This window comes from Bradyrhizobium sp. 62 (assembly GCF_023073035.1).
Lineage (GTDB): Bacteria > Pseudomonadota > Alphaproteobacteria > Rhizobiales > Xanthobacteraceae > Bradyrhizobium.
The window spans coordinates 1-52,503 of sequence record NZ_JADPIT010000028.1 but is presented as its reverse complement, the minus strand read 5'-3'; the positions used below and the strand labels follow the sequence as shown (position 1 = coordinate 52,503).

The following is a 52,503-nucleotide window of genomic DNA, read 5'->3' as shown; positions in this document are numbered from 1 at the left end:
GCTGCTCCAGCGCTATCTCGGCGTCTAGTTGATTTCACCGAGCGCGACGCGACGACGCGGAGTCTTGACGACCTTGCGCTGAAATCGAAAAGGAGGAACACGTCAAATGAAATGCATTGCGGTAAGAACGGTTCAACTGTTGCTGGCGGCGTCAATGTCGGTGACGACTGCACACGCGGCCGAAAACAAGGTCGTGATCGGCGATATCGACGATATGTCCGGCCTGTATGCCGACGTGATCGGCCCCGGCGGCGTCGAGGCGGCCAAGATGGCGATCGAGGATTTTGGCGGCAGCGTGCTCGGGAACAAGATCGAGTTCATGGTGTCCGATCACCAGAACAAGCCCGACGTTGGAGCCCAAAAATTGCGCGAATGGGCCGATCGGGATGGCGTTACGATGATTCTCGGCGGATCGAACACGGGAGTCAGCCTGGCGATGAACAATGTCGCCAAGGAGAAGAAAATTCCGTTCATCGCTATCGGCGCAGCCGGCGCATCACTGACCGGCAAGGACTGCACACCCTATACGGTCCACTACGTCTACGACACGACGGCGCTCGGCAACGGTACCGCCAAGACCATGGTCAAGCAGGGCGGTAAAACCTGGTTCTTCCTCACCGCCGACTACGCCTTCGGCACCCAGTTGCAGGAGTCCGCCTCGAAGGTGGTTGAGGCCAATGGCGGCAAGGTGATCGGCGCCGTGCGCGTTCCGCTCTCCACGTCGGACTTCTCAAGCTATCTGCTCCAGGCCCAAAACGCAGGTGCGCAGGTGCTTGGACTCGCCAATGCCGGCAACGACTTCACCAATTCGATCAAGGCTGCCGACGAGTTCGGCATCGCCAAGACAATGAAGCCGGCCGCATTGCTCGCCTTCATCAGCGACATTCACAGCCTCGGCCTCAAGACCGCACAGGGCCTGTACCTCACCACCGGCTGGTATTGGGATCTTAACGAGAAGACCCGGGCCTTCGCCAAACGCTACTATGAGAAGACGAAGCGCGAGCCCACCATGAATCAGGCGGGCTACTATTCGGCGACCATGAGCTACCTCAACGCGGTCAAGGCTGCCGGCTCCACCAATTCAGAGAAGGTCATGGCGGAGCTCAAGAAGATGAAGATCGACGACATGTTCACTAGCAACGGCAAGATCCGTGCCGACGGCCTGATGGAGCATGAGATGTATATCATGCAGGTCAAGAAACCCGATGAGTCCAAACAACCTTGGGACTATTACAAACTGGTTCACACGATGTCGGGCGAAGAAGCATTCGGAAAGTTGACCGACTCGGCGTGTCCGCTGGTTACACACTGATAGTCGTGTTCCAACCGCGTCGTCGCACAAGAGGAGCGCACCCGCAAGTGCGCTCCTCTTGGAGTACGTAACAGCGGGCGTGCGCGGCGGCACATCCGCGGCGCTTGCTCTCTCGCTGCCGGACAGCCGGACCAAAACTCCGATCCTGGCGGCAACCTATGGTGTCGTGTTGCTCAGCGCTGCGCAAAGCCCCTGTAGAACTCCCCGCAACACCAGCCGGAGCGGGGATTTCAGTACGCCGGGGACGACCCGTCAAGCGCAAGGGCGGAGCCTGCCAGGCGTTTTAGCGCGCCGGTACCGCTCCAGAGCCTGAAAGGATTCCGAGCGCCTGCGAGCACACACACCCGGAATGAGTGCCGCCCGAGAGGGCGGATGATGCAGCTGCTGCCGCCTGATCCTCTCCACGGCCGACTTTCCGGACGCCGTGTTCCGTCGTGGAAGGTTGAAATGACGCCCATGCGATGTATAACCGGGGTTCGGGTGTTCGCTGTATCGACAGCGACAGGAAAGCGATGGTCGGGCCGCCACGCGGAGATCCTGCGCCCGTGAACCACAATCCTCCGTTTGACGATCTGCCGAAAGCCCGGCGGCTGGCCGAACAGGCCCTCAACACCCTTCAGCGGTTCCTGCATGTCGAGGCTGTCAGCGGTGCGGTCCTGCTCGCTGCCGCCGCCGCTGCACTGATCTGGGCGAATTCCCCAGTGGCTCACAGCTATCACGATTTCTGGCACCTTCCGGTGACGATCGCCCTGGGAGAATTCGTCTTTTCACGCTCGCTGCATTTCTGGGTCAACGACGTGCTGATGACCGTGTTCTTCCTCGTCGTGGGCATGGAGATTCGGCGGGAAGTCCACGAAGGCGCGCTGAGCAGGCTGGACCAGGCCATGCTGCCGCTGGTCGCGGCGATTGGTGGCGTCGTCGTCCCGGCACTGATCTATCTGAGTCTTAACGCCGGTCCGGATCGAGGGCAGGGCTGGGCCGTGCCTACGGCGACGGACATCGCCTTCGCAGTCGGAGTGCTCGCCCTGCTCGGACGAAGAATCCCGGTCAATTTGCGGGTCTTCCTCCTTGCTCTGGCTATCATCGACGACATCATTGCAGTGCTGATCATCGCGCTCTTCTACACCGCAGGCCTTCAGCCTGGCGGTTTCGTCGTGTCGATGATCGGCGTTGTCGCCGTCCTGGGCTTTCGCCGGATCGGGGTCGGCTCTGCGCTTTTCTACGTCCTACCTGGTTCTCTGGTTTGGATCGGGTTCATGGCGGCTGGGATCCATCCCACCCTAGCGGGTGTGCTGCTCGGGGTGATGACTCCCGCGCGCGCCATCCCGATGCGGGAACCACCACTGGAGATGGTCTCTCGCGCTCTCAAGCAGTTGCGAAGCAGCGATGCGGTCAGGGCGAAGGATCCGCACAGGTTGGCCCAACCCCTGCGGGACCTGCGCGTGGCCCAACGGGAGCTACTGCCGCCGGTCTCTCGGGTGCAGACGGCGCTGCATCCGTGGGTGGCATACGTCATCATGCCGATCTTCGCGCTGGCGAACGCCGGCGTCGGCCTGACGAGCGTCGATCTACCCGCCGGTGGACGTTTGGTGATGCTGGGCACAGCGCTCGCCTTGGTCGCCGGCAAGCCGCTTGGCGTCGTCGGCGCGACTTGGGCGGCCGTACGACTGGGCTGGTGTCGGTTGGCTCCGGGAGTTTCCTGGGCTGGGGTCTGCTTGGTCGGGCTGCTGGCCGGGATCGGTTTCACCATGTCGATCTTCATTTCGATGCTCGCCTTCGCGGATGAAGGACTCCTGACGGCGGCGAAACTGGGCGTCCTTCTCGGCTCGCTTGTTGCAGCGATGCTCGGCCTCGGCTGGGGCTTCAGCCAAGTCCGGCTCTTGTGAGGTGTGACCCATGCCCTTTAGAGCCCCGCATGTCTCGTTCGTGTCGTTTGCCGTCGAGGTCCAATCCTCCGGAGTGACCCAGGTGATGATCGTCGAGACGGACCTGCATCTGAATCCACGGCATCCCGCCTACGACCGCTTGGCCGTGACGCACTGATCGCAGCGGCAGAGGCGTACACGAGCGCCAATGTGGAACGTCCTTCTTCCATTCGGCTCATTTCGACCCGCAGCGGGGAAATCTACGGTTTCATCAGCCGCGGCCCTGCTACGACTCGTGAGCTGGAGGCCGGTGACCGAGGCGAGGTATTTGAGTGCGGAAGGGTAGCATTGCTCCGGAGGCGAGAAGAATTGGTAGGCGAATATGAAACATGTGCCGTCTTTGCTGGGCGTGGTCGTCCTGTTTTGCATCGTCTTCTTCCTGACGAGAGCGTCTCTTTCGACGCCTCAACTGGCAGGTGGCATTTGCATCGCTCTCCTCGTTTATGCCGCCACTATGGTTTGGCATATCCGCAACATCCTTCGGTGATCGAGAGAGGCGGCCAAGGCGCCGAGCAGCCGATGACCCAGGTCTCGGACCCTCGGAGATGCCGGCGCTCAGGCCGCTAGTCGCACCGGCAATCGCGCCAGCGCGCGGATGCCAAGCCGCTTGTGCCACCTGATGTCTTCGGGCCCACGGGCAAGCCGCAAGTCGGGAAAGCGATCCAGGATGCGCTGAATTCCTATCGACGCATCTGCGCGCGCGAGCTGGAAGCCGAGGCAAAAGTGTACGCCGGTGCCGAACGAAAGGTGCGGATTTGGGTGGCGCGTAATGTCGAACGTGTGGGGCTGCTCGAACCTTGCCGGGTCGCAGTTCGCTGCGGCAAGGAATGCCGCAAACATCTCGCCGCGCCGGACCTGGCGTCCTTGCCAGATCAAATCCCGGGTTGCGAAACGAGGCTTGGTCATCTGCACGGGGGAGACGTAACGAAGACATTCCTCGATGCATGTGGGCATCAGACCCGGGTCTTGGCGCAACCGGCTCAACTGGTCCCTATTCATGAGCAGCGCGTAGAGACCGCCCGATATCAGATGTGTAGTGGTTTCCTGTCCCGCACCGAAGAGCAGGAAGATCATGGAGACGATTTCGTCCTCGCTGAGCGTGTGGCCTTCGATCTCCGCCTCGCGTAGCGCAGCGATCAGACCCTCAGGCCGCGCCCCGCCACCGGGTCTCGAAACGCGTCGAAGGTAGCGCACGACGCTGATCACACCGGGGATGGCGCGGATCACCGCAAAGACATTCGCAGTGTCCTTCAACCCACCCAACCAGTTCTTGAACCGCTCGTGATCCTTCTCCGGCAACCCTAGCATCGCGCAGATTACCGAAAGGGGCAGATATCGGCAGAACTCTGCCATGAGATCGGTCTCGGGCTTGCCGTCCAGCTTGTCGAGCAGCCGATCGGCCGTCTCAACGATCGTCGGCTTGAGAGCTGCGATCGTGCGCCTCTGGAAGGCGTGGTCGACGAGGGCACGCAGGCGACGGTGCTCCGGATCGTCGTGGCCGAGCATGTTCGACGCAAGAAGCCCGAGCGTCCCCGGGAGAACTTTCAATATCCGCTCTTGCGTTCTGCTTCCGGCGTTGGCGGGATCGCGCGCGAAGTCCTGGCTGTTTTTCAACAGTTCTGCGCAGCTCTCATGGCTCGCCGCGAGCCAGGTGCGGCCGACGATCGGCAATCTCAAGCGCACCACCGGGCCTTCGGTTCGCATGCGGTCGAGCGTCGTAAAAGGGTTCGCGTGAAAATCCGGGGACAAGATGTCGAACCGTCGCTCGTCGGACATGTCTGCTTCCGCGCTTCTGTTTGTTGTGGTTGGAAATTGATCGGTGCTGCGTCTCGAAGACAGCCTACTTCAGGCCTTCAATCCTTCACGTCACGCCGGCGCGGGTGGTGCGTTTCGCGGCCCGGCCGAGGGTTGGACACACTGAAAAGTACAGCAGCGTAAATCCCCGCGCATCCCAGGCGTCGTCTGGATGTTCGGCAAGGATAGCACGCGCGACCGGACTGCGGCCGCGCAGGCCTGCAGACTGCAAGGCTGAAGGGGAGCGTTGGATCGGAAGAGCAAGCTGATCCATTCAAGCTGCCTCGGCGCGTGCGCGTCTTGCGTTCAGTGAAAGTACCGGAACTGCACAATGTATACCGCCGCTCCGGCGAAGTATCCGAGAAGCGCGAGTACGCTGATTTTTCGCATGTACCAAATGAACTGGATCTTCTCGATTCCCATCGCGGCAACGCCCGCAGCGGAGCCGATGATCAGTATCGATCCGCCCGTGCCGGCGCAGTAGGCGATGAATTCCCAAAGGAAACTGTCTGGTGGATACTGGCCCATTCCATACATGCCCATCGATGCTGCGACCAATGGAACATTGTCGACGATGGCGCTGAGCAGCCCCAACGCGAGCACGATTGCGTCGGTGCGGCCGATGCTTTGATCCAGCCAAGCTGCAAGGGCGGCCAGGATATGGGTGTGCTCCAGCGTGGCAACGGCCAGCAGAATGCCCAGGAAGAAGACGATTGAGCTGAGGTCGATCTGGGTGAGAGCGTGCGCCACGGTCAACGGCCTTCTCTCCAGCGGTTGCTTCCGGCGATGAATGATCTCGCCGACGAGCCACAATGTTCCCAAGCCGAAGAGGATGCCCATGAAAGGCGGCAGGTGCGTAACGGTTTTGAACGCTGGCACCAGGACCAGGATGGCAATCCCGAGGGTGAACATGACGTTTCGTTCGAAGGCGGGCGTGAACGCATCGTCGCTGCCATCGATCTTGGGAGAAGCGAAAGTTCGCCCCCGCAGCTGGTAATTCACGATGAGCAGCGGGATCAGCATGTTCGTGAGGGACGCGAGGAATAGCGTCTTGACTATGGCGAGAGCGGTGATCTGGCCACCGATCCACAGCATGGTTGTGGTGACGTCTCCAATGGGGGACCACGCGCCGCCTGCGTTGGCAGCGATCACAATCATCGCGACGAACAACAGCCGATCACTTTGCTTGTCGAGCAGTTTTCTGATCAGAGAGACCATGACGATCGTGGTGGTGAGATTGTCCAACACCGCGCTCAGAAAGAACGTCACGGCGCAGATGAGCCACAGCAGGGTCGTCAACTTCTTTGTGTTGATCTGCGAGGTGATGATCTCGAATCCGTCGTGCGCGTCGATGACCTCGACAATGGTCATGGCGCCCATCAGGAAAAATATGATCCCTGCAGTCGAGCCGATGGTCTCGCGGAGCTGTTCGACGATAGCGTCGTGGTCAGTTGCTCCCACGGCATAGATCGTCCAGAGCAGGCCGGCGCCAAAAAGGGCGGAAGCTGATTTCTCTATTTGGATCGGGTGCTCAAGCGCTATAGCGGCATAAACCACGACGAAAACAACGACGAGTGCGACCAGCAAAACGAAGCCTCCGAATCCGGTTTTCGTGGGGATCATGCCCGAACCGAACTGCGCTAAGAAGCCTCATGTGCTGAAAGGCCGCGGTCTAGTATTGTTGGCTTGGGAGAATAAAATGTCTCAACCAAACGGTAGCAGATCAAACTTGTGGGGCTCCCGCGCGAACGGCCCCGTCGGCTGGATTGTCACCGTCGTATCCGTTCTGATGTTTGTCGTGGCCCTGTACGTGTATGCAACGAGTGGCCCACGGACTTCGCCTCCGAATGGGACGGGCAGATCAAGTGATCACTCGCCGGCTCGTCTCTCTGCACCGAGCAAGTAAGGCCCTAGCAACTACTTGGAGTTCCGAAGTCGTTCGCCGCAGGGGCATTGCTTCCGAGCCGGACAAGCAAGAAGCTTAGCAATGTGCCGCATCGGCCGATGCCGTTTCGGCGAGCTCTACTCGCAAGGTCACGCAGCAACAGCCTGATCTTGTGAGCCGCGATATTGGCGTCGTTACCTGGTTAGTAGGCCCGAAATGAGCGCCGCCGCGCCGAGTTCGATGAAACTCAAGATGGTGGGCGGGTAGAGCACCATTGCGGCTTCGAAGCGCAAGAACTTTGGATGCTCGCCGGCCTGTTGGGGCGACCGATGAAGATGAGCACTGCTGCGATTGCCAACATCGCAACTCCGGTCCAGATGTTCATGTCCGCTTCCTCCCGTGACGCGGGAAGCAGACCGACCCCATCGCCGGAGGGCAAGTTGGTCAATGGTCGCATCCACGGCCTGACATGCGCGGCTCATATAGCGTCAGAACGGTCCCGTCGCGTGCAGAGTTGTCGAGCAGCGGGTCAGGATTCCTGACGCAGACGCATCGCACAAGTCCGACTTGCTGGACCAGTTTAACTAGAAAAGGTTTTAGAATGGTGGCGGGAGCCCCGCAAGGATGCGCATGGCCATGGAAGCTCACCATCAAGGTGCGTACGGTACGGACCTTACTCAACGCTACTGCCGGGGAGGGCGTATTGCCAACCGGGTGCGCATCTGCCGATAAACGACAGACCGCCGCACTCGCCGCCGTTGCACGGCTGCTGTTGACTGGGCAATCTCCAGCAGATGGGGCGAGAAAAGTGGATTATCTCACAGGCCGCTTCGGCCTGGTCGTTTGAGGTTTGCCGCCGGGCGATCGACGCGCCGCGACCTCCAAGGCCACGAGGCCGAAGGCGGAGAGAGCGACAAGGATGACGAGTAGCAGCAGGCTGCCGTACATTCAGATGGCTCCTACAGAGCTGCTCCTATGGGGAGCGCGCGATTCAACAACCTGCGGTGTCGACGTCGCAGGTAGAGTGAAGTTGTCGATCAAGCAATTGCACATGCGGACATAAGCAGGCACTTGTGTGTACGCAGGCGAGGCCCATGCCTGCAGCCCGAGCCTTGCCGGCATCTACACGCGAGTTCTCTGGCCTCTACGGCGGGGTAGTTTCTGATACTGCGCAAAAAGTTGCCGGTCGGGGCGCCCTCAAAAAATACGTTTCTCACGGGAGTCTCCACGAACGACACTTCGGGCCAAACGGAATGTAGTGATTGGCAGCTCGCCAGGCAGTCGGGAGATCGCTTGTCGCCGTCAGGAAAATCCTGACTATGAAGACCTCCGTTCGGGCGAGAAGGTTCGGTCAAGTGGCTGCAAGTCAAAACCTCAACTAAGCATCTGCATTGCTCTACTTGTTTATGCCGCGACCGCGGCTTTCCACATTGGTAGGCTCATTCGCTGATCAGGCTAGGGAAGCGCAGCGTCTCGGCGACCTAGCACAACACTGCCGCTGGATGTGCGGCAGCACGAAGGGTTTGGTGCGCTGCACGATGGTAATCGCCCGAGGAGTGGGAGTATGCTTCGACGTCTGCCAAAGACGGCGCTCGAACGCCGCACACAATTCCGTCCAAGGATGGAAAGGCCGCTCTTCGGGGCGGCTTTTCTGTGAGCACGGGGGTTGAAGCAAATGCATCCGAAAGTCCCTATCGACCTTGACACGGAAAGGTCGCGCAAGAGAGCCGTGTGGTTGCGTCAACTAGCTGAAGGGGTGGCTCACCCCGAATTCGCTGAAAAGCTCAAGGATCTGACTGAAGAATATGACGGACTTGCCGAACAATTAGAGCATGAACGCCAGTAGGGCCGGTCTCTCGCGACCGCCTTCTGGGAATGCTGGCTTACCGAACGGAGAGCGGTGCCGCGAAGACCTCTACTTCGCGCCTTCCATCCGTGGCGTCTAGATCTCGACTGGCGTTGGCACCAAGCAGCGCTCGAGTTCGGCTGCATGATGAGCATCAATCCGGACGCCCACTCGGTCCCCGAGCTTGACCACATGCATTGGGGCGTCGAGATGGCGCGCAAGGGCGGCGTGGCACCGGACCGGGTCCTGAACGCGATGGCTCTTCCGGAGATCACCCGCTAACTCCGCCAGAAGCGGCGCGAACTCGAGCACCGGCTGTCCTTTGGACATGATCTGCCACCCGCCGCTGATGCGTTCGACCAGCCCCTGGGAAAAATGTCGAGATCGGGCACTCGCGCGGCGAGGCGCTTGGTCCGGTCCGCCCATTCGCGGCCACTGGTCGCCAGGAGGCCATGTCGCGTTTGACGTCCTCCATGACGGCGAAGCCATCCGGATAGCTCACCAGGATCTTAAGGACCGTCACCTGGAATTTCACGCCCCCCGCATCAATCAGCGCCACATCGGGCGCACGGGACAGGGCTGGCGCCGCCGACTTGCCTGAGGAGGTCAGGGGAAATCTCACCCTTGGTAGCAGCCTCCAGGATTTCGGTGCAGCGGGCGTGCTCGGCGTGCTCGGCCGCGAAAGCTTCCCAGGTCCGGCTCGGGCTTGGGCAGGCGGCGATTTCGGGCAAGACTTCATAGGAAGCGGCGTAGGCAGATTTTTGTCGACGCCCCCCGTTACTACCCCAGAACTGTAACGCGCAATGAGGGAAAAGTAACGCTCAATCCGATGGCCATTGCGGGGCGATTGGCACTTCAACTTGTGCCGTTACTTAAAACGGAATTCCGCGTTACTTTTCTCAAATTTGGGCGGTACTGCGCCAGGTCCGCTCGAGGAAAGACCCATTGACCCACAGTACGTCTCGCAACCCAGCCCAGAGTCGAGCTGCGAGAGGCAGATCAGCACCTCGATTGTACAACCGCACCGCGCCATACGGAATACAGCCGTTCGACACGCTTTTCGGGCCCTTTTGACGACTAGCCTGAACCGAACCCACGGTCTACTCTCTAGTCTCGATACCGGCAGAACTCATCCCCGTTCTCATATTCGAAGCAAGTCTTGACGCGAGGACGCGGCCCGATTTCGTAGTAGGAACGGCCTTCGTTCCGTTCTCCAAAGCCAAATCCCCGGCCGCGATCAATGTCGTCCTCGTCCCGACGTGAGTTGCGTCCCATGGTTCGGTGATCGTCATCTTGATCCATCATGCGGCCCATACGGCGTTGGCTCGGTCGATCGTTGTCCATGCGGTCCTCACTACGCTGCCGCGTGGTCCAATCTCGATTGATCCGCGTCTCCTCTGCGCTGCGTCGCTCTCGGTCCCGGGTTTCGTCGGACTGCTGAGGCGTGCGCTCCGGCTGAACTGGAGTGCTTTGAGTTTGGGACTGCTGCGATCGCTCGGGCGTTGCGGGATTGTCCTGACTGCGAGCGCGGTCTGATTGCTGTGTATCGGGGTCTCGCCGGATGTCGTTTTGTACTTGGGTTGTGTCTGGTCCTGCTTGCTGAGCCCACGCAGCGACGGGGAAGAGGCTAGGAACGTTGAACGCGACGATAGCGACGATAGCTAAGGCTGAATTGCGCATGTCACACCTCGCAAGGTTTGCAGTGTAACCTCGCAGATGGGTGTTCGTTCTTAGTCGCGGGAAATTTTCCGCTCTCCGCGGCAGATGCCCGTGATGGGCCGCAGCTCGAATGTTCCGCCAGCGAGATCCGGTTGCTCGGTTTGCGCTAGGTCAAAAGCGGCCATGGTCCGCCGGGGCCAACCCCCGTAGGTTGGCCTGATCGCGTGCAGGGAGTCCGACGGCGCTCTTACCCTTCTGATCCTGATACAACACCGTTGTGAGAAACTTGGGCGGTGCCCCGTGTTCCAACACCGTCGTATGTGCAGCTGACATCGTGTTGGAACTTTCGCAGCAAAGTTGGCTTTTCACCTCAGCAGGAGGGAAGGTGTTCACAACGAGAGTTCTTGTTCATGCGCAGCATCCGCCTGCTGGCCATTCTTCCGTTCCTTGCTCTCATCGTCGGGCCGTTTTTCGTCAACCGCGCAACCCCGCGCATTCTTGATCTACCGTTCCTGCTGGTCTGGATCGTGGCCTGGATCCTGCTCACCTCTCTCATCATGGCCGTGATCTATGCGACCGACCCAGCCAACCGGCAGGGATGAGCCATGAACGGCGCGCTGCCCTTCATCACCGCCGCCGCGCTGCTCGCGCTGGCTCTCGGGTTCCTGGCGAGTCGCGGCAAGGACATGAATCTCGAACAATGGGCCGTAGGCGGGCGCAGTTTCGGCGCGATGTTCGTATTCCTGCTGCTTGCCGGCGAAATCTATACCACCTTCACCTTCCTCGGAGGCAGCGGCTACGCGTACGGGAAAGGCGCTCCCGCCTATTACATTCTCTGCTACGGGACGCTCGCCTATGTGCTCTCCTATTTCATGCTGCCGCCGATCTGGCGATATGCCAAGGACAACCAGCTCTATTCCCAATCTGACTTCTTCGCGCGCAAATACGACAGTCCGATGCTCGGCCTGATCGTAGCGCTCGTGGACGTTGTGGCATTGATTCCCTATCTCGTGCTTCAATTCAGGGGCCTGGGCATCATCGTCGAAGTCGCCGGCTATGGCGCGATCTCCTCGAGCGTGGCGGTCTGGATCGGCGCCATCATCGTCGCAGCCTATGTGATGGTCTCTGGCGTGCACGGCTCCGCCTGGACCTCGGTGGCAAAGGACATCATGATCGTAGCCGTCGTTGTCTTCCTCGGGATCTATCTACCTTATCATTATTACGGCGGGCTGGGATCGATGTTTGCTGCTATCGAACAGGCCAAGCCGGGCTTCACGGTGCTGCCGCCGCACGGCGAAAGCCTGTGGTGGTTTTCGTCGACCGTGCTGCTCACCGCGCTCGGCTTCTACATGTGGCCGCACTCGTTCGCGTCGATCTACACCGCCAAGAACGCCACGGTGATCCGCAAGAACGCCGTCGTGCTGCCGCTCTATCAGCTAATCCTGCTGTTCGTCTTTCTCGTCGGATTCACGGCGGCCCTGCAGGTTCCCGGACTAGCCGGTTCGAACATCGACCTCGCCCTGTTCAAATTGTCAGTCAAGACGTTCGATCCCTGGTTCGTCGGCGTGATTGGTGCGACGGGCGTACTCACGGCACTGGTACCCGGCTCGATGATCTTGATCACCGCCGCAACCCTGATTGCCAACAATCTCTACCGCGCGGTCAACCCGTTGGCCGACGACCGCCAGATATCGCGGCTCGCAAAGCTGTTAGTGCCGCTCGTTGGGCTGGTCGCGGTATTCTTCACCCTCAACGGCGGGGAGACCATCGTGGCACTCCTCCTGATGGGCTACAGTCTGGTGACCCAGCTGTTTCCTTCCCTGGTGCTCAGTCTCGCAAAACGTAATCTCGCGACTAGAGAGGGCGCCGCCGCGGGGATCCTTGCCGGCGTCTCCACGGTCGCCGTCGTAAGCCTGACCGGCGCAAACTTTCACGCGGTGTCCTGGCTGCCATCGCAGGTTCAAGACCTGAACATCGGCGTCGTCGCGCTCGCGGTGAACGTGGCGGTCCTGTGCGTCGTCAGCTTTGCGACGCGCCTCGCTGCCAAGCCGTCACAGGTTGCCGCAGAATAGCTGCCAGGCCGTGCGTAGGCCCATCAGGCTGGATAGCGCCGACGCGCGTGCACTTGGCGGCAATCCGCGTGAACGGCGCGCACGAAGGGACTAAGCTCAAACTGAATTGCGAATTCAGTGATAGTAGGGATTCTGCGCCGAGGGGACAGCTTGCCGCCTTACCCCATGAGGTCGATCAGGAGCACAGAAGCGCTGGTGCGGAGTCCCGCGAGAGGTACCATGCCGGCACGACGAATACGTTAGGCGGCGCCTTCGGCTCCGTAAGCTTGATGCGAAGCAAGGTTAAATTGACCAGGGCAAAGATTGCGAGTGTCAATCGCGATGTCCATTCGGCCAGCCCCGTGAGCGGAACGCCGAGCGCGAGGATCAGGATCGCCGCGACGCCGCACAGGGTCGCGACGATGGGCGTGCCGGTTCTGAGGCTTACCTTGGCGAGAATCGGCGGAACATTGCCTTGGTCGGCCAAACCGTACAGCACTCGAACAATCATGATCATGTGGACGATGATTCCATTGACGGTGGCCACGACTGCAATCGCCCCCAGAATCTGGGGAGGAAGTCCGGTCAGTCGCTGAAAACCAGCGCCAGCGGAGCAGGGGAGTGGGCGAGTTCGTCCGACGTCACAGCCGTAACGGCTATCCAGACGACCGCGGTATAGAGAACCGCCGTCGCGCCTAGCGTGATGAAGAGGGCCGTCGGGAGGGTCCGGCGAGGATTTTTTACCTCCTCCGAGATATTAACGAGGTGTTCGAAGCCGATGAAAGCGAATACGGCAAGGAACGAGGTCCGCGCGACCCCGGTCCAAGCGCCGAAGTCCGCAATAGCGGGCCACATTTCGGGCAGCCGCGACACCAGCCACCCTCGAACAAGCCAGCCACGACGATGAGAAGCAAGCCTCCGATCTCCACGATCGTCATCACGCCGGCGAAGCTGATGGACTGGACCGCCGAGAGGCAAGCGACGGCCCCCATCGCCAGCACGACGCCAGCGATGATCCAAGCCCCCGGAAGCGGTCGGAAGACCCCAATGTAGCCGGCGCTCCCGACGGTGATCGTGGCGCCGGAAATCGTCGCTGCAGCGACGACCAATAGCCCTGTAGCAGCGCCAAACCGTTTCCAATGGAAGGCAGCCTGCACATAGGCGGCCTCGCTCGCCGCGACCGGCAGCCGTGTGCCGAGTTCGGCAAAGGTCCCAGCTGTCATGCCCATCACGACCGCTGCAGCCAGAAACGCCAGAGGAGCGTGCATGCCGCTACGTGCAGCGGCTGCGCCCACCAGACGTAGATTCCGGCCCCGATCGTGACACCCAGTCCATAAAGGACAGCATGGGTCAGTGTGAGCGATCGCAGAAGCTTCGGGGGGTTATCAGAGGTCATTTTCCAACCGCGCGATAATGTGCGTAGGGGCGACAGGCTGTTTGCCATCAAGTTGCGAGGAGTGCTCGAGCCTTATCAATCGCCCTCGCTCATAAGCGCAGGCAAAGCTCTAGCCGAAGAGTGTGGAGCCAATAGGCCGGCCTGCAGCCAAACCGCCAACCTCAACCAGCGCAATGGCGGAGTCCCGGCTATCACCACCACCGGCACGGCCGGGCTGCCGCCCTGCAGATCGAGCCGGAATACCGCACCAGGAACCGGGGGTCTGGCTGGGATCATCTGCTCATATGCGGCTTCCGAACGGACCTGCCCAAGCCGGGATGGCTGCAACCCTCGAGCCTCGAGCCCAAGGGCCCTTATCCGGTGCACCGCGGCCCGGAAGAACTCCCGCTTTTGGGAAGCTAAGCCGCGTTGAAATGCTATCGCACGGTAAGTTACCGGTAATTCGCCGGTAACTTGTCCGCCAAATGCAGTGCGATCGGCCAGGCTTGGTAGTCCGGCCCACCAAGATCCCGTGGCGAGGATCGTCGTGTTCGACGGCTCGCCATTCGGGTTGCCGCTTGCGCATTCTGTTTTCATACTCTGGGGATGCAGCTGTAATATAGCCCCCGGTCCCGATATGCGATCTCTGCCAACCCAGCTTCAGAGGCCTGATTTCGCAGGTAGATTGCGCTCGCGGACAGATGGGACCGAGGCGGATTACCGGAAGCGCTGCGACGGTATGGAGCGCACCCTTGCCCGCAAGCGCGGGTCACCTGTGGGCATCGCCGATGTTGTCGAGGACTTGCGCGCACGTGCCAAGTCACTGGCGAAGGCTTCTTACTATCTTTATCGGGCCACTGTTCTGCAGCGGATCCGCGACCTTTTTGCGGAGGGCGTGCTGGATGAAGAGGGCATCCAGAAGCTCGTTGCTCGGCTGACGCCGGAAGATGGGACGGCCTCTATCGGCACATGTGTGCCCGAAAAACGTACGTCCGCTCAGTCGCGAAAGCACGTACGGGCAGTATCCTTCAGCACCCTGGCCTTTATGTCCTATGCCAAGAAGACGCGCACCTACGTCATCGTTGGCGCCATGATGGAATACGGTCCAGACCTAGTCACGCGTCCATGCGAACTCATCGGCGGTATCATGACGGGGAGATGGCTCTCAATTCGAGCAGCAAAGTGTACGAATGGAAGGGGTGTCGGAGAGATCCGAAACCTAGGCCTGAAGGACGCCTTCACCGATTTCGATCTGGAGGAAGTCCGTGATCTGCTCACGTTGCTTCGAGAGGATTTGCAGAAGGTTGGAGGCGACCGGTCAAAGCTCGTACGGCGCTATGGCGCCGCATTGCGGCGATTGCGGCAGGGTGTTTCCTGGGCAAAGGGCATAACCTTGAAGTCGACGCGAGCCCAAGGGCGCGCTAACCTCGCGCGCGCTGGTTATACGGCTTTCGAAATTGCCTCGATCATGGGTCATGCATCGGCCGAGACCTCGGCGTCGCACTACGGCAGGAAAAGCCAGGGCTGGAAGTCCAGTCACAATCGCCGGCCATTGGCCATCTCCGAACGAGCGCTCGGAAGAGTGCGGCCGGGGGCGCGAACGAAAGCGAAGATTGCGCGGGGTCAACCCCTCACGTTCTCCGAAACCCGAGACGCTTTTGCCGGACCAAAGCCGGCTTAAGCTCAGCTGAAATCGCTCGCTTGGGGCTGGTAAGAAGTGCTGGAAAACTCCGATCGATTGCGGTGTCCTGCTGACCAGGTTTTGTCTAACTATTAGATTTGATCCACAAGAGGAACGCCTCGCGTGCAGAAGTCGACGCGTCGGACCACGCTAATTTCAGCGCAGCCAAACCCAGCAGGTCGTCCGTACCTTCGATGGCGTCGGAAGACTGCAGTTCTAAGTGCGGCGCAGCATCCGTCCCTGCTTCCCCGGCTGGCTCATTCGATTCCTTCCATGCCTGCACGGCAGAGACCTCGGCACCCGCCGTCGCCTGCTGAATGAGATTTTCTTGGGTAGCAGGGGGCAGCAGAGGCAATGCATCAAGCTCTGCGCCGTGGTCGAGACTGGTTCCCGCGACCCGCGCTAGATTGATGTGCCCGTTCTGGAGGGCTTCGACCAATACGTTGTCGAGGTGCCGGCGGACGAGGACGCGATCCGATCCGGAAGGCGTGCCCGGCGTGCGGCAAGCCGATGAAAGCTGTGTCCGAGGAAGCTTCAGAACGGCCGCCGCGGTACGTCTGCACCAATTGCAACGATGACCCGCTGCGCGACCCCGCCGCCCGCAAGTGGGCGGACGGCCCGCTGCGCCCTCCGGAGCCGTAGGCGTTCGAGCTGCGCGCGGTCTTGGTGTCGAGCATGGAACGGGCTCGGCCGGACACCGTTGATGTGGCGGGCCCGCGCGAATGCGCGGCCTGCGTGGCTCCGCCCTCAAGCCCCCCAGCCCCAAAAGGCGGGGCCACGCTCATTCCACCACGTCCTTTCGCAGAATTTTCCGTTGATCGTAACTTGCGTGAATCCCCGGCTTGCAGGGTTCAGGCAGAATTCTGCTTTCGCGCTGGGGGAGACCTCCAATGTTCGATGCTGAAACCACGCGCTTTTGCGCGCCGTTCTCGACGAGGTGAGCGACGGCGTATCCCGCAACGAGACCGCCGCCCGCACCTATGTGGCCTCCATAATCCTCGAAGCCGCCAGCAAGGGCGAGACCTCGGTCGACGGGCTCAAGCAGATCGGCGCCAACGCGCTTCGCGAGGCGCCGATTGTGCGGCATTGACGCTGCTCTCAAGCGAGCACGCGCCCAGCGCCGCGCGGCCTCTAAGCAAGGCGTGTAGTCATTAAAGCGACGGGAGCCATGTCCGGTTTGCCGTCAACACCTGCCCAAGAGTGGATCGCCTCCGAGGTCGCAGATGGGCCAACTGCAGAAGTCACGCCGAGCTAGTGGCCATAGGCAATGTAACTTCGAATGTCGAACCTTGGGGCCCCGATTTGCTAAGGACCAAACGGCCGCCATACCTCTCGATGATAGTACGACATATAGCTAGTCCCAATCCCATGCCCGAAGGCTTTGTTGTAAAGAACCCTTCAAAAATGCGGCTCCGATCCTGCGCGGGCACTCCGGTGCCGGTATCCTGAATAAACAGGACGACAAACGAATGCCGTTCCATCCGCGTGCCAATGTTCAACCGGCGGCAGTTGCGGGGAGCAGAAGCCATCGCCTCCATGGCGTTTTTTATCAAATTCAAAACCACCTGCTGCAACTGTGCTGGATCGGCATGTACCAAGGGCGCGTCGACCCGAAACTCCCTCTCGACAAAAACTTCATCAAACTGCAGATCGTGCTGCAACAGCCGTAAGACCTGGCGCGCGACCTCCTCAACGCTAGTAATGGTCGGTTGATCGGTTGCGTCTTTGAAAAGCTTACGAATGCTTGTGATCGTGTCGTTTACCCTCAGGCTGGCTTGTCCAATGTCGTTAAGTATGGCTCCAACCTCTTCAAGCTGGGGAGGCTGCGCGACAAGGACCTGCTGAGCGGTTTCTGCGTTTAGTGCTATTGATCCCAACGGCGACCTAATTTCATGAGCAATCGCCGCAGTGGCTGCATCTATGCTCATAAAGCGATTGGCACGCTCGCGCCGCTGCATCACCAACGCGTTGGCCAGCCGCGCGTAAAGGACAATCATTTCGGTGACCAAAACTGACAGCAGTAGACAGCTGGCGATCAGAGCAAATCCGCGAGCGCTGTACCAGCCCACGGAAAATCGTGCCGAGCCCGCGTATGCGGCTACCAGAAAATTAGGAATCGCCGCGAACAACGTGACCATCAGCCACAAATCGAGCACCGTGCGGCTGCGGACAAAAAGCACCAGGAGAACGAAGCACCCCAACAGGGTGAAGCCTATGTTGAATTGATTGCTGAGCGGAGTCTGCAGCATGAGACCCGTCGTGAAGAATTTTGGTAGATGCTCGACTTCGCCTATCGCCAGCCACGAGAACAGAGCGATTGTCGCGATTGAACACAGTAGCGTGATTGCAATGTTGCGCCTCACCGATCGCGGCGATTGCTCTTCTCTACCTTTGAGCAACGCATAAGAAAGGATACTCAGGGGAAATGTCGTGTACCAAAGCACGAAGAACCAGGCTGGCGTGTTATAGACGTCGCCTATGAGCCCATTGGGCGCGTAGCTGCCCGGAAAACTCAAAGTCTGCAGAAACGCAAACGAGCCAGCGAAGATGTATCCGCTCGCCGCGAACAGCAACGCGCGATGCGGCTGGACTGAATATTGCGCGAACAAGAGCGTGGCCGTTAACAGATCAGCCGCGCTCATTACTGTCTGAACGACCGGAAGAAAGCTGTCCAGTCTACCAATTTGCAAATTTACGAAAGGAGCAAGAAGCGCTGAAACGGCAAGCATGCCGGCCACGACACCGATAGCCATCGCTCGGTGTCGCGGGGTGTAGGGCAGCAAAGCTACTACAAGCGGAGGATCCTCATCTGCAGCGACTGCGAACTGGCGAGTGTCTGCTTTAAGCATCGTGGTCCTCCGCGACTGATGTTAGCAGCATATCGAAGGCTTAGACTCCCGGCAAAATGTCTGCATTGGGTCAAAATGCGAAGAAGTCAACCTGAGCAAATCTTGTCCGCCATGCCTCAATAAGCGGACCTCGTGGAGCGATGCTGCCACTCGCCGAACGGCCAACAAGAGACCACTCGCAAGGTCACCGACGACTTGGCAGCATTCGTTGCATGACGCCGTCGCGGTAAATGAAAATGTGGGCGAAGGCTGCGGCCACATGAACGCCGATTGCGATCAGCAACGCCCACTCCGCAATCTGATGCCAGCCGTCGATCTGATGGATCGCGACCGGGTTTTTCCCGGCCAGCATCGGCAGCGGGATCAGATTGAAATAGGAGACCGACCAGCCCCGGAACGATGCGAACAGCCACCCTGTTATGGTTGCAGCGAGAACCAGAACATAAAGTAGCCAATGCACCGCCTCCGAGGACACTCGCTGCCACGGGGGGAGTGAACTCTCCGGCGCCACCGGATGGGTGATACGCCAGACAAGCCGTAGCAAGATCAACGCGAGGATGGTCAGACCCAATGAGATATGGAGCGTCATGGCCCTGCCCGGCGGACCCGCATGAACGTCTGGCATAAGCCAACCAAGCGAGAACTGAACAGCCAGCAGGGCGACGACGAGCCAATGGAGGACTTTGGCCGGGGTACCGTAGTGCAGCCGATCAGTCATAAGGCCCTACTCGATCTGGAAGACGCGCTGCGTGCTGTCTTTCCAGCAGGTAGGGCGATACGGCGCCCGGCACAACAGATACCGCCATCTGTCGTTCCCAATAGCCATGATGGCGCGCGGGGCGCACGATCGACGATTGATCCAGCTGCTTCCGGGAACATTCGGCAATCCGTGGCGTTTGCGGCCTACCCGGCCGTATGCCAGGCGCCCATGAACCGAAGGAGTAGCCATGGACAAGAAGATCGCTGGACTATTGGGAGCAGTGGCGACGCTCGGCTCGTTTACCGCCGCCGATGCTGGCCCTGCGCCGGCTGCGGCGGACGTTTTGCACGCCAATTCATTCGCCGACTTGCTGGAGCCGATCCCGAACGCTGTCGCCCTGCTTCAGGCGGTTGACGAATCTACGCCAGTTCAGACGACCGGGAACGTCCAGCTCGCCCAATTCTACCATCATCACCACCACCATCATCACCATAGCTTTTATCGTCACCATCACAGCTACTATCCGCGCGTCGTCGTCGTGCCCCGGTATCGCCGACACCATCACCACCACCATCACCACCATCACAGTTTCTATCGCCGCGACTATTGATCTGCGCGCGACCGACATTGATCAGACAGGACCTCCGGGTCCTGTTTTTTGTCCTATTCCCGCCGGGCCTTTTCCTTCGCGGCGCGGTGCAAATGCCGGTAGGTGCCGTCAAACACGGTGTTGGTATCGGACGTCCACTCGGTCCCGGCCGCCAGGTTGGGCCGGTTGGCGTAGATGCGCCGCGATTGCAGTTCGCGCTCGGCGCATTCCTCCTCGCTCATCGGTTCGAGATCGAAATTGGCTTCCTCCGGGATTACGATCAGCTGAGCGAAAGGCTCGTTCGCCCTGAAGATATGGGTTTGCCCCTCGACAGGCGCCTTGAAGACGCAAAAGAAAAGCATCGGCCACCAATTTCGGATCAGAGCCGGTATCGCGACCGGCACGGTACCGGTGCGGTCGGTATAGAACCGCGGATGGGGTTCGGTGCGAACCGCCAAACCCTTCTCGACCTTGAGGTCGAGCAGGATTTGATAGGTGTAGAAGGCATCGCCGAACTTCCGAAATGGCGGCCACTCGGCCCCGCCGTCCGGCGGCTCGCCCCAATCCGCATCGAAGTTCAAATGGCCCCCTGTGGTGCTGACGTGAAGCTCAAAGTCGTAGGGGTAGAATAACTCGATCCCGTACTGTGCGCCCTCCGAAAACGGCACACAATGCCAGACCTGCTCGCGCGAACCGTCGGCGCGCGGGTCGCGCTTCCCGGCCCAACCTGGAATCTCAAGTTTGGTCCGGCGTGGTGCCAAACGTGGGTTATTCAGGCGATATTTGACTTTACTCATCATACCCCGGGCGTCAGGTGCTGCGGAACTCAAACCAGCAAGCGGTACCGTGGTTCCATCCTTGAGAGGGCCGGTGCGTCTCAGGTTCGTCGCAACCGCCGCGCTGGCACCCCAGTTCTACTCTCGGTCAATCTCGTCCGTTTGCCCACGAGGCGTCTGATCGGATAAGCGGATATCTATAGATCCGGACGGCATGTCTCGAACGGCCAACAACGGTCATGGACCACAATACCAATCGATGAGCTTGTAGAACCGCTCGCTTCGCCTCGGCTGCCGATGGTCGTCCTCCTCTAGCTTCGGCAGGAACCTTAATGTGCCCGGCATGTTCAAAAAGCGACGTTTAAGGGTGATCGGAAAGGCCATGAACGCAACCAGCAGAATAATTGCAGTCACAACAGCGGTTTTGATCGCATCTGGAGCGGCGGCTTTGGCACAAAGCGGACCTCCAAGCGACGACGCGCGACGACAGCCACTAAGCGGTCAAGATAAGCAGTTTCTAAGTTACGCAGCCGAAGACAATCAAGCCGAAATTCAACTTTGTATTCTTGCGGAGAAGAAAGCGCATGATCTCGCGCTCAAAGCGTTTGCCCGCCTTATGGTCAACGACCACGTTGGCGTAGAGAGTCGTTTGGCCGCACTTGCGAACGGTGAACAAATAGAGTTGCCTAATGGCAATGGCGAAGAAGGCGATAAGACGTTGTCGAAAATGCAACTGACTAAAGCGGCAGATTTCGACAACGAATTTTTGAAAGCGCAGATTGAAGACCATGCGAATGATATCAAGAAATTCTCTGACATCGAAAAAACCACACAGAACGAAGGCGTAAAGCGCTTCGCAGCCGAAACGCTGCCTATCCTGCAGCAGCACGCGCGTTTGGCCAAAGCCGTCAAGGCAAGCCTTTGACAGGCGAGCCGGTGCTGCTGTCCAGCGGCGCCGCGCGGATCAAGCGTACCCAAGCATGAAGATATCAGCGGGCAGGCGGGGGCTGATCGCGAAGACTTCCACTCTGAGGCAAACAGGCGACCTCCCGTATAAAGCTGGGTGCTACTCGGTCCTTGGCTGCGAAGTCCAATTGACCGAATGCCGTCCAGGCCGCTGCGGAAGGATAGCCACGAGCAAGACAATTGCAGCGAGAATGACTACGGAAGCAAAAGGACGACTTAGGGCGAGCCCGCCATGGCTGATTGGCTTGTCCAGAAAATCTCCAACAGTGGCCCCCAGAGGACGCGTGAGAATGAAGGCTGCCCAGAACAGAAACACCCGCGATACCTTGCTCCAGTAATACAGCGCCGCAAGCACCACAAGTCCCGCACTAAACAGTAGAGCGCCTCCATCGTATCCCAGTCCGGTGTCGTCGGCGATCCAGTCCCCGAGAGCAGTACCCAAGGTTTGCGAAAACGTAATCGTGATCCAATAGAATAGTTCGGTCTTTGGGGACGTTACCGTCTCCACACTCACTGAGCCCAAAGTCGCGTACCACGCAGCAAGGGAGCAAAGCACACAGGCCAGCAAGATGGATGAGCCTCCCACATAACCGATCCCCAAGGAGCGATCAAAAAAATCCGCCAGCGCGGTGCCGACGGTCGTGGAAGCAACAATGGCGAGCCAGTAGACCCAAGGATTGAACTTCGTCGTTGAAATCTGAGCAATGACTGCGGCAACGAAAATGGCCAGAAAGATTGCAATTCCGATCAGATATCCGCCGTTCTGGGCATTCTGATCTGCGTGGAGCCAGCTCATGGTCACCGCGTCACCACCAGTCTCACCCAGAGTGGTGGCAAGGATTTTGATCACCCAGAAGCCGAGCGTGACGGCAGGTACTTTGCTGAGAATGTCATTGGCGCTCTGAATGTCTTGTGCGCCCTGAAACCTCATTTAACGTACTCCTGCATACCCGTGTCGCCGGCCCCGGACGGCCAGCAAACGGAACGCTGCAAGTCCCTGAAAAGTTGCCGCGCAAAAGCCAAGCCGCTGGAGCGGCCGCTAAGGGTCAACAGGGCCCGGTCACGCTCAAACTCGGAGCTTCCGCTGTGCATCGGTAAGCCGACGTTTACATCCTAGTCGAGGCCCGCGCCGCGAGGTAGGTGCCTCGCATCCAAGTGCACCTGATCGACACATCGTTGCACCGGCCTCGGGTAGACTTCCTCTATCCAAGGCTCGTCGGCGAAGCAAACGTCCTCGATGTTCGACAACCGAAGGCAGATCCAGCTGGCTTTGACCGGACGCTTCGTGCTCGAACTTACCTCCACAAGGAGAATGCGCGCTCCTCACCGGCGGCGTGGCCCAGAGTGTACGGGCAGACGGTCTGGCGCTTGCCGCCATGGCTCACGTGAACCGGCCGGCGTGGATCGCTTGTCTGAGCGCCATGAAGACCTGGCTGTGGCCTTCGCTCAGGATCTGGAACGGTCGCGTGCGACCGCGGCGGGGTCGGTACGCGGCGAAGCCCGGGTTGAAGGTCGCTGCCTTGGGTGATTCCGATGCGCTCCATCATCGCAAAACTCGTCCGGTCGACGAAGGAAAAACCGTGAAGACTAAGGCGTTAGACCGCTAATCATGATCGACGGGACGGAGCTGGTGTTAATCGCCGCACGCTTAGCCCGTGGCGAGGCGCCAATGTAAGCCAGCCTCATGATGTTGGCCTAGGCGGGTCGCGCTGGCGGCCACCTCTCACCCGGTCTCCCGACCCGGCGATGCGTGCCGGTGCTCGCTCGCGATAACCCTCGCAGCCTTGTGCCACCGTTTGCAGATCCGATGGCGTCTCCTCGCAAGCTTCGAGGGCTCCCCATCGGCCCGGTGCTGAACGCAATTACTCGGAGTGTCTAGCTGCGGCGGGCGCGGTAAAGTTGGGACTGTCTCGACTGGGCTACTCACGACGCCACTGGATCCGGGCTCACTTACAATGGCTCTTCGTGCTGTGGTTCGCGCGCGCCGAACGAGTAGCCCCACGTAGCCCGAAAGCGCGTTTTCTGCAGAATGAAGCGGATTCACAGGGCTACAAAATCAAGCTAGGGTGCTGATTTCATTGGTGCCGGCTGAGGGGATTGAACCCCCGACCTTCGGTTTACAAAACCGCTGCTCTACCGCTGAGCTAAGCCGGCGACGCCTGGAGAAGCGGGCAGGGACCAGCATACGCCGGAGCCCTCCGCCCGTGCGCGCCGCAATACCAGACTTGACCGGAAAGTGCCAGAACCCGCGATCCCAGATGCAGACATGAATCAGGCGGCCCGAAGGCCGCCTGATCTGTCGCATTCGGTTCAAACCGCCTTACTGGCAGATGTGGCGACGGCCGTCTTGGCCCTTGAACCAGGTGCCGGGCGTGCAGACGAAGCCGTTGCGCTGGGCGTAGGTGCGGGTGTCCCAGCCGCGGTTGTCCCAAGAATTATTCCACGAATTATCCCAGCCATTGTCGTAGGCGTAGGCGTCGTTGGTGGCACGGAACGGGGCGGTTGCGATCGCGCCCGCAGTCCCGATGGCTGCGCCGGCCACGCCAGCGGCTGCTCCGACCGCGCCGGCGGCGACGTCGGTCGGCCAGAAGCCGGTGCGGCTCCTGTTCCAGTCGTTATTCCAATCGCCGTTGTTGGTCTGGCGATAGGACACGCGACGATGCCGATAGCCGCTATCGGTGTACGGATTTCCCGGTCCGACGTTCTGGCAGTTGGCGTTGGGGAATTGCGCCGCGCAGCGGCCGGGATTGGTGATCACGGCCTGCGCCATGGCAGAGCCCGTCACCAGGGTCGCCGCAATCGCCGTGGCTCCGAGAAGTTTGATATTCATGATTGTTGGCTCCCATTTTGTTGACGGGGGCTAAACGCCGAGGACGCCGGACGTTCCGCTGAAACCGGCGGATTTTTGTCAGCAACAGTCAAACGGAAGTGAGCACGCCCCATGGTTCCGGACTGCTCGGTCCGGCGGCGTTAATGCTTCGCTAGTTCGCCTTGCAGCATTTGAGCGGCGCGTAATCCTTACACATTAGGCTTACCAGCAATTGGTGAGAGGGCCTTAACCCTCTCTGCGTCGCCATCGGGTAGGTTTGTCGCCGGATAAATGGGATTTCTTCATGCGCGTTGTAGCGCTCGCTGCCTTTCTGATCGGACTGCCCGCGACGGCGTTTGCCGGCGGCGGCTTCGATATCGTCGTTCCCGGTCGGCCGGGCGTGCCCATCATCATCAACAACATCGACGCGTCCTATGCCGTGGTCGAGGGGACCTGGGGCTTGGGGAAGAACGTCCAGGTGCAGCCCACCATCTATGGCGGACGCTATGTCGCCGAGCGCCAGCCCACGGACGTCGGCCACTACTACCCGACGCTGGGCCTGCGGCCCGGCTACGGCCGGCTCGAAGTCGAGCCGCCCGCGAACCGCAAATTGCCCAAGCCGCCCGAGAGCTATCACCAGAGCTGGGGCGCCCAATCGGCGCCGCTGCCGCCGCAGATGGACGTGCCCGTCAATCCGCCGCCGGTGATCCTCGCGCCTGAGATCAACGACTATCCGCGGCGTCCTCGGCCGCGGCCGCGTGCAGAGATACCCGGCAGGCCGCCGGGTTAAGAAACGAAAACAACAAACTAAAATCAACAGGAGAGAGTAATGCGTCAGATGATTTCGGGACTGGTCGCGGCGGCTGCCGTGATGTTCGTCGCCACCGCGCCCGCCGCGGCCTGCGGCTTCAATCCGTGCCAGCCGGTCGCGCCGGTCTATTCCGGCTGCAACACCGGTTGCGGCGGTTACGGGGCCGGCTACGGTTACGGCTACGGCGCCTATGAGCGTCTCGCCGAGCCCACCACGCAATATTATCACGTCAATCAGGGCCCGACCTACACCGGCCCGGGCGCCTTCGCGCCGTATCCGACCTACCGTGAGGACGCGGTGGTTGCGCCCGCCAATTACGGCTACGGCCGTGGTTATGGCTATGGGCACGGCTATGGCTATCGCGCCGCCGCGGTCGAAGCCCCGGCCGCCTATCCCTACCGCCGCCCGTATTACCGTCCGTATCGCTACGGCTACGGCCCGCGCGCCGGCTATCTGCCGCGCACGCACTATGGCTACGGTCCGCGCTACGGCTACGCTCCGCGCCATGCGCCGTACTATGGCGGCCACCGCGTGCTGCGCCGCTATTACTGATCGCTTGATCGGTTGAACCAACGAGACGCCCGTCCGCGATGCGGACGGGCGTTTTGTTTTGTTACCGCTTCATCAGCCCGAGCCGGCTGGCGCCGACATAGAGCGAGAGCACGGCGGCATTCGAGACGTTGAGGCTCTTGATCTCGCCGGGCATGTCGAGCCGCGCCACGACGCTGCAGGTCTCGCGCGTCAATTGCCGCAGGCCCTTGCCTTCCGCGCCCAGCACCAGCGCGAGCGGCTCGCGCAGGGTGACCTCGGAAAGATCGGCGCTGCCTTCACTGTCCAGCCCGACGGTCTGGAAGCCGAGCTCGTTCAGCGTGGTCAGTGCACGGGCGAGGTTTTGCACCGTCACCATCGGGACCAGCTCCAGCGCGCCGGAGGCGGCCTTGGCCAGCACGCCGGTCGCTTCCGGACTGTGGCGCGCGGTGGTGACGATCGCCTTCACCGCAAACGCCGCCGCCGAGCGCAGGATCGCGCCGACATTGTGCGGGTCGGTGATCTGGTCGAGCACCAGCACGATGCCGTCCTGCTCCAAATCCTCGATGTCGGGCGAGGGCAGGGGGTCGGCCTCGGCGAGCAGGCCCTGGTGCACGGCGTCGGGCGACAGCAGCCGGTCGATTTCCTGGGGCCGGACAATCTCGGGCGTGACCGGGATCGCGATGTTCTCGTCCGCCAGACGCCTTGCGGCGTTCTCGGTCAGCGTCAGCTTGCGGATCTGCCGCAGGGGGTTGGCGAGCGCCATGGTGACGGTGTGCCAGCCATAGAGGATGACGGGACCGTCGGTGTCCGAATCGCGATCGCGCCGGGCCGGGCGCCCGGCGGATTTTCCGGGCCTGTTGAAGGGCTTAGACCCGCCGCGGGGGCCCCTCGGGTTGAATTTTCGATCCTTCATGGGCTCGCTTGTGTCACGGGTCCCGGAATATGGCAATTTGGGTGGCTTCGGGGGCGATTTTAGCTGTTCGCCTCGGTTGACTTTACCCCATCGCTTCGCCGATAACCGCGCCCGGTCGCGCCCCCATCCGGGCTGTCGCGGCCTTCACGTTCCATGGCCGTCTTCGGTCGCCGGCAAGGTCCGGCCCGATTGTGCTGCCGTCGAGCGGGGGAGTGTCCCGAGTGGCAAAGGGAGCTGACTGTAAATCAGCCGCCTTATGGCTTCGCAGGTTCGAGTCCTGCCTCGCCCACCAGCCTTCGCTCGCTTCGCGAGCTACGGCTCGGCAAGCCGGCACCGATGGTCATGGCGCGAAGTGAGCGAAGGCTGTCGCGCCGTAGCCCGGAGGGCGCAGGCGGACTGGCGAAGCGCGCAAGTCACCCCATCATCTCCCGCACCATCGGCACCACCTTCCGCCCGTAGAGCTCGATGCTCTTCATCAGCTTGCCATGCGGCAGCGGGCCGGCCGAATATTTCAGCTGAAACCGCGATATGCCGAGTGTCTTTGCCGTCTTGGCGATCTTGCGCGCGACCGTCTCCGGCGAGCCGAGATAGAGCGAGCCGTGCTCGGCCTCGTTCACGAACTCGTCGCGGCCCATCGGTGGCCAGCCGCGTTCCTTGCCGATGCGGTCGCGCATCGCCTTGTAGTCGGGCCACAGCTCCTCGCGCGCCTTTTCGTCGGTCTCGGCGACATAGCCTGGCGAGTGCACGCCGATCGGCTGTGCCGGGCGGCCGAACTCCCTGAACGCGCGATGGTAGAGATCGACGAAGGGCGCGAAGCGCGCGGGATCGCCGCCGATGATCGCGAGCATCAAGGGCAGGTCGTAATGCGCCGCGCGCACCACCGATTGCGGGCTGCCGCCGACACCGATCCAGGTCTTGAGCGTGCCGTTCTCGACCGGGGGATAGACCAGTTGATCCTTTAGCGGCGGACGCAGCTTGCCTTCCCAGGTCACCGGCTTTTGCGACAGCAGTGCCGCGAACAGGTCGAGCTTCTCCTCGAACAGCTCTTCGTACTTGCGCAAATCAAAGCCGAACAGCGGGAAGGATTCCGTGAACGAGCCGCGGCCGAGGATTACCTCGGCCCGCCCGTTCGAGAGTGCATCCAGGGTGGCAAAGCGCTGGAAGACGCGGATCGGATCGTCCGAGCTCAGCACCGTCACGGCCGAGCCGAGATGGATGCGGCTGGTCCGCGACGCGATGGCGGCCAGCACGGTCTCAGGGGAGGAGATCGCGAAGTCGGCGCGGTGATGTTCGCCGAGGCCGATGAAGTCGAGGCCGAGCTCGTCGGCGAGCACCGCCTCGTCGACGACGTTGCGGATCGCTTGCGCGTGCGGAACCATCGCGCGGGAGGCGTCCCTGGTGACGTCGCCAAAGGTGTCCAGTCCGAATTCGAGCGGTGCGGTCATTGATGCGGTCTCTGCGGGCGCGGCTTGCGCGCCTGTCACTGGGGGAGGGGATTGCTTTGGTTGGAGCTAAGCAGCGGGGACTGGTGCACAATGCTGCTTCGAGAAACCCATTGTTTCTCTTTTTTCATGGTGTCGGGGCCCACCGCCCGCGGCTCAGTCGGACCTGGCGAACATCTCGACCAGGGTGTCGCGCAGCCAGCGCTGCGCCGGTACGGTGTCGTTGCGCTGGTGCCAGAACAGGCTGACGATGCGTGGCGGCGCCTTGAGCGGAAGCGGCATCGCGTGCAGGAACGGCGCGTGCCGGGATTGCGAGCGCAAATCGCTCGGCAGCACGGCGATCAGGTCGGACTGGCGCACGATTTCGTAGGCGGCGCTGTAGTGATTGACGGTCGCGACCAGGTTGCGCGACAGCCCGCGCGAGGCGAGGAAGAGGTCGTAGGACGGCAATGTCTTGCCGGCGAGGCTCACATCGACATGCCCCGCGTTGAGGAAGCTGCGCGTGCTCAGCCGCTTCATCGCCGCGAGCGGATGGCCGCGCCGCATGAAGCAGGCGTAGTCGACGGTCCACAGCGAGCGCGAGCGGATGGCGGCCGGCTGCTGTGCTTCGTTGACATAGACGCTCAACACACAATCAACGCGATTGTCCTCGAGCTGGTCGGCGATCTCCACGACCGTGTTGGGGACGGTGTGGATGCGCGCCTTCGGCGCGACCTTGCCGAAATGGTTCAGCAGGTTCGGCATCACCAGCGAGGCGACGTAATCCGACATCGACAGGCTGAACTCGGTCTGCGCACGGCGCGGATCGAACACCTGCTCGTCGAGCGCGCCGCGGACGGTTTCGAGCGCTTCGCCGATCGGCTCCCACAACACCACGGCGCGCTGGGTCGGACGGATGCCGGTGCCGGACCTGACGAACAGGGGATCGCCGAGCGCGTCCCGCAGGCGTGCGAGCGCGTTGCTGACCGCCGGCTGCGTCATCAGAAGCGCGTTCGCGGCGCGCGTGACGCTGCCCTCGGTCATCAGGGCCTCGAACACTTTCAGCAGGTTGAGATCGAGCGAGCGGAACGACAGAACATTCACCACAGTGATGTACTAGATCATGATTATAAATTATGACGATAATATCTCCTTGTCTATGGTTCCCCCAGGGAATGAGCGGAGTGCCGGGCCGCCAGACAGAGGGGACTTTCATGTCGATGATCTCGGCGCGCATCGAGCGCCTTCCATTTGCGCGCTTCCACGGGCATCTACTGCTGATGGGCGGGCTCGGCTACATGTTCGACGCGATGGACGCAGCCGTGCTGGCGTTCATCCTGCCGGTGCTGCGCACGACTTGGAATCTGTCGAGCGTGCAGATCGGCGTGCTCGGCAGCAGCACGTATATCGGCTTCCTGTTCGGCGCGCTGCTGGCGGGCACGCTGGGTGACCTGATCGGCCGTCGCGCGGTGATGATGTCGGCGCTGGCGCTCTATTGCGTCGCCTCCATCGTCAGCGCGGCGGTGAACGACTGGTCGTCCTTCTTCGCCGCCCGCGTGGTCGCGGGCATGGGCACCGGCGCGGAGAGCGCAATCATTGCGCCCTATCTGGCGGAATTCGTCGCACGGCGTTACCGCGGCAGCTTTACCGGCGCGCTCGCCGGCTTCTTCTCCTTCGGTTTCGTCGCGGCGGCCTTGCTCGGCTATTTCATCGTGCCCGCCTATGAGAACGGCTGGCGCATCGTTCTGGTGATCACCGCCGTGCCGGTCGTCATGCTGTTGTGGTGGCGCAGGGCGTTGCCGGAATCGCCGCGCTGGCTGGAAAGCCAGGGCCGGGAGAAGGAAGCCGCAGCCGTGCTGGACAGGATCGAGGCCGGATTTGTGAGCCAAGGCCACGTCCTGCCGCAACCGGTCGTCGAAATCACGGCGTTTGCCGTGACGGGTGGGACGCTGCGTGCCAATTTCGCCGCGCTCCTCGCCGGCCGCCAGGCGCGCATCACCATCATGACCTGGATCATGTGGCTTACGATCACGTTCAGCTATTATTCCTTCTTCGTCTGGATCCCCGGCCTTCTGGTCCAGAACGGCATGAGCATCACCAAGAGCTTCGCCTATTCGATCGCGATCTATTGCGCGCAGATTCCCGGCTATTTCAGCGCTGCGTACTTCAACGAGCGCATCGGCCGGCAGGCGACGATCGCCTCCTACATGGTGCTCGGCGGCGCCAGCGCGCTCGGACTTGCATTCGCGCAGAGCGACCAGCACATCATGGTCGCCGGAATTCTACTGTCCTTCTTCATGAACGGCACCTATGCCGGCGTCTATGCCTATACCGCCGAGGTCTTTCCGACGGCGGTGAGAACCACCGGCGCCGGGCTCGCCTCCGCGATCGGCCGCATCGGTGCGATCGTCTCGCCGATCCTGGTCGGCTACCTCTATCCCAACTTCGGCTTTGCCGGCGTGTTCGGCCTCACCACGAGCGTGCTGCTGTTAGGCGCGCTCACCGTGGTGCTGATGGGGGTGCCGACGCGCGGCCGTTCGCTGGAAGAGATCGCGGCGGGTGAAGTCGCATGAGGGAGACGAAACACCGATCCGATCCGCTGCTCTGCGCCGTGGCGGCCGCGCAGGGCAGGGCGGATCAGCCGGATGCCCTGTACTCGGCGCTGGACGACGCCTTGAAATCGGCGATCGGGCACAAGCTGTTCACGATCCTGACCTATGACGCCGACACGAGGGAAGCAGCGCGGGTGTATTCCAATTTGCCCGGACCTTACCCTGCGGGCGGACGCAAACGTCTGGCGCCGGGGCCGTGGACCGAGGCCGTGCTCGACCGCGGCGAGGCGTATATCGGCCGGACCCGGGACGATCTGCGCGAGGTGTTCTCCGATCACGAGCTGATCGCTTCGCTCGGCTGCGAAAGCGTGCTCAACATGCCCGTGCGCTGGCGCGGGCGCACGCTCGGCTCGCTCAATCTGCTCCATGAGGCAGGCTGGTACGTCGAGGACGATAGCGCCGCGTGTCTTCCATTCGCCCAGCTCGCCTTGCCCGCGCTGCTCATCCAGTCCTGATAAGACAGGAAGTCGTCATGTCCCGTGTGCTCTTCAAGAATGCCGCTCTGCTCGATCCGCTTCAGCCGGACCTCCTGGAGGGACATCACGTGCTGGTCGAGGACAATCTGATCAAGGAGGTCTCCGATCGGCCGCTCCAGGTGGAAGCCGACCGCATCGTCGATCTGAAGGGCAAGACGCTGATGCCCGGCCTGATCGACCTGCATGTCCATGCGATCGCCGTCGAGCTCAATCTGGCGCAGCAGGTGCATATGCCGAACGTGCTGGTGACGCTGCGCTCAACGCTGCTGCTGCGCGGCATGCTGCGGCGGGGCTTCACTACCGTGCGCGACGCCGGCGGCGCCGGCCATGCGCTGAAGCAGGCGATCGAGACCGGGCTCACCGACGGACCGCGGCTGTTCGTCTCGGGACGTGCGCTCAGCCAGACCGGCGGGCACGGCGACATGCGGGCCCGCTCGGACTACCTCGCCAGCGACGCACCGTGCCCCTGCTGCGTGCGTGTCGGCGCGCTGGCGCGCGTTGCCGATGGTGTCGACGGCGTGCGCAGGGCGGCGCGCGAGGAACTCCAGATGGGCGCCGACCAGATCAAGATCATGGCCTCCGGCGGCGTCGCTTCACCGACTGACCCGGTCGGCGCCTTCGGCTACTCCGAGGACGAGATCCGCGCCATCGTCGAGGAGGCGCGCGGGCGTCAGACCTATGTGCTCGCCCACGCCTACACCGCGGCCGCGATCGAACGCGCGGTGCGCTGCGGCGTGCGCACCATCGAGCACGGCAATCTGGTCGATGCTCCGACCGCGCAACTGATGGCCGAGAAGGGCGCCTATGTGGTGCCGACGCTGGTCACCTACGAGGCGCTGGCCAACGAGGGCGCCCAGTATGGCCTGCCGCCGGAGAGCGTGGCCAAGATCGCCGATGTCCGCGACGCCGGGCTGCGTTCGCTCACGATCTATCGCGATGCCGGCGTGAAGATGGGGTTCGGCAGCGATCTGCTTGGGCCGTCGCAGCGTCTGCAGAGCGACGAATTCCGCATCCGCGCCGAAATTCTCGGGCCGCGCGCCGTCATTGCCAGCGCGACATTGGTCGGCGCCGAGGTGCTCGGCATGGAAGGCAAGCTCGGCCGCATCATGCCCGAAGCCATCGCGGACCTGCTGGTGGTCGACGGCAACCCGCTGCGCGATGTTGCTTGCCTGCTCGGCCAAGGCGAGCACATCCCGATGGTGATGAAGGCAGGCAAGGTCCAGTTCGATCGGCTGGGCGCCTAGCGCCACATCCCGCGCATCCGCGCGCCGATGTCGACCTTTGGCCCTTGCGCGGCAGTGCGCGCTGAGCTTGCGCCGGCCTTCGGCCAGGCGGTCCGCTCGAACAGATAGACGAGCTGCTCGGGGATGAAGCGGGTGCGCGAGGCATAGACGTGGCGGTCGCCCTTGGCGGCCTGGCCGTGGGTGAAGAAGCGCTGCGGCACCACGAGGTGCAGATCGTCCTTGGCGCGCGTCATCGCGACATAGAGCAGGCGGCGTTCCTCCTCGAGTTCGGCGCTGGTGCCGGCGCCGAGATCCGACGGCATGCAGCCGTCGACGACGTTGAGCACGAACACCGATTTCCACTCCTGGCCCTTGGCGGAGTGGATAGTGGAGAGGATCAGGTAGTCCTCATCGCGCAAGGGTGGCCCGGATTTGTCGCTGGTCGCATCCGGCGGGTCGAGCGTGAGCTCGGTCAGGAATTTCTCGCGCGAGGCATAGCCGCTCGCGATCTGCTCGAGCTGCATCAGATCGGCGCGGCGCGTCTCGGAATCCTCGTGCAGGCGATCGAGATGCGGTTCGTACCACAGCCGCACGCGTTCGAGATCGGCCGGCCATTCCGAATAGCGCAGATTTTCGATGGTGCGGACGAAGTCGGTCCAGTCCGCGCCGGTGCGCGCCGGCACCGGGAGCTGGCCGATCGCGGCGAGCGGATCGGTGCTCTCGGCCATCTGGTCGAGCACACGCTGCGCCGTCGCGGGTCCAATGCCCGGCAACAGATGCAGGGTGCGGAAGCCAGCGACGCGGTCGCGCGGATTTTCGGTGAAGCGCAGCAGCGCCAGCACGTCCTTGACATGCGCGGCGTCGAGAAACTTGAGCCCGCCGAACTTGACGAAGGGAATGTTGCGGCGGGTGAGCTCGATCTCCAGCGGGCCCGAATGCGAGGACGTCCGGAACAGCACCGCCTGGTGCTTCAGGAGCGCGCCTTGCTCGCGGTTGGCCAGCACTTCCTCGACGATATAACGGGCCTGGTCGGCCTCGTCATGCACGGTGACGAGCTGCGGCTTTTGCGCGGAAGTACGGTCGGTCCAGAGGTTCTTGGTGAAACGCTCGCGCGCCAGGCCGATGACGCCGTTGGCCGCCGCCAGCACGGGTTGCGTCGAGCGGTAATTGCGGTCGAGCGTGATCATCTCGGCGCGGGGCGCGAAGCTCTGCGGAAAATCCAGGATGTTGCGGACAGTGGCCGCGCGGAACGAATAGATCGACTGCGCGTCGTCGCCGACGACGGTGAGGCCGCGTCCGTCCGGCTTCAGCGCGAGCAGGATCGAGGATTGCAGGCGGTTGGTGTCCTGATATTCGTCGACCAGCACGTGATCGAAACGGCCGCCGATTTCTTCCGCGATCAGGGCATCGCTCATCATCTGCGACCAGTAGAGCAGGAGATCGTCGTAATCGAGCACGTGCTGGGTCTGCTTGGCCTCGACATAGGCCGCGAACAGGCCCTTCAGCTCGGCCGCCCAGCCTGCGCACCAGGGATAGTGTGCCCCCAACACCTTCTCGATCTCCATCTCGGCATTGACGCAGCGCGAGTAGATCGACAGGCAGGTGCCTTTTGCGGGAAAGCGGCTCTCGGTCTTCGACAATCCGCGCTCGTGGCGGACCAGGTTCATCAGGTCGGCGGAATCCTCGCGGTCGTGAATGGTGAAGGCAGGATCGACGCCGATCCGCTCGGCATATTCGCGCAGCAACCGTGCGCCGATGCCGTGGAAGGTGCCGGCCCAGGTGAGCGCGTCGCGCATGATCGCGGCATTGTTTTCGCCGAGCACTTTCCGGGCGATGCGCTCGACGCGGCCGGCCATCTCGGCAGCGGCGCGGCGCGAGAACGTCATCAAGAGGATGCGGCGCGGATCGCTGCCCGCGACGATCAAATGCGCGACGCGGTGGGCCAGCGTATTGGTCTTGCCGGAGCCCGCACCGGCGATGACGAGCAGGGGCGCGCCCACGGTCGCACCATCGGCCACGCCATGCTCCACGGCGCGGCGTTGCTCCGCATTGAGCGTGTCCAGATATGTCGCCACGAATCGCCCCGGTGAAACAGCCAGAGTCGGCGATCCCGCTGCGAATCGCAATGCGTCTGGACGAGACCGATGTTAAGACCTAGGGACAAGACGGCCCAAGGTTCCATTCCGAAAAGCGTCTCCCGGCATGACCGAGCTCAAATCCGACCAGTTCGAGATGCGACGGCTGGAATCGCTCAGCAACACCATCTTTGGCGTCGCCATGACGTTGCTCGCCTACGACCTGCCCAAGGCCGCGGTGTTCACCAGCGCGCCCGACTGGAACGATCTCGCCCGGGTCTATTCCGGCAAGCTCGCGGGTCTTGCGCTCAGCTTCATCATCGCCGGCGTGTTCTGGATCAGCCATCACCGGCGACTGGCGCGCCAGCCCGTCGGCAGCCGCGGCGCGGTGATCCTCAATCTGTTCTTCCTGCTGTCGATCGTGCTGCTGCCGGTGACCAACGGCCTCTACACCAACTACCCCACGAGCAGTGCGGTCGCCGTGCTCTACGGCCTGCACCTGACCGCGATCGCCGGCCTCAATGCCTGGCTGTGGTGGAGGATCCTGGGCGGCTGGCGCCAGGAGATCATGGCTTCGCTGTTTCCGCTGCTGGTGTTCATCCCGGGCACGGTCGTTGCGGCGTTCGCGCCGCAAGTCGCGCCGTTCGTGTGGTTCATCGCCTTCGGCGGCCTGCTGATCCAGCGCTTCTATGTCGGGCCGACCGGGACGGACAAATAGGCCTGCCGCTCATTCGTCGGAGGGCGTCGCACCGAACCCGTCGGCCGGCACGTAAAGCTTGACCGGGCGGATTTCGTAGACCGCTGACGGATTGACCAGGCGCAGCGTCCGCGCGGCCGCGATCGCCTCCTCGTCCGTGTCGTATTCGACGAGGTGGAAGCCCAGAAGCTGCTCCTTGGTCTCGGCAAACGGGCCGTCCAGCACGACGCCCGCGCCGGGGCCGCGCAAGGTGCGGGCCTTTCGGGTCTCATCCAGGCGGGCGGCCGGGCCAAAATGCCCGCTTGCCCGGAGGGGCGCCTGAACCTCGATCACTTTGGCCACGACCGCGGCGTCCTTCTCGGGCGTCCAGGACAAGATCTCGTCTTCCACGTGATAGGCCAGGATAGCGTAAAGCATCGTCACCTCGTTGATTTTCGCTGCGCGCGTCCGAAGGACGTATCACCACCATCGCAGCCGACAATGGGCCTGCGGAAAATATTGCGTCGCGGGGTGCGGCGACGAAACCTTCCCGAAACCCGATTGCGGCCGAAAAATGTGAACGCCGCTCGAAATCGGCGCGACTGATTGCCACCAAGAACACTTCGGAGGCGGCCATGTCGACCATCAAGATCATCTGCGACGCGCGTCGGGCGGGAAAGTCGGACCCTGCGGATCTGCACGACCAGAGCGGCCACCACCGCTATTACGGCAGCTCGGCTGAGAGCGGCGGCGAGCGCATCGTCGAAAGCCGGCGCGGCAAGCGCCCGCCCGCAATGAGCGTTTGCGGCTTCTAAGCCCAACGCTTGCGAAACAGCCTGCAACCATGAACGTCGTGCAGATATCGATCGCCGCGATGCCGTTCCTGCTCTCACTCGCGAGCAGGTCCGGCAAGGCGATCGCGCCATGCCTGCTTGCGGGCATCTTCACCGTGCTTCTCGGCGACGAGCCGCCGCGGGCGGCCATGGCCTGGTGCGTCGGGCTGCTGATCGCGGCGGTAGCGGTGCGGGAGCGGCTTCGCACGAACTGACTGCGTATCACATCCCGCTCAGCACCTGCTTGATCAGGGTTTCCCGCAACTGTGCGAGGTCGCCGCTCGCCTCCATCTGCGCGATCATCCTTCCGACCTTCGGCACGAGATCGCGATGCCGTTCATGCAGATGGTGGTAGATGCTGATGCGCTCGAGTGGTGGTGAGAGCGGACGGATCCTGGCCTGCAGATTGAGTTTCTTCACCGCAGCCAACCCGCTGAAGAGGTCGGTGACCATCACGTCGAAGCGGTCGGCATCGAGCATCTTGACCATGTTGTCGAGGCTTGTGGTCGCCGTGACCCGGGTCATGCCGCGCGTGCCGGCTTCCGACGAGCCGACGCCGCGTACGATGCCGATGCTGTAGTCCCTGATCGAATTCCAGCCGGCGACGTCGAACTGCAGTTTCGTGGTGAAGACAGTGGGCTCGATGTAATTGATCGCAGGTGTCACCTGGAGCAGCGTCGGATAGTCGCGAGACAACGTTCCGATCCGCTGGATCTCGCCGTCCACCTCGCCGGTACTCGACAGCGTGAGCGCGCGCTTGCCGGGGACATCCTCGAATTCGAGCTTGATGTTCAGCCGGGCATAGACCGCGCGGAGCATCTCGCCGCCGACATATTGATCGGGGATATCGGCGATGCGTGCCAGCCGGATGACCTCTTGCCCCTGCGACGGGCCTGCCGCGAGCAGCAACAGCCAGACCACGACTATCCGCCTCATGACGCATCTCCCTGGCCATGCCTTGGGCGTGCTCTGCTACCATCGGATTCCGGTGCCGCGCGATCTATCTCAGATGGCAGCTGCGCCGGTCCGCAACGTTGATAGCGCGTTCTCGTTGTGCGGGCGGCTCCGGACTTTCACCGATGTTATTCTAGCACGGGAGGTGGTAGTTTGCGTGAATCCTGTTGCTGGGCGCAAGATATGACCCTGTCGAGCTCAAGCCGCCCAAGGGCCGACAGGATCAAGGGCCGACAGGATCGCCACGTCTACGCGTGCTGAGGCAGGGCCTCAACCGTTCACCTTGCTCGCGGCTGCGATCGGTAAGCTGAGCAGGTGCCGCCATTTTCGAGGACATGGTGCATGGGCAACGCAGGTGACGATGAGACCAAGCGTGGCCGCGCCATTGCGCCGGCGGCTGCGAAGCAGGATTTGACCGGCATCGGCGCCGCGCTCGCGCCTGCGATGTTCGCGGCGCTCCTGTCGCGGATCTTCAACTGGTCGCGCAGCGGCGTCGGGCCCCGGCTGCTGGCCGCCGTGCTGCTGTTCTCGTCGGCCGTGACGCTGACCCTGACCGCGCTCCAGCTCTATCTGGATTACAATCGTGAGGTCGGACTGATCGAGACGCGGCTCGACGAGATCGGCCGCAGCACCACGGGCAGCCTCGGAGAGAGCCTGTGGAATCTCGACCAGAACCAGCTCAAGCTCCAGCTCGATGGTATTCTGCGGCTGCCCGACATCCGTGCGGCGGAGGTCCGCGAGATCGCCGATCGGCCCAATCCGATCCGGGTCGAAGTCGGCGAGCGAAACACCCGTTCGATCATGACCCGGGAATTTCCGCTGAGCACGATGGTGCAGGGGACCTCGCGTGCCATCGGCACGCTCCGGGTCGAGGCGACGCTGACCGACGTCTATCAGCAATTGTTGAACAGGGCCCTCGTCATTCTGGCAAGCCAGGCGGCAAAGACGTTCCTCGTCTCGTTGTTCATCATCTACATGTTTCATCTGCTGGTGACGCGGCATCTCGTCGCCATCGCTGAGTACGTCGGCAAGTACAGCCTCGGACGGCCGCCGCCGCCGCTGCGCCTGGAGCGCCGGCCGCCTTACGAGGCCGACGAGCTGGACAAGGTGGTCGTTGCTTTCAACGCCATGTGCGCCAACCTCGAACATGCCTATGGCGAGCTGCGCGAGGCCAATGGCAATCTCGAGCGTGACCTGAAGATCCGGCAGCGCGCCGAGGAGAACGCCCACGCGAGCGAGCAGCGCTTCCGTGATTATGCCGAGACCGCATCCGACTGGTTCTGGGAGACCGGGCCGGATCACGCGTTCACTTACATCTCTGATCGGTCCGACTCCTTCGGGATAGATCGAACCGCCATGATCGGCAAGCGCCGCTTCGATGTCGCGCTCGGCCGCTCCACCGAGGCGCAGAAATGGCGCGCGCACATCGCCACCTTGGAGCGGCACGAGCCGTTCCGGAAATTCGAATATCGCGCCCTTACGGCCGGGGGCGCGCGCTATTTCAGCGTCAGCGGGCGGCCGGTGTTCGCCGCGGACGGATCTTTCAGGGGCTATCGCGGCTCGGCCACCGACCTGACCGAGCAGCACGAGACCGAGGAGCGGCTTCGTCAATCCCAGAAGATGGATGCGATCGGTCAGCTCACCGGTGGCGTCGCGCATGACTTCAACAACGTGCTCACCGTCATCACCGGCACCATCGAGATCATCCGGGAGGGGCTGGCGGACAAGCCCGACCTCGCCGCGATCGCCCAGCTCATCGACGACGCGGCGGCGCGAGGCGCTGAGATCACCTCGCAGCTGTTGACCTTTGCGCGTCGCCAGCCGCTGGAGCCGCACGAGATCGACGTCAATGGCCTCGTGCTCGAGACGGCGAAGCTGTTGAAGCCGATCCTGGGCGGAAACGTCGAAATCGTGACCCGCCTCGCGGACGACGCCTGGCCGGCGATGGCCGATCCGTCGCAGCTGTCGTCGGCGATCATCAATCTCGCGGTCAATGCGCGCGATGCGATGCCTCGCGGCGGCACGCTGACGCTCGAGTCCGCAAACCGCGAGTTCGATGGCGCGGATGGTGCCGGTGACGGCGACGCCACGCGCGGCGCCTTCATCATGGTCGCGGTGGCCGACACCGGCCATGGCATCCCCGCCGACATCCGCGACCGCGTGTTCGAGCCGTTCTTTACCACCAAAGGGGTCGGTCGCGGCACCGGGCTCGGCCTCAGCATGGTCTACGGTTTCGCCAAGCAGAGCGGCGGCAGCGTTGCGATCGAGAGTGAGGAAGGCCGCGGCACCGTGATTCGGCTGTTTCTGCCGCGATCTGCGGGCGGAGCGCAGGCGAGGACCGGGTCGCTGCAGGCGCCCGCGGCGGCACGCGGGCACGAGACGATTCTCGTCGTCGAGGACGATCCGCTGGTGCAGGGCTATGTCATCGCCCAGCTCGGCAGCCTCGGCTATCGCACCCTCGCAGCCGGCGACGGCGCAACTGCGCTTGCGCTGGTGCAGCAGGGCGCCCAATTCGATCTGCTGTTCACCGATATCATCATGCCCGGCGGCATGAACGGGCAGGAATTGGCCGAGGCCGTGCGGCGCCTCCGCCCGGAGATGAGGGTGCTCTATACGTCCGGCTATACCGACAACGCCCTCGACCACGAGGGTCATCTCGGTCCCGGCGTTGCGCTGCTGAGGAAGCCGTACCGGAAGGCGGACCTGTCATTGAGGATCCGCGAGGTGCTCGCCGGCGAACCGCCCCCTGAGCAGCACGCTTGATACCAATGAAAAAGGCGCGGCGGGGAGGCCCCCGTCGCGCCCGATTTCTTGCTCGCTGGTCCCAGGGCTGAGAGCGCCCCGATGCCAAGCCCTTATTCAAAGCTTAGCGGGCGATCCCAGCGAGGTGACAGCGCTTGGTAAAAGACACTGGATCACCTCCTTTCGTTGGTTGCGGAAGACATCAATATAGGCGGCAATTCCGGTGTTGTTAAGGGGAGGCGGGTCGGGAGGAACCAACAGCTGTTCGCAAGGCCGGGAAGGCGCTGGAAGGCCGTTTCTTGAGCAGTCTTGGGCCGTTGATCTTGGGCAGTTGAGACCGCCGCCCGGCCGTGTTAGGGAGCCCCTGTCGCGGGTGTAGCTCAATGGTAGAGCAGCAGCCTTCCAAGCTGAATACGAGGGTTCGATTCCCTTCACCCGCTCCAACGTCTCCGTAAATTTCACTTGCAACTCAGTGAGTTGCACGACGGAGTCCTGCAGGCAAGCGTGCCGCGCAGGTTTTTCACAGATGATTCGGGCGCAGGTCGGGCGCATTTAGAGCATCGTTTTTTCCGGCTGCTGCTCTAAGCACGCGACGATCTTTTTTGATCACGCGATGTCACGCGAGGCCGATGATCAAATACAATCAAGACACCGAGCGAGCCGGACGCTTGCGATCTTGAAGGAGATGTATGGGAGCGAAGACGGTTAGCACGGCAATCGAAGACATGAAGAAAACATGGCCAATCGGTGAGCGAGTTGAGCTCAAGCTGATGATGATCGCTCAGATCTGCGAGTACAGCACCAGTGCCAATAGCCTGCCGCATGTAGCCCGGATCGCGAAAGAGGCAGTGAACATCATTCGCGCGCACCGTGCTGGCGATGAATCCACTGCATCATCGTCCTCGTCGCAGCCGGTCTCTCCCAATCTGCCCGCGTAATCACCGAATGTCACGCGAAGCCATTCATCAGGCCTAACCAGTGACAACAAACTAAGCGCTACGAAACAACGTGGCGAAAGATCATGAACATTTCTTCCTGCAATGACCGGTGATGCGCTTTTTCACCGGACTGCATCAGCCTAGTGATGCCCAGCACTTCGACGCCGCTTTCATCTCGGTTCACCGACTGCGTAATCGCAAATCAGGGTTCAAGGTCGGCGATTGGATCATGGACAGCGGGGCGTTTAGCACGATCATGAAGCACGCTGGTTATCCCCACCCAGTTAGCGAGTACGCCGAGCAGGTCAAGAGATGGTCGACCAACGGGAACCTCCTTGCAGCTGTAGCGCAGGATTACATGTGCGAGGAGCACATGCTGAAAATCACTGGAATGACCATTGACCAACACCAGGGGCTAACAGTGGAAAGATACGACGCTTTGGTAGCTTGTGATGTTGGCGGCGTGACGATTATTCCAGTTCTTCAGGGATATGCCCCATCTGACTATGTAAAGCACATCCGCATGTATGGGGCACGGCTCAAGCCAGGGATGTGGGTTGGAGTGGGTTCAGTGTGCAAACGAAACGGTGACATATCTGCCATTGAGGGCGTTCTGCTAGCGGTCCACAAGGAGCGCCCCGATCTCCTCCTTCACGGGTTCGGTCTCAAGACAACTGCGCTATCGAGCGGACTTGTGCAGAAACTCCTTCACACTGCCGACTCCATGGCATGGAGCTATGCGGCTCGAATAGAAGGGCGCAACGCCAATGACTGGAAGGAGGCGAAAGCATGGACGGCTCGAATTCTGAGCCGACCTGTACAGCATCCGCTGTTCATCTAGACTTCAACACAATGAACCAAACTATGCTTTTTGAGCTATCTCAGTCGTTCACATTCGACGCAGCCCATACGTTGACAAGAACTGTTCCGCTGGTTGAGTACCAGTCGAGCAAGCGAATACATGGGCACACCTACACAGCGGAGGTAGTCATTCGTGGGCTACCAGGCGCGTCTGGAATGCTTGAGATCAAGCAGGATGGAAAGAAAAAACCTGTGGTCGTCGACCTTTTCGTGCTCAAAGGAGCCATTGAGAAGGTCAGATCAAAATTGGATCACCACTTTCTTGATGAAGTTGAGGGCCTTGGGGCTGCTACCCTCGAAAACTTGTGCGTGTTCATCGCCAACGAAATTGGTGCGCATCTGCCTGTCGGATCAGTGGTTGTGTCGAGGCATGCCGGTGACAAGTGTCGGTTGTCGCTATGTTGAATCGATTGGTTGTCGCGCAAATGTCGTGATCTCAGAATAGGTCCATGGTGATCCTATTCTTCAAATCAGTAAAAGATGGCGGCCCCGACAAAGAGCCCATCGAACACAAGATGCGCCGCATCCTCGAATCACACGTCGAGGAGGCTGAGACCGACGAGGCGCGGGAGAGGGCCGAGCGGGATCTTCGCAAGTTCGGTGCACATCACAGCCTGTGATTGAGGTGGACTACGGTATTCACTAGGTTGCGCGGAAGGCTGCGAAGCCGATACTTAGGGCCATGCCAGACTGGCGGGTACCTAAATGACGTTCGAATTCCGTAAAACTGCTGATGTTGGGGCCAGGCACCATGTCGTGGCCCGCTTAGGCGTCCAGACGTCAGAGCTGGTTCAGTGGTTTCCTCCAGGGGAGGACAAGGACAGGATCCTCAGTCTCTATTTAGAGACATTGATGCAGCGCCTGCTCGACTGCCATCAGTTCAAAGATTCCCTTTCAGAGAAGCTGATCGCTTGTAATTCCGACTGGTCCACCCAGAAGGTCGATAGGCTTCGCCTGATACCGCACGTCGCCGGGCTGGTGGGTATCGCAGAGAGCTTCCTGTATGCATCAAAGAACTACCTTCGAGACCTGCTCAGGCTATTTGAAATCTTGTATAGCTGCCATCTGAAGGATGCCAGCACCTTTGCTGATCTCAAAGGTAAGGGCGACAGTGATCTGGTTAAGTGGTCGACTGCCACGTTCGGCGCTGACGACCAGATTACTGTGCTGCTTAGGACAGAGCAGGAATGGACGGCCAAGTTCATCAGAATGCGAAATGCCGTGGAGCACCCGGGAGGCTACTCTGGCAACCTGATCATCCATAACATCGTGGTGCACCCGACCGAGCCGGGGATGTTAATACCTCCGGCTTGGGAACTGGGCGAGAGCCAGCATAGTGATATCCTCAATGACATGACGGTCGGCCTTGATAATTTGCTGACCCTTGCCGAGGACCTGCTGGCGGATGCGGTGGTGCGCAAGGCTCCATTCAGAAACCTGCGTATCTGCCAGAGACCAGCAGACGAGCGTGATCCTTCGTGCCCAGTGCGGCTGTACGTCGGCATGAACACGTAATTTGCCGAGAGCATGACTTCCGAAAAAGCGAAATTTACCGAATTTTCGGGCGCTATTCGGGCGCAAGATACCGTGACGATGGGCGATTTTGAGTGAAGTCGGGTGATATAGGTGTTTGATCTACAGCGTTGAAATGAGTAGATAAATGATGCTAAGTGAAGTTTGGAGATGGTAGTGTTATCGGACTTCCAAGCTGAATACGAGGGTTCGATTCCCTTCACCCGCTCCAAGGCTTTCAATGCCAGCCCGAAGACAGGGGTCACGGTACGTACCTAAGACGTGGGTGACAGCCTCGTGCCGAATGGGTTGTCGAGAGGTTGCAGGGTTTTCTGCTCCAGGTCGAAGTATCTCAGATCAGAATGCATGAAGCTGACGAGCCAAATGCCCTCGCTCAGCGCGAGGGTTCTTGCAGCTGCACTCGGAGGCGTGACTCGTGTGTCGAATACCGGGAGCGGTAAGTTGAAGGCCAAGGCGAGCGCTCCCCGGAAAAAGCGGCGAGCTGCCCAGCCCAACGCCTCTTGGCCGTAGTGTCCGGCGCCGAGCGAAGGCAACCACGCGCTCAATTGGTTCGGTCGCCGGACCTGGCCTTCTTGGGTGAAGCAACACCTCGCTCCCGGCGGGACTTCGCAGGAGCTTCAGGTTCGATCCCATTCTGCTGGTCGAACTTCCTGATCCACGATTGAATGTAGCCCGGATCGTCCGGACAAAGCTGTTCAAGCAAACGAAGGTTCTGCGCTCTGAATTCCACTAGGGTTTTCGGCAATTGTGCCTCCTCAAAACCCTGCCCATATCTAGGCTGCTGCATCGGGAAAAAGTGGTCAAGCCAAAAAGGGCGCTTGAAAAAATCGGTGCGTTGATGCAGCGCCGACAGCGAAAACCCCGCTGGGGAAAGCGGGGCTTTCTGGTAGGAGTGAAGCTTAGGGACGCTTCGACTGTATGACGCGCGATAGCGAAAAGGTTCAAAGCCTAAAAGGCGAACCACGCCAACACCGCAATGATCGGAATGATTGCCACGCCGAAAAGCACCAAGGGTGCAGGTTCATTGCCGGTCCTGTTGCTCAATGCTGATCTCCTTAAAATGTCTCGGGTTAGCGGCGTGCCAAGGGGCTTTTAGGGGCTCAAACGTCACGTTTTCGGACTTGGCTGCGGCGCAGGTGTGGCTTGCGGAGAAGGTGCCGGATTGCTCAGTTGCTGAGGCGCTGCGGCCTCGCCGCCTGCGTGAGGAACGCAGGTACCGATGTTGCTGAGCAGCCGTTTGGCCTGGAGGTCGCGCACCTTTGAGTATTCGCGTCGTCGCTCGATATTGGCCGCGGCCCATCGGTCCCAAGCCTCGAAAGCGTCCGTATAGTGCTTTCGCATCTGCTCCTCGGCGGCAAGGCAATCGGCAAACTTGTCGAAAACCAGGTCGGTGTTGACCGGGGTCATGCCTCCTACCAAGACAACGAGCATCCATTTCATCTTGCCGATCGCCTTTCGCGCCGGGCGAATTCTCCGCTAACGCGCGGAATTCCGTCCACTGTGGTTAGATGGCCCGACGGCTGCGACCAGCTACAAAACCGTAGACGAAAAGCACGATGATGGCGCCTACCACTGCCCCCACTAGTCCTGCGCCTTCTCCTGGCCGGTACCAGCCGAGGGATTGGCCAAGATAGGTCGCAACGAATGCGCCCACTATTCCCAGGATCGTGGTCAGGATGAAACCCGAGGGCTCGTTGTCGCCGGGCATGATGAACTTCGCGATGACGCCGGCGATGAAACCGATGATGATCGTCCAAATGATGCTCATATCTTTTCTCGAGTCTTAGGAGTGTTATCCCGCGGATTGCGCCGGAAGACGTCCGTCCGGCGTGTATTTGTCCACCGCTGCCGGGAGTTCGCGCGACAATCGGTCGAGGATCTCCTGCTGAGACAGGCCGGTCTGCTGCTCCAGTTTTTGAAGAACGTCCGGACCGATCGCCTGCTGGAGTTCGGGCGGGGTGACTTCGCGGTTTGGCCCCTGATTGATCCAGGATTGAGCCGCATCGCCTTGCCCGTTCTGCCTGAAGTGTTCGAGCAACTCGCCGATCCCGCCGTTCAGCAGCGAACCGACACCGCCGCCTCCCACAAGGCCGCCAAGATTGCCGAGCATGCCGCCCAGGGAATCCTTGGTACCCGACGGCTGACCAGAGGTAGCATTGCGAAACATGTCGGCGAGCTTGTCCCGATTTTGATAACCGGCGATTGCGAGCATACCCAAGAGGGCGGTCATCGATGGCATTCCGCGGCTCATTTCGGGCTCCTGAGTTCGATGATGGGCAATCGTGTGCAAGAAATGGCGCCCGCCTTGTACTGGCCGCCGCATCACTCATCGCCCACAACATATGCGGGGCTGGGAAGTTCCACGTTTTCCCAGAACCACGTTTCCTCGGAACGATGGGCTGTCAGTCATTGCCAGTCCCGAACAAATTGATGCGTCTCGCTTGACCGACTTGGCGTTTCGGGTCGGCAGAGCGACTCTATTCCTGTTCGCTATCCTTCTCCTCGCGCTGCTTGCGGGCACGATCGACTGCGCCGCCCTGGGGCTGCCCGCTGACCTTCACGCCGGGGAGATGATCGATCTTGTTGTTGGCCGCATCTTCGGAACGCTGCAACTCACGATCGATGATGTCGCGTGATCCTTCGGCCGGTTCCTTGTCGAATGGGCTCTTGATGTTGGTGCTCATGATTGATCCTGCTCGTCGCCGCATGTTGATTTGTTGAGGCAAGCTCGGCTCGCGCCCATCGTTCCTGTCGAGGCGGCAGCTTTTGTGCCGGCTTTTTATTCCCTGTGGTCGTCGATTTCGGGGGCGACCTGTCCGTAGTTCAGCAGGGCGACGAGGGTCGTCCCGCCCAGAATATTGCCGAGGAGTGTCGGCACGAAAAAGTCCGAGGCATATTGTGAGAGCGACGCCCGCCCGCTCTGTACGAGAAAGGCGCACTCGACCGAGCCCGCGATGATATGCGCGAACTGGCCGAGCGCGACCACATAGGTCATCACGACGATGATGTGTGCGCGCGATCCCTTGGTCGCTGGAAGAAGCCACGCCATCAAGGCGATCAGCCAGCCGGCAAAGATCGCTCGGACAAGGGTCGTCGCGAACGTGCCCTCGATGGTGTGGCGGCTGAGATCGACGAAGGCGTCCACGATGCGTGGTTCGAAGATGCTGGTGTGCGCGAGCACGTATCCGACCGCCCAGGTTCCCAAGATGTTGGAGGCGAGGACCAGACCCCACAGTTTGATCACGCTTCCCAGCGTGCCGAGATCCCTGTTGTGCAACAGCGGCAGCATCGGCGTCAGCGTGTTCTCGGTGAAGAGCTGCTGCCGTCCCAGCACCACGACCAGGAAACCGACGGTGTAGCCGAGCGGGGCCACCAGGCGGCGGGTGGCCTCGTCGGAAATCAGCGCGTGAAACTCGCCCTGGACGATCAGGGACAATCCCATCGAAAGGCCGGCGGCGAGACCGGACAGCACGATGGCCCACCATCGCCGTTCCAGCTCCTGCTCACCCTCGGCGCGGATCGTCTCATGGATCAGCGCTGCGCTAGGCCGGCTCTGGGATTCGATCTGTTTCGTCTGCCGCCGCGAGACGCCGTCGAGCTTCGAGGCTGGATTGAAGGAGGCGCCGTCGCCAGGCTGGTCCACTCCGCGGTCTCCTGAAGGGCTGGTTCATCTCAATGCCTGGATCAAGGCCCGCACCGGCAAGGGGTTCCTCGTGAGTGCTTCGACGCCGCGGCGCTGTTGAGGCACGGGGCGCTGAGGCCGACCATCAGGAACCTTCGCTGGAAGCGGGTGTTTTCCACCGGGGAGGGGTGGCGACCTGACAAGAGGCCAACCGTGCAAGACAATTTGCGTGTGCGCTCGACCGCGCAAATCGCAGGCCATCCGATTCATCCGATGCTGGTGCCGATCCCGATCGCGTGCTTCATCGGGGCGCTGCTGACCGACATCGCCTATGTCATCACTGCCGAGATCATGTGGGCGGATTTTTCCGCCTGGCTTCTGGTTGTCGGCGTCATCTTCGGCGTGCTGGCCGCCATCGCCGGCCTGACCGATTTTCTCGGCAACCGCCTGGTGCGGGCGCAGCCGCCGGCCTGGCCGCATCTGATCGGCAACGCGCTGGCGCTGGTCCTGGCGACCATCAATGCGTTGATCCACACGCGCGATGCCTGGACCTCGGTGTGGCCGACCGGGCTCCTTCTTTCAGCCATCACCGTATTGATCCTGCCGGTCACCGGCTGGCTCGGCTGGGCCATGGTGTACCGCCACGGCGTAGGAGTTGCGCGATGAACTCCGCAATCGCTAGGGCTCTGTTGTGTGCCTCGCTGCTGTGTCTGGCCGGCTGCAATGACGGCAGTGGCGATCCGAAGGCGCAAACCGGCGCCAACCCGACGCTTCCCGACATCCAGCAATATCTGCTGCCGCCGATGCACATCGCGCGCATCGTCGGCTGGAAAAAGGACGAGACGCCGGCCGTTGCGCAAGGCTTGCAGGCCAAGGCCTTCGCGACTGGCTTGCAGCATCCCCGATTCCTCTACGTGCTGCCCAACGGCGACGTGCTGGTGGTGGAATCCAAGGCGCCGAAGGGCGCTCCGATCAAGCGGCCCAAGGAAATCGTGATGGGATACATCGAGTCCTGGGCGACATCCGGCGGCGACACCGGCGAGAGCAACCGCATCACGCTGCTGCGCGATAGCAACGGCGACGGCGTCCCGGACACGCAAAGCGTCTTCCTCGACCATCTCAACTCCCCGTTCGGCGTCGCGCTGGTCGGCAACGATCTCTATGTCGCCAACACCGATGCGATCGTCAAATATCCCTACACCGAAGGCGATACCAAGATCACCGCGCCGGGCACGGTGCTGACGCCGCTGCCGGGCGGACCGATCGACCATCACTGGACCAAGAGCCTGGTCGCGAGCCCAGACGGCTCGAAGCTCTATGCCGGCGTCGGCTCCAACAGCAACATCACCGAGAACGGCATGGAGGCCGAGCACAATCGCGCCGCCATCCTCGAGATCGACCGTGCCAGCGGCCGCTGGCGCATCTTCGCGAGCGGCTTGCGCAATCCCAACGGCCTCAGCTTCGAGCCGCAGACGGGGGCGCTGTGGACGGTGGTGAACGAGCGCGACGAACTCGGTCCCGATCTCGTGCCGGACTACATGACGTCGGTGAAGGACGGCGGCTTCTATGGCTGGCCCTACAGCTATTACGGCCAGCACGTCGATCCGCGCGTCAAGCCGGAGCGTCCCGACCTCGTCGCCAAGGCGATCGTGCCTGACTACGCGCTGAGCTCGCATGTCGCGCCGCTTGGAATGGCTTTCAACACAAGCGCGAGTTTGCCGGCGGCCTATCGCGGCGGCGCCTTCGTCGGCGAGCACGGCAGTTGGAACAGGCAGGTCTTGAACGGCTACAAGGTGGTGTTCGTGCCGTTCACGGACGGCAGGCCCAGCGGCCCGCCGCAGGACGTCGTCACCGGCTTCCTCAACAGCGACAACCAGGCGCGCGGGCGGCCCGTCGGCGTCGCCATCGACAAGACCGGCGCGCTGCTGGTCGCCGATGACAGCGGCAACACGGTGTGGCGCGTGTCGGCGGCGCACCCGCAGCTCACGCAGCGATAGATCTCGAGGAGTTAAATGATGGGCCTTGCTCAATACACGATCGTCCCCGTGCAGGACGAATGGGGCGTGCTGCACGACGGCGACGTCAAGAACAGATACTCCACCAAGGAAGCGGCCTTCGAGTCGGCGGTTGCCGCAGCATCGTTGGCGCTTCGCGAGGGGCACGAAGTTCATGTCAGCGTGCCCGGCCGCGAAGCCGGCGAAAACGCGCTGGGAATTTGATGGACACTCCGAGCGACACACTTCAGGAGCCTGCGATGACCAAGCCCCGTGAGCCGAACGGCATTGAGCCCTCCCGCTCCGAAGACGACATCCAGCGCGACCAGCTCGGGCCGCGCGGCGTGCCGAATGCGCCGGATCCGGCCAAGATGACACCTCAACGCGACAAGAAAACGCCGAAGCAGGTCGATCCCGGCCATACAGCCTGACGGCTGCCGGCGGCTTTTCTGTTCGGCCGGTAAGTCGCCGCACCGGCGGTCGTCGACTACGCCGCCGCAACGATATCCGTCTTGGCAAAGTCGTCGCCGACATAAAGAAGTGCGCAGCCATGCTCCTTGGCGACATCGTAGGCGAAGCAGTCACCAAAGTTGAGACCGGCAGGACGAATGCCTTTGCCCCAACGCGAGTAGATTTGCGCCACGCGTTCGGCCGAAGCTTGGGTCACCGAGATCACGTTCAAACCGAGATCGTTGATCAGCTTGTTCATCTCTTCGTCGACGCCCCGCCGTGCCGCGACGATCAGGCTTTCTGCAACGGAGGCCGCCGAGATCAGGATTTCGTCGGCGGTGTCCAGCGCGGTGATGCAAGCATCGGCTTGCGGTTCGTCAAGCACAATCGCCATCAGTGCGGAGGTATCGACCGCGATCATTCCGGCAGTCCGTCATCGCCGAAAAGAAAGTCCTGACTGCGTGCGGCGCTCGGTCCGGGAATAGCCTTGGCCCCGCCGGTCCTTCGGGCCGCCTCGAGCAGGGTCCGGCGGGCGGCGCGGTCCGGCGGAAGCTTGACCGGGACGAGCCGCACCGCCGGATGTCCATGCCGCGTCAGGATCACCTCGTCGCCGGCCTCTGCGCGGCGGACAAGATCGGTCAATTGTCCTTTTGCGTCGGTAACGGAGACCCGCATCTCACTGTCCTTCCTCAATTTCCATAAAATGGACCATGCAATGGTCCAATGTCAACCACCTCCCACCAGCCATCGTCGGACGCGATCTCGCGGCCGATCTAGATGAGCCTGCCGGCGGTGTTCGCCGGGACGTGGGCTCTCGCACAAATAACATCATGTTAGGTTTGTCGAATAACTGGGTAATTGTGTTAGCCCGGCGATAGCCTATCGTCGCCACCAAGCAGACACCCATCGGCAGTGACAAGCGCTCGCGAAACTCCGCAGAGCGGCCGGAGAGTGCTGCCCAATTTTGAGCGAAGCCCGTCAACGGGACGTCAGCAAAACCCAAGGCCCAAGGGAGGAATCTTGAGATGACCGCGATCCATCAGATGAGTCAGTCCAGGAAAGCCGCTGCCAGCGGCTGGATCGGGTCGGCTCTCGAATATTATGACTTCTTCATCTACGCGACCGCCGCGTCACTGATCTTCCCGCAAATCTTCTTCCCGTCGGAGAATCCCACCGTCGCGATCGTCGCCTCGCTGGCGACCTATGGCGTCGGCTATGTGGCTCGTCCGATCGGTGCCTTCGTGCTCGGACACTGGGGCGACACCCATGGCCGCAAGACGGTTCTCATCGTCTGCATGTTCCTGATGGGCATCTCGACGATGGCCGTGGGTATCCTGCCGACCTATCAGCAGGTTGGCATCCTGGCGCCAATTCTGCTCGTCATTCTGCGCCTCGTGCAGGGATTTGCCGTTGCCGGCGAAATCTCAGGCGCAAGCTCGATGATCTTGGAGCACGCGCCGTTCGGTCGGCGGGGCTTCTATGCCAGCTTCGCCCTTCAGGGGGTGCAGGCCGGACAGATCCTCGCCGCAGCAATCTTCCTGCCCTTGGCGGCCTATATGCCGACCGAGGCCTTCAACAGCTGGGGCTGGCGGATTCCCTTCCTGCTCAGCTTCTTCGTCATCGTCGCGGGCTACATCATCCGTCGCGAAGTCGACGAGACCCCTGCCTTTGCCCGCGAGGGCGAACGGGGAGAAACGCCGCGCGCGCCCATCGTCCAGGCCATCAAGCTGAGCTGGCGCGACATGCTCAGGGTCATCTGCATGGCGCTGATGAATGTCATTCCTGTCGTTGCGACCATCTTCGGCGCGGCCTATGCGGTGCAGCCGGCCTACGGGATCGGTTTTGCCAAGGACGTCTATCTCTGGATCCCCGTGCTCGGAAACATGCTGGCGGTGTTCGTCATTCCCTTCGTCGGCAATCTCTCCGACAAGGTCGGCCGCAAGCCTCCGATCATCGTAGGCGCGCTTCTCTCCGGCTTGCTCGCCTTTTGCTATCTCTATGCCATCAGCATCAGGAATGTGCCGCTGGCAATCTTGGTGTCGCTGCTGATGTGGGGCGTAGTTTATCAGGGCTACAACGCGATTTTCCCGAGCTTTTACCCGGAGCTGTTTCCGACCCGCACCCGCGTCTCGGCGATGGCGATATCGCAGAACATCGGAACCACCATCACCGCATTGCTTCCCGCCCTGTTTGCGACCGTCGCGCCTCCCGGCTCGACAAACATCCCGTTAACGGTGGGGGCGATTGCCTTCGCTATCACGGTCATCGCCGCGCTGGCGGCCCTGACCGCGCGGGAAACCTATCGGATCAGGATCGACGATCTCGGCAATCCCAATGCCGTTCCGATGCCGCGGGCAGATTATGACCGCCAGCGGGCCGGCGATGCAGTGAGCGGGGCTGCCACGGTTCGGACCTGACGGTATGGTAGAGGGAACTGCCGCCGCGATCGACGATGTTCGCGGCGACAGGGCCTCACTGCATAGTCAGGCTGCCGATTCGAATTTGGTGCGCGTGAGCGCAATCAATATGAGGTTGCAAGATGAACCCCGTCGTCGTCGCTGTCGCCATCACCGGCTCCGTTCCGCGCAAGAAGGACAATCCCGCGGTCCCGATCCTGCCGTCCGAACAGATCGAGTCGACGCACCAGGCCTTCGAAGCCGGTGCCACGCTCGCCCACATCCATGTCCGCAACGACGACGAGACGCCGTCCTCCGATCCCGAGCGTTTCGCCGTGGTGCAGGAGGGCATCAAGAAGCACTGTCCTGACATGATCGTTCAGTTCTCGACCGGCGGGCGGGGCCGCGATCCCTCGGCGCGCGGATCGTCGCTCTACCTGAAGCCCGACATGGCCTCGCTGTCCACAGGATCGGTGAACTTTCCGACCATTGTCTACGAGAACAGCGCCGCGCTGGTGGAGACTCTCGCCACCGGCATGAAGGCGAATGGCATCCGGCCGGAAATTGAGATCTTCGATCTGTCGCATCTGCACGGGGCCCGCCGCTTGATCGAGGCCGGGCTGATCGACGCGCGTCCGCACGTGCAGTTCGTCATGGGCGTCAAGAACGCCATGCCCGCGGACGAGCATGTCCTCGACATTCTGCTGGGAGAGCTCAGGCGGCTGATCCCGAAGGCGACGTGGACGGCAGCCGGGATCGGACGCCACCAGGCCGAGGTCATGGGCTGGGCGCTGGCGCGGGGCTCCGATGCGGTCCGCACCGGACTCGAGGACAATATCAGGATCGACAAGGCGCGCCTCGCAGCCAGCAATGCCGAGCTCGTGGCCGTCGCCGGTGAGGCTGTCGCGCGCCACGGCCGGCGCGTGGCGACTGCGGCCGAGGCGCGATCCCTGCTCGGGATCGCGGGAGCTCCTGCCGCCTCCTGACATGCTCCCGGCCGCCTGCTGCCATTCGGCGGCCGGCGTATCCCTGCACTGAGTCCGGGCGTAAGACTGGCGTCACAGGCGTGATCTGCGCCTGGCGGGCAGGCGACGGTTGGAATGCGGTTTCTGAAATCTGACAGCAGGCTCATCGGGGTCCTGCTGGTGCTCGCGGTCTCCCAGCTTGTTGGGTGGGGTACGATAGGTCTTCCCGCCATCGTCGGACGCGATCTCGCGGCCGATCT

54 protein-coding genes, 3 tRNA genes and 3 pseudogenes are annotated in these 52,503 nt (G+C 61.7%); 34 read left to right on the top strand and 26 right to left on the bottom strand.

Annotated features, from left to right (window positions below; genetic code table 11):
- Positions 1 to 154: 154 nt before the first annotated feature.
- From IVB47_RS26685 to IVB47_RS26670, 3 genes are all read left to right on the top strand, one after another.
- Entirely contained in the window at positions 155 to 1,312 is a 1,158-nt protein-coding gene (locus IVB47_RS26685; protein WP_247399145.1) for an ABC transporter substrate-binding protein, read from the top strand.
- A 512-nt stretch (positions 1,313 to 1,824) separates the two neighbouring features.
- Positions 1,825 to 3,198 (top strand): Na+/H+ antiporter NhaA, encoded by a 1,374-nt coding sequence (gene nhaA / locus IVB47_RS26675; RefSeq protein WP_247465749.1) that lies wholly within the window; start codon positions 1,825 to 1,827, stop codon positions 3,196 to 3,198.
- A 10-nt stretch (positions 3,199 to 3,208) separates the two neighbouring features.
- The gene (locus IVB47_RS26670) at positions 3,209 to 3,355 is read left to right on the top strand and encodes a hypothetical protein (protein ID WP_247399140.1); all 147 of its coding nucleotides are present in this window, start codon (positions 3,209 to 3,211) and stop codon (positions 3,353 to 3,355) included.
- 437 nt (positions 3,356 to 3,792) lie between these two features.
- On the opposite strand, the gene IVB47_RS26665 is transcribed toward IVB47_RS26670, so the two are convergent.
- Together IVB47_RS26665 and nhaD are read right to left on the bottom strand one after the other, a co-directional pair.
- Positions 3,793 to 5,013, bottom strand: a complete 1,221-nt coding sequence (locus IVB47_RS26665; RefSeq protein WP_247465746.1) for a cytochrome P450 — start codon at positions 5,011 to 5,013, stop codon at positions 3,793 to 3,795.
- Positions 5,014 to 5,337: 324 nt separating this feature from the next.
- Entirely contained in the window at positions 5,338 to 6,618 is a 1,281-nt protein-coding gene (gene nhaD / locus IVB47_RS26660) for a sodium:proton antiporter NhaD (protein ID WP_247399135.1), read from the bottom strand.
- Positions 6,619 to 8,591: 1,973 nt separating this feature from the next.
- On the opposite strand from nhaD, the gene IVB47_RS26655 reads away from it, so the two are divergent.
- Both IVB47_RS26655 and IVB47_RS26650 read left to right on the top strand, forming a co-directional pair.
- Entirely contained in the window at positions 8,592 to 8,762 is a 171-nt protein-coding gene (locus IVB47_RS26655) for a hypothetical protein (RefSeq protein WP_247399132.1), read from the top strand.
- An 84-nt stretch (positions 8,763 to 8,846) separates the two neighbouring features.
- Positions 8,847 to 9,044 (top strand): annotated as a pseudogene (locus tag IVB47_RS26650) (DNA polymerase/3'-5' exonuclease PolX); the annotation flags it as partial.
- 21 nt (positions 9,045 to 9,065) lie between these two features.
- On the opposite strand, the pseudogene IVB47_RS35565 reads toward IVB47_RS26650, so the two are convergent.
- Positions 9,066 to 9,297, bottom strand: a pseudogene (locus IVB47_RS35565) (hypothetical protein); the annotation flags it as partial.
- Between the two features lie 1,534 nt (positions 9,298 to 10,831).
- Here IVB47_RS35565 and IVB47_RS26640 point away from each other — a divergent pair.
- Positions 10,832 to 11,023 (top strand): DUF3311 domain-containing protein, encoded by a 192-nt coding sequence (locus IVB47_RS26640; protein WP_247399127.1) that lies wholly within the window; start codon positions 10,832 to 10,834, stop codon positions 11,021 to 11,023.
- A 3-nt stretch (positions 11,024 to 11,026) separates the two neighbouring features.
- Positions 11,027 to 12,493: a sodium:solute symporter gene (locus IVB47_RS26635; RefSeq protein WP_247399125.1), complete on the top strand. Its 1,467-nt coding sequence runs from the start codon at positions 11,027 to 11,029 to the stop codon at positions 12,491 to 12,493.
- Positions 12,494 to 12,668: 175 nt separating this feature from the next.
- On the opposite strand, the gene IVB47_RS26630 is transcribed toward IVB47_RS26635, so the two are convergent.
- Together IVB47_RS26630 and IVB47_RS26625 are read right to left on the bottom strand one after the other, a co-directional pair.
- A complete protein-coding gene (locus IVB47_RS26630; protein ID WP_247399123.1) occupies positions 12,669 to 13,019 on the bottom strand; it encodes an amino acid permease in 351 nt (116 codons plus the stop codon).
- A gap of 38 nt (positions 13,020 to 13,057) precedes the next feature.
- Entirely contained in the window at positions 13,058 to 13,345 is a 288-nt protein-coding gene (locus IVB47_RS26625) for an amino acid permease (RefSeq protein WP_247399121.1), read from the bottom strand.
- A 1,241-nt stretch (positions 13,346 to 14,586) separates the two neighbouring features.
- On the opposite strand from IVB47_RS26625, the gene IVB47_RS26620 reads away from it, so the two are divergent.
- Positions 14,587 to 15,528 carry a hypothetical protein gene (locus tag IVB47_RS26620; RefSeq protein WP_247465742.1) on the top strand — a complete coding sequence of 314 codons (942 nt, stop codon included), beginning with the start codon at positions 14,587 to 14,589 and terminating at the stop codon, positions 15,526 to 15,528.
- Positions 15,529 to 15,613: 85 nt separating this feature from the next.
- Here IVB47_RS26620 and IVB47_RS26615 read toward each other — a convergent pair whose 3' ends face one another.
- Entirely contained in the window at positions 15,614 to 15,967 is a 354-nt protein-coding gene (locus IVB47_RS26615) for a hypothetical protein (RefSeq protein WP_247465739.1), read from the bottom strand.
- Positions 15,968 to 16,444: 477 nt separating this feature from the next.
- Here IVB47_RS26615 and IVB47_RS26610 point away from each other — a divergent pair, with 477 nt between their 5' ends.
- On the top strand, positions 16,445 to 16,618 hold the full coding sequence (locus IVB47_RS26610) for a hypothetical protein (protein WP_247399109.1): 174 nt from the start codon (positions 16,445 to 16,447) through the stop codon (positions 16,616 to 16,618).
- Positions 16,619 to 16,769: 151 nt separating this feature from the next.
- On the opposite strand, the gene IVB47_RS26605 is transcribed toward IVB47_RS26610, so the two are convergent.
- Positions 16,770 to 18,377: an MASE4 domain-containing protein gene (locus IVB47_RS26605; protein ID WP_247465736.1), complete on the bottom strand. Its 1,608-nt coding sequence runs from the start codon at positions 18,375 to 18,377 to the stop codon at positions 16,770 to 16,772.
- Positions 18,378 to 18,561: 184 nt separating this feature from the next.
- Positions 18,562 to 19,095: a cytochrome b gene (locus IVB47_RS26600; protein WP_247465733.1), complete on the bottom strand. Its 534-nt coding sequence runs from the start codon at positions 19,093 to 19,095 to the stop codon at positions 18,562 to 18,564.
- 229 nt (positions 19,096 to 19,324) lie between these two features.
- Between IVB47_RS26600 and IVB47_RS26595 the strand changes: the two genes are divergently transcribed.
- Positions 19,325 to 19,687, top strand: a complete 363-nt coding sequence (locus tag IVB47_RS26595) for a hypothetical protein (protein ID WP_247399034.1) — start codon at positions 19,325 to 19,327, stop codon at positions 19,685 to 19,687.
- A 53-nt stretch (positions 19,688 to 19,740) separates the two neighbouring features.
- On the opposite strand, the gene IVB47_RS26590 is transcribed toward IVB47_RS26595, so the two are convergent.
- Positions 19,741 to 20,463, bottom strand: coding sequence for a hypothetical protein (locus IVB47_RS26590; protein ID WP_247465759.1), 723 nt, complete (start codon positions 20,461 to 20,463; stop codon positions 19,741 to 19,743).
- A 361-nt stretch (positions 20,464 to 20,824) separates the two neighbouring features.
- Between IVB47_RS26590 and IVB47_RS26585 the strand changes: the two genes are divergently transcribed.
- Complete coding sequence (locus IVB47_RS26585; RefSeq protein ID WP_247399038.1) at positions 20,825 to 21,367, top strand: DUF4142 domain-containing protein; 543 nt, start codon at positions 20,825 to 20,827, stop codon at positions 21,365 to 21,367.
- 141 nt (positions 21,368 to 21,508) lie between these two features.
- Here the strand turns inward: IVB47_RS26585 and IVB47_RS26580 are convergent, their stop codons facing one another.
- The 3 genes from IVB47_RS26580 to IVB47_RS26570 form a co-directional block, all read right to left on the bottom strand.
- Positions 21,509 to 22,339 carry a hypothetical protein gene (locus IVB47_RS26580; protein ID WP_247465730.1) on the bottom strand — a complete coding sequence of 277 codons (831 nt, stop codon included), beginning with the start codon at positions 22,337 to 22,339 and terminating at the stop codon, positions 21,509 to 21,511.
- Between the two features lie 1,148 nt (positions 22,340 to 23,487).
- Positions 23,488 to 23,562, bottom strand: a tRNA-Thr gene (locus IVB47_RS26575).
- A 166-nt stretch (positions 23,563 to 23,728) separates the two neighbouring features.
- The gene (locus IVB47_RS26570; protein WP_035961364.1) at positions 23,729 to 24,238 is read right to left on the bottom strand and encodes a hypothetical protein; all 510 of its coding nucleotides are present in this window, start codon (positions 24,236 to 24,238) and stop codon (positions 23,729 to 23,731) included.
- Between the two features lie 283 nt (positions 24,239 to 24,521).
- Between IVB47_RS26570 and IVB47_RS26565 the strand changes: the two genes are divergently transcribed.
- Both IVB47_RS26565 and IVB47_RS26560 read left to right on the top strand, forming a co-directional pair.
- A complete protein-coding gene (locus IVB47_RS26565; RefSeq protein ID WP_027567569.1) occupies positions 24,522 to 25,007 on the top strand; it encodes a hypothetical protein in 486 nt (161 codons plus the stop codon).
- Between the two features lie 39 nt (positions 25,008 to 25,046).
- The gene (locus IVB47_RS26560) at positions 25,047 to 25,580 is read left to right on the top strand and encodes a hypothetical protein (RefSeq protein WP_247437764.1); all 534 of its coding nucleotides are present in this window, start codon (positions 25,047 to 25,049) and stop codon (positions 25,578 to 25,580) included.
- Between the two features lie 61 nt (positions 25,581 to 25,641).
- Here the strand turns inward: IVB47_RS26560 and rlmB are convergent, their stop codons facing one another.
- Positions 25,642 to 26,472, bottom strand: a complete 831-nt coding sequence (gene rlmB / locus IVB47_RS26555; RefSeq protein ID WP_247287088.1) for a 23S rRNA (guanosine(2251)-2'-O)-methyltransferase RlmB — start codon at positions 26,470 to 26,472, stop codon at positions 25,642 to 25,644.
- 206 nt (positions 26,473 to 26,678) lie between these two features.
- Here rlmB and IVB47_RS26550 point away from each other — a divergent pair.
- A tRNA-Tyr gene (locus tag IVB47_RS26550) sits at positions 26,679 to 26,764 on the top strand.
- 121 nt (positions 26,765 to 26,885) lie between these two features.
- Here IVB47_RS26550 and IVB47_RS26545 read toward each other — a convergent pair.
- Both IVB47_RS26545 and IVB47_RS26540 read right to left on the bottom strand, forming a co-directional pair.
- Positions 26,886 to 27,917 carry an LLM class flavin-dependent oxidoreductase gene (locus IVB47_RS26545; RefSeq protein WP_247465727.1) on the bottom strand — a complete coding sequence of 344 codons (1,032 nt, stop codon included), beginning with the start codon at positions 27,915 to 27,917 and terminating at the stop codon, positions 26,886 to 26,888.
- 153 nt (positions 27,918 to 28,070) lie between these two features.
- Positions 28,071 to 28,997 (bottom strand): LysR family transcriptional regulator, encoded by a 927-nt coding sequence (locus IVB47_RS26540; RefSeq protein WP_247465724.1) that lies wholly within the window; start codon positions 28,995 to 28,997, stop codon positions 28,071 to 28,073.
- Between the two features lie 110 nt (positions 28,998 to 29,107).
- On the opposite strand from IVB47_RS26540, the gene IVB47_RS26535 reads away from it, so the two are divergent.
- The 3 genes from IVB47_RS26535 to IVB47_RS26525 are packed head-to-tail and all read left to right on the top strand — an operon-like array spanning position 29,108 to position 32,225.
- Complete coding sequence (locus IVB47_RS26535; protein ID WP_247465720.1) at positions 29,108 to 30,466, top strand: MFS transporter; 1,359 nt, start codon at positions 29,108 to 29,110, stop codon at positions 30,464 to 30,466.
- Positions 30,463 to 30,960, top strand: a complete 498-nt coding sequence (locus tag IVB47_RS26530) for a GAF domain-containing protein (RefSeq protein WP_247362070.1) — start codon at positions 30,463 to 30,465, stop codon at positions 30,958 to 30,960. Before IVB47_RS26535 ends, IVB47_RS26530 begins: the two co-directional genes overlap by 4 nt.
- Before the next feature lie 17 nt (positions 30,961 to 30,977).
- Positions 30,978 to 32,225 (top strand): amidohydrolase family protein, encoded by a 1,248-nt coding sequence (locus IVB47_RS26525; RefSeq protein ID WP_247465717.1) that lies wholly within the window; start codon positions 30,978 to 30,980, stop codon positions 32,223 to 32,225.
- On the opposite strand, the gene IVB47_RS26520 is transcribed toward IVB47_RS26525, so the two are convergent.
- Positions 32,222 to 34,279, bottom strand: coding sequence for an ATP-dependent helicase (locus IVB47_RS26520; protein ID WP_247465715.1), 2,058 nt, complete (start codon positions 34,277 to 34,279; stop codon positions 32,222 to 32,224). The two genes, IVB47_RS26525 and IVB47_RS26520, sit on opposite strands and share 4 nt — an antisense overlap.
- A 127-nt stretch (positions 34,280 to 34,406) precedes the next feature.
- Here IVB47_RS26520 and IVB47_RS26515 point away from each other — a divergent pair, with 127 nt between their 5' ends.
- Complete coding sequence (locus tag IVB47_RS26515) at positions 34,407 to 34,997, top strand: TMEM175 family protein (RefSeq protein WP_247287077.1); 591 nt, start codon at positions 34,407 to 34,409, stop codon at positions 34,995 to 34,997.
- Between the two features lie 9 nt (positions 34,998 to 35,006).
- Here IVB47_RS26515 and IVB47_RS26510 read toward each other — a convergent pair whose 3' ends face one another.
- The gene (locus IVB47_RS26510; protein ID WP_247465756.1) at positions 35,007 to 35,393 is read right to left on the bottom strand and encodes a YciI family protein; all 387 of its coding nucleotides are present in this window, start codon (positions 35,391 to 35,393) and stop codon (positions 35,007 to 35,009) included.
- A 197-nt stretch (positions 35,394 to 35,590) separates the two neighbouring features.
- Between IVB47_RS26510 and IVB47_RS26505 the strand changes: the two genes are divergently transcribed.
- Together IVB47_RS26505 and IVB47_RS26500 are read left to right on the top strand one after the other, a co-directional pair.
- On the top strand, positions 35,591 to 35,770 hold the full coding sequence (locus tag IVB47_RS26505) for a hypothetical protein (RefSeq protein WP_247396531.1): 180 nt from the start codon (positions 35,591 to 35,593) through the stop codon (positions 35,768 to 35,770).
- 29 nt (positions 35,771 to 35,799) lie between these two features.
- Positions 35,800 to 36,003, top strand: coding sequence for a hypothetical protein (locus IVB47_RS26500; RefSeq protein WP_247396533.1), 204 nt, complete (start codon positions 35,800 to 35,802; stop codon positions 36,001 to 36,003).
- A 7-nt stretch (positions 36,004 to 36,010) separates the two neighbouring features.
- Here the strand turns inward: IVB47_RS26500 and IVB47_RS26495 are convergent, their stop codons facing one another.
- Positions 36,011 to 36,724, bottom strand: coding sequence for a transporter substrate-binding domain-containing protein (locus IVB47_RS26495; protein WP_247465713.1), 714 nt, complete (start codon positions 36,722 to 36,724; stop codon positions 36,011 to 36,013).
- A gap of 360 nt (positions 36,725 to 37,084) precedes the next feature.
- On the opposite strand from IVB47_RS26495, the gene IVB47_RS26490 reads away from it, so the two are divergent.
- The 7 genes from IVB47_RS26490 to IVB47_RS26460 all read left to right on the top strand — a co-directional run bounded on the left by IVB47_RS26490 (position 37,085) and on the right by IVB47_RS26460 (position 42,798).
- On the top strand, positions 37,085 to 39,505 hold the full coding sequence (locus IVB47_RS26490; RefSeq protein WP_247465711.1) for an ATP-binding protein: 2,421 nt from the start codon (positions 37,085 to 37,087) through the stop codon (positions 39,503 to 39,505).
- A 348-nt stretch (positions 39,506 to 39,853) separates the two neighbouring features.
- Positions 39,854 to 39,927 (top strand) — tRNA-Gly (locus tag IVB47_RS26485).
- 246 nt (positions 39,928 to 40,173) lie between these two features.
- On the top strand, positions 40,174 to 40,422 hold the full coding sequence (locus IVB47_RS26480; protein ID WP_247465709.1) for a hypothetical protein: 249 nt from the start codon (positions 40,174 to 40,176) through the stop codon (positions 40,420 to 40,422).
- A gap of 112 nt (positions 40,423 to 40,534) precedes the next feature.
- Positions 40,535 to 41,263, top strand: a complete 729-nt coding sequence (locus IVB47_RS26475) for a hypothetical protein (RefSeq protein WP_247465707.1) — start codon at positions 40,535 to 40,537, stop codon at positions 41,261 to 41,263.
- Entirely contained in the window at positions 41,212 to 41,688 is a 477-nt protein-coding gene (locus IVB47_RS26470) for a 6-carboxytetrahydropterin synthase (RefSeq protein ID WP_346730814.1), read from the top strand. Before IVB47_RS26475 ends, IVB47_RS26470 begins: the two co-directional genes overlap by 52 nt.
- A gap of 44 nt (positions 41,689 to 41,732) precedes the next feature.
- Positions 41,733 to 41,903, top strand: a complete 171-nt coding sequence (locus tag IVB47_RS26465; RefSeq protein WP_247465706.1) for a hypothetical protein — start codon at positions 41,733 to 41,735, stop codon at positions 41,901 to 41,903.
- A gap of 85 nt (positions 41,904 to 41,988) precedes the next feature.
- Positions 41,989 to 42,798, top strand: coding sequence for a hypothetical protein (locus IVB47_RS26460; protein WP_247465703.1), 810 nt, complete (start codon positions 41,989 to 41,991; stop codon positions 42,796 to 42,798).
- A 559-nt stretch (positions 42,799 to 43,357) separates the two neighbouring features.
- Here IVB47_RS26460 and IVB47_RS26455 read toward each other — a convergent pair.
- The 6 genes from IVB47_RS26455 to IVB47_RS26430 form a co-directional block, all read right to left on the bottom strand.
- Entirely contained in the window at positions 43,358 to 43,780 is a 423-nt protein-coding gene (locus tag IVB47_RS26455) for a hypothetical protein (protein ID WP_247465701.1), read from the bottom strand.
- Between the two features lie 143 nt (positions 43,781 to 43,923).
- On the bottom strand, positions 43,924 to 44,256 hold the full coding sequence (locus IVB47_RS26450) for a hypothetical protein (protein WP_247287070.1): 333 nt from the start codon (positions 44,254 to 44,256) through the stop codon (positions 43,924 to 43,926).
- 64 nt (positions 44,257 to 44,320) lie between these two features.
- The gene (locus IVB47_RS26445) at positions 44,321 to 44,584 is read right to left on the bottom strand and encodes a GlsB/YeaQ/YmgE family stress response membrane protein (protein WP_018459399.1); all 264 of its coding nucleotides are present in this window, start codon (positions 44,582 to 44,584) and stop codon (positions 44,321 to 44,323) included.
- Positions 44,585 to 44,608: 24 nt separating this feature from the next.
- Positions 44,609 to 45,067, bottom strand: a complete 459-nt coding sequence (locus IVB47_RS26440; protein ID WP_247362783.1) for a YidB family protein — start codon at positions 45,065 to 45,067, stop codon at positions 44,609 to 44,611.
- A 226-nt stretch (positions 45,068 to 45,293) separates the two neighbouring features.
- A complete protein-coding gene (locus IVB47_RS26435) occupies positions 45,294 to 45,500 on the bottom strand; it encodes a hypothetical protein (RefSeq protein ID WP_027567534.1) in 207 nt (68 codons plus the stop codon).
- A gap of 95 nt (positions 45,501 to 45,595) precedes the next feature.
- The gene (locus IVB47_RS26430) at positions 45,596 to 46,459 is read right to left on the bottom strand and encodes a formate/nitrite transporter family protein (protein WP_247465699.1); all 864 of its coding nucleotides are present in this window, start codon (positions 46,457 to 46,459) and stop codon (positions 45,596 to 45,598) included.
- A gap of 192 nt (positions 46,460 to 46,651) precedes the next feature.
- Here IVB47_RS26430 and IVB47_RS26425 point away from each other — a divergent pair, with 192 nt between their 5' ends.
- The 4 genes from IVB47_RS26425 to IVB47_RS26410 are packed head-to-tail and all read left to right on the top strand — an operon-like array spanning position 46,652 to position 48,863.
- Complete coding sequence (locus tag IVB47_RS26425) at positions 46,652 to 47,104, top strand: DUF2231 domain-containing protein (RefSeq protein WP_027567532.1); 453 nt, start codon at positions 46,652 to 46,654, stop codon at positions 47,102 to 47,104.
- Positions 47,101 to 48,435 (top strand): sorbosone dehydrogenase family protein, encoded by a 1,335-nt coding sequence (locus IVB47_RS26420; RefSeq protein WP_247465696.1) that lies wholly within the window; start codon positions 47,101 to 47,103, stop codon positions 48,433 to 48,435. The genes IVB47_RS26425 and IVB47_RS26420 overlap by 4 nt, the downstream gene beginning before the upstream one ends.
- Positions 48,436 to 48,453: 18 nt before the next feature.
- Positions 48,454 to 48,657 carry a hypothetical protein gene (locus tag IVB47_RS26415; RefSeq protein ID WP_007611681.1) on the top strand — a complete coding sequence of 68 codons (204 nt, stop codon included), beginning with the start codon at positions 48,454 to 48,456 and terminating at the stop codon, positions 48,655 to 48,657.
- Positions 48,658 to 48,692: 35 nt separating this feature from the next.
- Positions 48,693 to 48,863, top strand: coding sequence for a hypothetical protein (locus IVB47_RS26410; protein ID WP_007611679.1), 171 nt, complete (start codon positions 48,693 to 48,695; stop codon positions 48,861 to 48,863).
- A 56-nt stretch (positions 48,864 to 48,919) separates the two neighbouring features.
- Here IVB47_RS26410 and IVB47_RS26405 read toward each other — a convergent pair whose 3' ends face one another.
- Positions 48,920 to 49,303: a type II toxin-antitoxin system VapC family toxin gene (locus IVB47_RS26405; RefSeq protein WP_085351261.1), complete on the bottom strand. Its 384-nt coding sequence runs from the start codon at positions 49,301 to 49,303 to the stop codon at positions 48,920 to 48,922.
- Positions 49,300 to 49,557, bottom strand: coding sequence for a type II toxin-antitoxin system prevent-host-death family antitoxin (locus tag IVB47_RS26400; protein ID WP_027567528.1), 258 nt, complete (start codon positions 49,555 to 49,557; stop codon positions 49,300 to 49,302). Before IVB47_RS26400 ends, IVB47_RS26405 begins: the two co-directional genes overlap by 4 nt.
- 350 nt (positions 49,558 to 49,907) lie before the next feature.
- On the opposite strand from IVB47_RS26400, the gene IVB47_RS26395 reads away from it, so the two are divergent.
- The 3 genes and pseudogenes from IVB47_RS26395 to IVB47_RS26385 form a co-directional block, all read left to right on the top strand.
- The gene (locus tag IVB47_RS26395) at positions 49,908 to 51,299 is read left to right on the top strand and encodes an MFS transporter (RefSeq protein ID WP_247396550.1); all 1,392 of its coding nucleotides are present in this window, start codon (positions 49,908 to 49,910) and stop codon (positions 51,297 to 51,299) included.
- Between the two features lie 122 nt (positions 51,300 to 51,421).
- Positions 51,422 to 52,264, top strand: a complete 843-nt coding sequence (locus IVB47_RS26390; protein WP_247465693.1) for a 3-keto-5-aminohexanoate cleavage protein — start codon at positions 51,422 to 51,424, stop codon at positions 52,262 to 52,264.
- Between the two features lie 114 nt (positions 52,265 to 52,378).
- Positions 52,379 to 52,503: pseudogene (locus IVB47_RS26385) on the top strand (MFS transporter); the annotation flags it as partial.

Coding starts and splice junctions, on each gene's coding strand:
- IVB47_RS26390 (WP_247465693.1), top strand. CDS start 51,422: ATGAACCCCGTCGTCGTCGCTGTCGCCATCACCGGCTCCGTTCCGCGC.
- IVB47_RS26640 (WP_247399127.1), top strand. CDS start 10,832: ATGCGCAGCATCCGCCTGCTGGCCATTCTTCCGTTCCTTGCTCTCATC.
- IVB47_RS26535 (WP_247465720.1), top strand. CDS start 29,108: ATGTCGATGATCTCGGCGCGCATCGAGCGCCTTCCATTTGCGCGCTTC.
- IVB47_RS26665 (WP_247465746.1), bottom strand. CDS start 5,013: ATGTCCGACGAGCGACGGTTCGACATCTTGTCCCCGGATTTTCACGCG.
- IVB47_RS26480 (WP_247465709.1), top strand. CDS start 40,174: ATGGGAGCGAAGACGGTTAGCACGGCAATCGAAGACATGAAGAAAACA.
- IVB47_RS26465 (WP_247465706.1), top strand. CDS start 41,733: ATGGTGATCCTATTCTTCAAATCAGTAAAAGATGGCGGCCCCGACAAA.
- IVB47_RS26580 (WP_247465730.1), bottom strand. CDS start 22,339: ATGAGGTTTCAGGGCGCACAAGACATTCAGAGCGCCAATGACATTCTC.
- IVB47_RS26435 (WP_027567534.1), bottom strand. CDS start 45,500: ATGAGCACCAACATCAAGAGCCCATTCGACAAGGAACCGGCCGAAGGA.
- IVB47_RS26475 (WP_247465707.1), top strand. CDS start 40,535: ATGCGCTTTTTCACCGGACTGCATCAGCCTAGTGATGCCCAGCACTTC.
- IVB47_RS26415 (WP_007611681.1), top strand. CDS start 48,454: ATGGGCCTTGCTCAATACACGATCGTCCCCGTGCAGGACGAATGGGGC.
- IVB47_RS26585 (WP_247399038.1), top strand. CDS start 20,825: ATGAACGCAACCAGCAGAATAATTGCAGTCACAACAGCGGTTTTGATC.
- IVB47_RS26635 (WP_247399125.1), top strand. CDS start 11,027: ATGAACGGCGCGCTGCCCTTCATCACCGCCGCCGCGCTGCTCGCGCTG.
- IVB47_RS26505 (WP_247396531.1), top strand. CDS start 35,591: ATGTCGACCATCAAGATCATCTGCGACGCGCGTCGGGCGGGAAAGTCG.
- IVB47_RS26685 (WP_247399145.1), top strand. CDS start 155: ATGTCGGTGACGACTGCACACGCGGCCGAAAACAAGGTCGTGATCGGC.
- IVB47_RS26525 (WP_247465717.1), top strand. CDS start 30,978: ATGTCCCGTGTGCTCTTCAAGAATGCCGCTCTGCTCGATCCGCTTCAG.
- IVB47_RS26545 (WP_247465727.1), bottom strand. CDS start 27,917: ATGACCGCACCGCTCGAATTCGGACTGGACACCTTTGGCGACGTCACC.
- IVB47_RS26410 (WP_007611679.1), top strand. CDS start 48,693: ATGACCAAGCCCCGTGAGCCGAACGGCATTGAGCCCTCCCGCTCCGAA.
- IVB47_RS26655 (WP_247399132.1), top strand. CDS start 8,592: ATGCATCCGAAAGTCCCTATCGACCTTGACACGGAAAGGTCGCGCAAG.
- IVB47_RS26600 (WP_247465733.1), bottom strand. CDS start 19,095: ATGACTGATCGGCTGCACTACGGTACCCCGGCCAAAGTCCTCCATTGG.
- IVB47_RS26670 (WP_247399140.1), top strand. CDS start 3,209: ATGCCCTTTAGAGCCCCGCATGTCTCGTTCGTGTCGTTTGCCGTCGAG.
- IVB47_RS26595 (WP_247399034.1), top strand. CDS start 19,325: ATGGACAAGAAGATCGCTGGACTATTGGGAGCAGTGGCGACGCTCGGC.
- IVB47_RS26460 (WP_247465703.1), top strand. CDS start 41,989: ATGACGTTCGAATTCCGTAAAACTGCTGATGTTGGGGCCAGGCACCAT.
- IVB47_RS26490 (WP_247465711.1), top strand. CDS start 37,085: ATGGGCAACGCAGGTGACGATGAGACCAAGCGTGGCCGCGCCATTGCG.
- IVB47_RS26495 (WP_247465713.1), bottom strand. CDS start 36,724: ATGAGGCGGATAGTCGTGGTCTGGCTGTTGCTGCTCGCGGCAGGCCCG.
- IVB47_RS26400 (WP_027567528.1), bottom strand. CDS start 49,557: ATGCGGGTCTCCGTTACCGACGCAAAAGGACAATTGACCGATCTTGTC.
- IVB47_RS26445 (WP_018459399.1), bottom strand. CDS start 44,584: ATGAGCATCATTTGGACGATCATCATCGGTTTCATCGCCGGCGTCATC.
- IVB47_RS26405 (WP_085351261.1), bottom strand. CDS start 49,303: ATGATCGCGGTCGATACCTCCGCACTGATGGCGATTGTGCTTGACGAA.
- IVB47_RS26450 (WP_247287070.1), bottom strand. CDS start 44,256: ATGAAATGGATGCTCGTTGTCTTGGTAGGAGGCATGACCCCGGTCAAC.
- IVB47_RS26560 (WP_247437764.1), top strand. CDS start 25,047: ATGCGTCAGATGATTTCGGGACTGGTCGCGGCGGCTGCCGTGATGTTC.
- IVB47_RS26510 (WP_247465756.1), bottom strand. CDS start 35,393: ATGCTTTACGCTATCCTGGCCTATCACGTGGAAGACGAGATCTTGTCC.
- IVB47_RS26565 (WP_027567569.1), top strand. CDS start 24,522: ATGCGCGTTGTAGCGCTCGCTGCCTTTCTGATCGGACTGCCCGCGACG.
- IVB47_RS26470 (WP_346730814.1), top strand. CDS start 41,212: ATGGACGGCTCGAATTCTGAGCCGACCTGTACAGCATCCGCTGTTCAT.
- IVB47_RS26605 (WP_247465736.1), bottom strand. CDS start 18,377: ATGCTTAAAGCAGACACTCGCCAGTTCGCAGTCGCTGCAGATGAGGAT.
- IVB47_RS26515 (WP_247287077.1), top strand. CDS start 34,407: ATGACCGAGCTCAAATCCGACCAGTTCGAGATGCGACGGCTGGAATCG.
- IVB47_RS26500 (WP_247396533.1), top strand. CDS start 35,800: ATGAACGTCGTGCAGATATCGATCGCCGCGATGCCGTTCCTGCTCTCA.
- nhaA (WP_247465749.1), top strand. CDS start 1,825: ATGGTCGGGCCGCCACGCGGAGATCCTGCGCCCGTGAACCACAATCCT.
- IVB47_RS26395 (WP_247396550.1), top strand. CDS start 49,908: ATGACCGCGATCCATCAGATGAGTCAGTCCAGGAAAGCCGCTGCCAGC.
- IVB47_RS26420 (WP_247465696.1), top strand. CDS start 47,101: ATGAACTCCGCAATCGCTAGGGCTCTGTTGTGTGCCTCGCTGCTGTGT.
- IVB47_RS26590 (WP_247465759.1), bottom strand. CDS start 20,463: ATGAGTAAAGTCAAATATCGCCTGAATAACCCACGTTTGGCACCACGC.
- IVB47_RS26570 (WP_035961364.1), bottom strand. CDS start 24,238: ATGAATATCAAACTTCTCGGAGCCACGGCGATTGCGGCGACCCTGGTG.
- IVB47_RS26530 (WP_247362070.1), top strand. CDS start 30,463: ATGAGGGAGACGAAACACCGATCCGATCCGCTGCTCTGCGCCGTGGCG.
- IVB47_RS26620 (WP_247465742.1), top strand. CDS start 14,587: ATGGAGCGCACCCTTGCCCGCAAGCGCGGGTCACCTGTGGGCATCGCC.
- rlmB (WP_247287088.1), bottom strand. CDS start 26,472: ATGAAGGATCGAAAATTCAACCCGAGGGGCCCCCGCGGCGGGTCTAAG.
- IVB47_RS26440 (WP_247362783.1), bottom strand. CDS start 45,067: ATGAGCCGCGGAATGCCATCGATGACCGCCCTCTTGGGTATGCTCGCA.